This window comes from Mucilaginibacter pocheonensis (genome assembly GCF_031456535.1).
Taxonomy (GTDB): domain Bacteria; phylum Bacteroidota; class Bacteroidia; order Sphingobacteriales; family Sphingobacteriaceae; genus Mucilaginibacter; species Mucilaginibacter pocheonensis.
The window spans coordinates 173,014-230,684 of the sequence record NZ_JAVDUU010000005.1 but is presented as its reverse complement, the minus strand read 5'-3'; the positions used below and the strand labels follow the sequence as shown (position 1 = coordinate 230,684).

Annotated in this window: 56 protein-coding genes and 1 tRNA gene (1 of these 57 running past the window's edge); 34 read left to right on the top strand and 23 right to left on the bottom strand. The window is 40.1% G+C overall.

The window, feature by feature from the left end:
• Nucleotides 1-30, bottom strand: partial view of a vanadium-dependent haloperoxidase gene (locus tag J2W55_RS24145; RefSeq protein WP_310102494.1) — the beginning only. It extends 1,299 nt beyond the left edge of the window; 30 of the gene's 1,329 nt are visible here — the first part of the coding sequence; it begins with the start codon at nucleotides 28-30; the stop codon falls past the left edge of the window.
• Nucleotides 31-273: 243 nt separating this feature from the next.
• Here J2W55_RS24145 and J2W55_RS24140 point away from each other — a divergent pair, with 243 nt between their 5' ends.
• On the top strand, nucleotides 274-1,206 hold the full coding sequence (locus J2W55_RS24140) for a GyrI-like domain-containing protein (protein WP_310102492.1): 933 nt from the start codon (nucleotides 274-276) through the stop codon (nucleotides 1,204-1,206).
• On the opposite strand, the gene J2W55_RS24135 is transcribed toward J2W55_RS24140, so the two are convergent.
• The 4 genes from J2W55_RS24135 to J2W55_RS24120 form a co-directional block, all read right to left on the bottom strand.
• Nucleotides 1,207-4,545 carry an FG-GAP-like repeat-containing protein gene (locus J2W55_RS24135; protein ID WP_310102490.1) on the bottom strand — a complete coding sequence of 1,113 codons (3,339 nt, stop codon included), beginning with the start codon at nucleotides 4,543-4,545 and terminating at the stop codon, nucleotides 1,207-1,209. It abuts the gene before it with no gap.
• A gap of 4 nt (nucleotides 4,546-4,549) precedes the next feature.
• Nucleotides 4,550-7,855 carry a VCBS repeat-containing protein gene (locus J2W55_RS24130; RefSeq protein WP_310102487.1) on the bottom strand — a complete coding sequence of 1,102 codons (3,306 nt, stop codon included), beginning with the start codon at nucleotides 7,853-7,855 and terminating at the stop codon, nucleotides 4,550-4,552.
• 68 nt (nucleotides 7,856-7,923) lie between these two features.
• Complete coding sequence (locus J2W55_RS24125; RefSeq protein WP_310102485.1) at nucleotides 7,924-9,459, bottom strand: RagB/SusD family nutrient uptake outer membrane protein; 1,536 nt, start codon at nucleotides 9,457-9,459, stop codon at nucleotides 7,924-7,926.
• Nucleotides 9,460-9,472: 13 nt separating this feature from the next.
• A complete protein-coding gene (locus tag J2W55_RS24120; protein ID WP_310102482.1) occupies nucleotides 9,473-12,505 on the bottom strand; it encodes a SusC/RagA family TonB-linked outer membrane protein in 3,033 nt (1,010 codons plus the stop codon).
• A gap of 743 nt (nucleotides 12,506-13,248) precedes the next feature.
• On the opposite strand from J2W55_RS24120, the gene J2W55_RS24115 reads away from it, so the two are divergent.
• From J2W55_RS24115 to J2W55_RS24105, 3 genes are all read left to right on the top strand, one after another.
• Nucleotides 13,249-14,292 (top strand): LacI family DNA-binding transcriptional regulator, encoded by a 1,044-nt coding sequence (locus J2W55_RS24115; protein ID WP_310102480.1) that lies wholly within the window; start codon nucleotides 13,249-13,251, stop codon nucleotides 14,290-14,292.
• 142 nt (nucleotides 14,293-14,434) lie between these two features.
• A complete protein-coding gene (locus tag J2W55_RS24110) occupies nucleotides 14,435-18,499 on the top strand; it encodes a two-component regulator propeller domain-containing protein (RefSeq protein ID WP_310102478.1) in 4,065 nt (1,354 codons plus the stop codon).
• Between the two features lie 136 nt (nucleotides 18,500-18,635).
• On the top strand, nucleotides 18,636-19,484 hold the full coding sequence (locus J2W55_RS24105; RefSeq protein WP_310102476.1) for a glycoside hydrolase family 16 protein: 849 nt from the start codon (nucleotides 18,636-18,638) through the stop codon (nucleotides 19,482-19,484).
• A 186-nt stretch (nucleotides 19,485-19,670) separates the two neighbouring features.
• On the opposite strand, the gene J2W55_RS24100 is transcribed toward J2W55_RS24105, so the two are convergent.
• A complete protein-coding gene (locus tag J2W55_RS24100; RefSeq protein WP_310102474.1) occupies nucleotides 19,671-20,234 on the bottom strand; it encodes a dihydrofolate reductase family protein in 564 nt (187 codons plus the stop codon).
• A gap of 424 nt (nucleotides 20,235-20,658) precedes the next feature.
• Between J2W55_RS24100 and J2W55_RS24095 the strand changes: the two genes are divergently transcribed.
• The 3 genes from J2W55_RS24095 (at nucleotide 20,659) to J2W55_RS24085 (ending at nucleotide 23,471) form a co-directional block, all read left to right on the top strand.
• Nucleotides 20,659-21,099, top strand: a complete 441-nt coding sequence (locus J2W55_RS24095) for a carboxymuconolactone decarboxylase family protein (RefSeq protein WP_310102472.1) — start codon at nucleotides 20,659-20,661, stop codon at nucleotides 21,097-21,099.
• Nucleotides 21,100-21,595: 496 nt separating this feature from the next.
• On the top strand, nucleotides 21,596-22,540 hold the full coding sequence (locus tag J2W55_RS24090) for a hypothetical protein (protein ID WP_310102469.1): 945 nt from the start codon (nucleotides 21,596-21,598) through the stop codon (nucleotides 22,538-22,540).
• Nucleotides 22,541-23,225: 685 nt separating this feature from the next.
• Nucleotides 23,226-23,471 carry a hypothetical protein gene (locus J2W55_RS24085; protein WP_310102466.1) on the top strand — a complete coding sequence of 82 codons (246 nt, stop codon included), beginning with the start codon at nucleotides 23,226-23,228 and terminating at the stop codon, nucleotides 23,469-23,471.
• A 318-nt stretch (nucleotides 23,472-23,789) separates the two neighbouring features.
• Here the strand turns inward: J2W55_RS24085 and J2W55_RS24080 are convergent, their stop codons facing one another.
• Nucleotides 23,790-24,146 (bottom strand): VOC family protein, encoded by a 357-nt coding sequence (locus tag J2W55_RS24080; RefSeq protein ID WP_310102463.1) that lies wholly within the window; start codon nucleotides 24,144-24,146, stop codon nucleotides 23,790-23,792.
• A gap of 24 nt (nucleotides 24,147-24,170) precedes the next feature.
• Entirely contained in the window at nucleotides 24,171-24,506 is a 336-nt protein-coding gene (locus J2W55_RS24075; protein ID WP_310102461.1) for a hypothetical protein, read from the bottom strand.
• 55 nt (nucleotides 24,507-24,561) lie between these two features.
• On the opposite strand from J2W55_RS24075, the gene J2W55_RS24070 reads away from it, so the two are divergent.
• The 5 genes from J2W55_RS24070 to J2W55_RS24050 all read left to right on the top strand — a co-directional run bounded on the left by J2W55_RS24070 (nucleotide 24,562) and on the right by J2W55_RS24050 (nucleotide 27,083).
• Nucleotides 24,562-24,870 (top strand): hypothetical protein, encoded by a 309-nt coding sequence (locus tag J2W55_RS24070; RefSeq protein WP_310102459.1) that lies wholly within the window; start codon nucleotides 24,562-24,564, stop codon nucleotides 24,868-24,870.
• Nucleotides 24,854-25,546, top strand: a complete 693-nt coding sequence (locus tag J2W55_RS24065; protein WP_310102457.1) for a hypothetical protein — start codon at nucleotides 24,854-24,856, stop codon at nucleotides 25,544-25,546. The genes J2W55_RS24070 and J2W55_RS24065 overlap by 17 nt, the downstream gene beginning before the upstream one ends.
• Complete coding sequence (locus J2W55_RS24060) at nucleotides 25,543-25,827, top strand: polymorphic toxin type 28 domain-containing protein (RefSeq protein WP_310102455.1); 285 nt, start codon at nucleotides 25,543-25,545, stop codon at nucleotides 25,825-25,827. Before J2W55_RS24065 ends, J2W55_RS24060 begins: the two co-directional genes overlap by 4 nt.
• Nucleotides 25,817-26,209 (top strand): DUF7674 family protein, encoded by a 393-nt coding sequence (locus tag J2W55_RS24055; RefSeq protein ID WP_310102452.1) that lies wholly within the window; start codon nucleotides 25,817-25,819, stop codon nucleotides 26,207-26,209. The genes J2W55_RS24060 and J2W55_RS24055 overlap by 11 nt, the downstream gene beginning before the upstream one ends.
• Nucleotides 26,210-26,597: 388 nt before the next feature.
• Entirely contained in the window at nucleotides 26,598-27,083 is a 486-nt protein-coding gene (locus J2W55_RS24050) for a hypothetical protein (protein WP_310102449.1), read from the top strand.
• A gap of 202 nt (nucleotides 27,084-27,285) precedes the next feature.
• Here J2W55_RS24050 and J2W55_RS24045 read toward each other — a convergent pair whose 3' ends face one another.
• Nucleotides 27,286-27,609: a nuclear transport factor 2 family protein gene (locus J2W55_RS24045; RefSeq protein ID WP_310102446.1), complete on the bottom strand. Its 324-nt coding sequence runs from the start codon at nucleotides 27,607-27,609 to the stop codon at nucleotides 27,286-27,288.
• Nucleotides 27,610-27,629: 20 nt separating this feature from the next.
• Nucleotides 27,630-28,424: an SDR family oxidoreductase gene (locus tag J2W55_RS24040; protein WP_310102443.1), complete on the bottom strand. Its 795-nt coding sequence runs from the start codon at nucleotides 28,422-28,424 to the stop codon at nucleotides 27,630-27,632.
• A 134-nt stretch (nucleotides 28,425-28,558) separates the two neighbouring features.
• Between J2W55_RS24040 and J2W55_RS24035 the strand changes: the two genes are divergently transcribed.
• The 10 genes from J2W55_RS24035 (at nucleotide 28,559) to J2W55_RS23990 (ending at nucleotide 38,098) form a co-directional block, all read left to right on the top strand.
• On the top strand, nucleotides 28,559-28,966 hold the full coding sequence (locus J2W55_RS24035; RefSeq protein ID WP_310102440.1) for a winged helix-turn-helix transcriptional regulator: 408 nt from the start codon (nucleotides 28,559-28,561) through the stop codon (nucleotides 28,964-28,966).
• A 332-nt stretch (nucleotides 28,967-29,298) separates the two neighbouring features.
• Nucleotides 29,299-30,471 carry an aminotransferase class V-fold PLP-dependent enzyme gene (locus J2W55_RS24030; protein ID WP_310102437.1) on the top strand — a complete coding sequence of 391 codons (1,173 nt, stop codon included), beginning with the start codon at nucleotides 29,299-29,301 and terminating at the stop codon, nucleotides 30,469-30,471.
• Nucleotides 30,472-30,485: 14 nt separating this feature from the next.
• Nucleotides 30,486-31,172: an NUDIX hydrolase gene (locus J2W55_RS24025; RefSeq protein ID WP_310102434.1), complete on the top strand. Its 687-nt coding sequence runs from the start codon at nucleotides 30,486-30,488 to the stop codon at nucleotides 31,170-31,172.
• 85 nt (nucleotides 31,173-31,257) lie between these two features.
• Nucleotides 31,258-31,491 (top strand): nucleotidyl transferase family protein, encoded by a 234-nt coding sequence (locus tag J2W55_RS24020; RefSeq protein ID WP_310102431.1) that lies wholly within the window; start codon nucleotides 31,258-31,260, stop codon nucleotides 31,489-31,491.
• Entirely contained in the window at nucleotides 31,430-32,155 is a 726-nt protein-coding gene (locus tag J2W55_RS24015; RefSeq protein WP_310102428.1) for an NUDIX hydrolase, read from the top strand. The genes J2W55_RS24020 and J2W55_RS24015 overlap by 62 nt, the downstream gene beginning before the upstream one ends.
• 4 nt (nucleotides 32,156-32,159) lie before the next feature.
• Nucleotides 32,160-33,581 carry a nicotinate phosphoribosyltransferase gene (locus tag J2W55_RS24010; RefSeq protein ID WP_310102425.1) on the top strand — a complete coding sequence of 474 codons (1,422 nt, stop codon included), beginning with the start codon at nucleotides 32,160-32,162 and terminating at the stop codon, nucleotides 33,579-33,581.
• Between the two features lie 6 nt (nucleotides 33,582-33,587).
• A complete protein-coding gene (locus tag J2W55_RS24005) occupies nucleotides 33,588-35,582 on the top strand; it encodes a TonB-dependent receptor (RefSeq protein ID WP_310102422.1) in 1,995 nt (664 codons plus the stop codon).
• Nucleotides 35,582-36,211 (top strand): nicotinamide riboside transporter PnuC, encoded by a 630-nt coding sequence (gene pnuC / locus J2W55_RS24000; protein WP_310102419.1) that lies wholly within the window; start codon nucleotides 35,582-35,584, stop codon nucleotides 36,209-36,211. The genes J2W55_RS24005 and pnuC overlap by 1 nt, the downstream gene beginning before the upstream one ends.
• Nucleotides 36,204-37,196: an AAA family ATPase gene (locus J2W55_RS23995; RefSeq protein ID WP_310102417.1), complete on the top strand. Its 993-nt coding sequence runs from the start codon at nucleotides 36,204-36,206 to the stop codon at nucleotides 37,194-37,196. The genes pnuC and J2W55_RS23995 overlap by 8 nt, the downstream gene beginning before the upstream one ends.
• On the top strand, nucleotides 37,193-38,098 hold the full coding sequence (locus J2W55_RS23990; protein ID WP_310102415.1) for a ribose-phosphate diphosphokinase: 906 nt from the start codon (nucleotides 37,193-37,195) through the stop codon (nucleotides 38,096-38,098). Before J2W55_RS23995 ends, J2W55_RS23990 begins: the two co-directional genes overlap by 4 nt.
• Nucleotides 38,099-38,105: 7 nt before the next feature.
• Here the strand turns inward: J2W55_RS23990 and J2W55_RS23985 are convergent, their stop codons facing one another.
• From J2W55_RS23985 to J2W55_RS23975, 3 genes are read right to left on the bottom strand one after another with little or no spacing between them, the layout of a single operon-like run.
• Nucleotides 38,106-38,837 (bottom strand): DUF6348 family protein, encoded by a 732-nt coding sequence (locus tag J2W55_RS23985; protein WP_310102412.1) that lies wholly within the window; start codon nucleotides 38,835-38,837, stop codon nucleotides 38,106-38,108.
• A 1-nt stretch (nucleotide 38,838) separates the two neighbouring features.
• Complete coding sequence (locus J2W55_RS23980; protein WP_310102409.1) at nucleotides 38,839-39,843, bottom strand: ADP-ribosylglycohydrolase family protein; 1,005 nt, start codon at nucleotides 39,841-39,843, stop codon at nucleotides 38,839-38,841.
• Nucleotides 39,833-40,408, bottom strand: a complete 576-nt coding sequence (locus J2W55_RS23975; protein ID WP_310103030.1) for a helix-turn-helix transcriptional regulator — start codon at nucleotides 40,406-40,408, stop codon at nucleotides 39,833-39,835. Before J2W55_RS23975 ends, J2W55_RS23980 begins: the two co-directional genes overlap by 11 nt.
• Before the next feature lie 599 nt (nucleotides 40,409-41,007).
• Here J2W55_RS23975 and J2W55_RS23970 point away from each other — a divergent pair.
• From J2W55_RS23970 to J2W55_RS23960, 3 genes are all read left to right on the top strand, one after another.
• Nucleotides 41,008-42,075 (top strand): DUF3644 domain-containing protein, encoded by a 1,068-nt coding sequence (locus tag J2W55_RS23970; protein ID WP_310102406.1) that lies wholly within the window; start codon nucleotides 41,008-41,010, stop codon nucleotides 42,073-42,075.
• Nucleotides 42,076-42,126: 51 nt separating this feature from the next.
• Nucleotides 42,127-42,402 (top strand): hypothetical protein, encoded by a 276-nt coding sequence (locus J2W55_RS23965; RefSeq protein ID WP_310102403.1) that lies wholly within the window; start codon nucleotides 42,127-42,129, stop codon nucleotides 42,400-42,402.
• A gap of 347 nt (nucleotides 42,403-42,749) precedes the next feature.
• Nucleotides 42,750-43,037 carry a DUF5076 domain-containing protein gene (locus tag J2W55_RS23960; protein ID WP_310102401.1) on the top strand — a complete coding sequence of 96 codons (288 nt, stop codon included), beginning with the start codon at nucleotides 42,750-42,752 and terminating at the stop codon, nucleotides 43,035-43,037.
• Nucleotides 43,038-43,091: 54 nt separating this feature from the next.
• Here J2W55_RS23960 and J2W55_RS23955 read toward each other — a convergent pair whose 3' ends face one another.
• Both J2W55_RS23955 and J2W55_RS23950 read right to left on the bottom strand, forming a co-directional pair.
• The gene (locus tag J2W55_RS23955; RefSeq protein WP_310102398.1) at nucleotides 43,092-43,514 is read right to left on the bottom strand and encodes a hypothetical protein; all 423 of its coding nucleotides are present in this window, start codon (nucleotides 43,512-43,514) and stop codon (nucleotides 43,092-43,094) included.
• A 36-nt stretch (nucleotides 43,515-43,550) separates the two neighbouring features.
• Entirely contained in the window at nucleotides 43,551-43,805 is a 255-nt protein-coding gene (locus tag J2W55_RS23950) for a hypothetical protein (protein ID WP_310102397.1), read from the bottom strand.
• Nucleotides 43,806-44,328: 523 nt separating this feature from the next.
• Between J2W55_RS23950 and J2W55_RS23945 the strand changes: the two genes are divergently transcribed.
• From J2W55_RS23945 to J2W55_RS23935, 3 genes are all read left to right on the top strand, one after another.
• Complete coding sequence (locus J2W55_RS23945; protein ID WP_310102394.1) at nucleotides 44,329-45,213, top strand: hypothetical protein; 885 nt, start codon at nucleotides 44,329-44,331, stop codon at nucleotides 45,211-45,213.
• Nucleotides 45,214-45,619: 406 nt separating this feature from the next.
• Nucleotides 45,620-45,898 carry a hypothetical protein gene (locus tag J2W55_RS23940; RefSeq protein ID WP_310102392.1) on the top strand — a complete coding sequence of 93 codons (279 nt, stop codon included), beginning with the start codon at nucleotides 45,620-45,622 and terminating at the stop codon, nucleotides 45,896-45,898.
• 128 nt (nucleotides 45,899-46,026) lie between these two features.
• Nucleotides 46,027-46,422, top strand: a complete 396-nt coding sequence (locus J2W55_RS23935) for a DUF5071 domain-containing protein (protein WP_310102389.1) — start codon at nucleotides 46,027-46,029, stop codon at nucleotides 46,420-46,422.
• A 989-nt stretch (nucleotides 46,423-47,411) separates the two neighbouring features.
• On the opposite strand, the gene J2W55_RS23930 is transcribed toward J2W55_RS23935, so the two are convergent.
• Nucleotides 47,412-47,484, bottom strand: a tRNA-Phe gene (locus tag J2W55_RS23930).
• Between the two features lie 229 nt (nucleotides 47,485-47,713).
• Between J2W55_RS23930 and J2W55_RS23925 the strand changes: the two genes are divergently transcribed.
• Together J2W55_RS23925 and J2W55_RS23920 are read left to right on the top strand one after the other, a co-directional pair.
• Complete coding sequence (locus J2W55_RS23925; protein WP_310102386.1) at nucleotides 47,714-49,018, top strand: 4Fe-4S dicluster domain-containing protein; 1,305 nt, start codon at nucleotides 47,714-47,716, stop codon at nucleotides 49,016-49,018.
• 120 nt (nucleotides 49,019-49,138) lie between these two features.
• Nucleotides 49,139-49,906 carry a (Fe-S)-binding protein gene (locus tag J2W55_RS23920; RefSeq protein ID WP_310103028.1) on the top strand — a complete coding sequence of 256 codons (768 nt, stop codon included), beginning with the start codon at nucleotides 49,139-49,141 and terminating at the stop codon, nucleotides 49,904-49,906.
• On the opposite strand, the gene J2W55_RS23915 is transcribed toward J2W55_RS23920, so the two are convergent.
• Nucleotides 49,901-50,383, bottom strand: coding sequence for a hypothetical protein (locus J2W55_RS23915; protein ID WP_310102384.1), 483 nt, complete (start codon nucleotides 50,381-50,383; stop codon nucleotides 49,901-49,903). The two genes, J2W55_RS23920 and J2W55_RS23915, sit on opposite strands and share 6 nt — an antisense overlap.
• A 45-nt stretch (nucleotides 50,384-50,428) precedes the next feature.
• Here J2W55_RS23915 and J2W55_RS23910 point away from each other — a divergent pair, with 45 nt between their 5' ends.
• The 3 genes from J2W55_RS23910 to J2W55_RS23900 all read left to right on the top strand — a co-directional run bounded on the left by J2W55_RS23910 (nucleotide 50,429) and on the right by J2W55_RS23900 (nucleotide 52,107).
• On the top strand, nucleotides 50,429-50,911 hold the full coding sequence (locus tag J2W55_RS23910) for an ABC transporter ATPase (RefSeq protein ID WP_310102381.1): 483 nt from the start codon (nucleotides 50,429-50,431) through the stop codon (nucleotides 50,909-50,911).
• A 74-nt stretch (nucleotides 50,912-50,985) separates the two neighbouring features.
• Nucleotides 50,986-51,273 (top strand): YciI family protein, encoded by a 288-nt coding sequence (locus tag J2W55_RS23905; RefSeq protein ID WP_310102378.1) that lies wholly within the window; start codon nucleotides 50,986-50,988, stop codon nucleotides 51,271-51,273.
• A gap of 225 nt (nucleotides 51,274-51,498) precedes the next feature.
• Nucleotides 51,499-52,107: a YdeI/OmpD-associated family protein gene (locus J2W55_RS23900; protein ID WP_310102375.1), complete on the top strand. Its 609-nt coding sequence runs from the start codon at nucleotides 51,499-51,501 to the stop codon at nucleotides 52,105-52,107.
• Between the two features lie 26 nt (nucleotides 52,108-52,133).
• Here the strand turns inward: J2W55_RS23900 and mtgA are convergent, their stop codons facing one another.
• From mtgA to rpsF, 4 genes are all read right to left on the bottom strand, one after another.
• The gene (mtgA, locus tag J2W55_RS23895) at nucleotides 52,134-52,886 is read right to left on the bottom strand and encodes a monofunctional biosynthetic peptidoglycan transglycosylase (protein WP_374726383.1); all 753 of its coding nucleotides are present in this window, start codon (nucleotides 52,884-52,886) and stop codon (nucleotides 52,134-52,136) included.
• A 116-nt stretch (nucleotides 52,887-53,002) separates the two neighbouring features.
• Entirely contained in the window at nucleotides 53,003-53,446 is a 444-nt protein-coding gene (rplI, locus tag J2W55_RS23890) for a 50S ribosomal protein L9 (RefSeq protein WP_310102372.1), read from the bottom strand.
• A 15-nt stretch (nucleotides 53,447-53,461) separates the two neighbouring features.
• Nucleotides 53,462-53,725: a 30S ribosomal protein S18 gene (gene rpsR / locus J2W55_RS23885; protein ID WP_022833472.1), complete on the bottom strand. Its 264-nt coding sequence runs from the start codon at nucleotides 53,723-53,725 to the stop codon at nucleotides 53,462-53,464.
• Entirely contained in the window at nucleotides 53,725-54,090 is a 366-nt protein-coding gene (rpsF, locus tag J2W55_RS23880) for a 30S ribosomal protein S6 (protein WP_166093217.1), read from the bottom strand. The genes rpsR and rpsF overlap by 1 nt, the downstream gene beginning before the upstream one ends.
• Before the next feature lie 289 nt (nucleotides 54,091-54,379).
• Between rpsF and J2W55_RS23875 the strand changes: the two genes are divergently transcribed.
• A complete protein-coding gene (locus J2W55_RS23875; RefSeq protein WP_310102316.1) occupies nucleotides 54,380-56,182 on the top strand; it encodes a DNA polymerase III subunit gamma/tau in 1,803 nt (600 codons plus the stop codon).
• 97 nt (nucleotides 56,183-56,279) lie between these two features.
• On the opposite strand, the gene J2W55_RS23870 is transcribed toward J2W55_RS23875, so the two are convergent.
• Both J2W55_RS23870 and J2W55_RS23865 read right to left on the bottom strand, forming a co-directional pair.
• Complete coding sequence (locus J2W55_RS23870; RefSeq protein ID WP_310102313.1) at nucleotides 56,280-56,741, bottom strand: hypothetical protein; 462 nt, start codon at nucleotides 56,739-56,741, stop codon at nucleotides 56,280-56,282.
• 81 nt (nucleotides 56,742-56,822) lie between these two features.
• On the bottom strand, nucleotides 56,823-57,536 hold the full coding sequence (locus J2W55_RS23865) for a hypothetical protein (RefSeq protein WP_310102310.1): 714 nt from the start codon (nucleotides 57,534-57,536) through the stop codon (nucleotides 56,823-56,825).
• Between the last annotated feature and the right edge of the window lie 135 nt (nucleotides 57,537-57,671).

Sequence of the window (57,671 nt, the reverse complement as noted above, 5' to 3'; positions counted from 1 at the left end):
TCCTGCAATACAAAATAGAAAGGGTCTCATAATTTTAAATATAGCTTAAAGAGCAAGCGGATATGAAGTTAAATCCGCCGGTTTTTTACGTTGATCAACAGCCAATATAAGTTTTTTTTGCTAAAGCTAACGCATGTGACCACCTGTTTTTTTAAGCTAAATTAATACTGTTTAATTGTAATAGGTTATTGACTATTTACCGCCTAAATGCTAAACTAATGGCCTAATATTAGTAAATTTAGCATCCCAATTGTATATGTTTTTATAACCCAAATGAAGAAAATCATTCTTGTAATTTTAGCTATCGTTTTAATTATCACAACAGGCATTTATATCATAATTCCCTCATCGTTACAAATAACCAGCCAGGTAGTCATTGATGCATCAGATGTAATTGCTTCCAAGTTTTTAATTCGGGAAAATGGGTGGGACAAATGGTGGCCTGGTACTAAATTAAATGATAACAGGTTTAGTTTTAACAAACTGCAATTTGATATTGATAAAATAACCAACAGCGCAGTAAATCTGTCGTTCCAGCAAAACGGATTGAAATTTGGCAGTAGCATTACTTATATGTCAAGTGCTGATGGTATGGTGAGGGTAACCTGGTACGCGCAAACTAAAAGCAGTAATAACCCGGTGCAAAGGATTGCCGATTATATGGAGGCACGTCACATTGAGGAGCAGAATACCAGGATATTGCTTCACTTAAAAAGCTTTTTAGAAAACATTAAAAATGCCTATGGGTATAATATATATATAAGCAAGGTAAAAGACCCGGTTTTGCTTACTTCAACAACTACCTTTAATAGTTATCCTGATATGCAGCATATTTATAAGATTATACTGGGGTTAAGAGAGCAGGCGAAAACTCAGGGAGCATTGGAAACAAACTTTCCGATGCTGAATGTTAACGTAAACGATGAAAAACAGTTTGAAACAAGCCTTGCCATTCCAATAAATAAGGTGATAAATACTACCGGAAACTCATTTATAAATCAAATGGTGCCCGGTGGTAATTTACTGGTAGCTGATGTTAATGGCGGGCCTAATACCATTAAAGACGCGTTTGCCCAGGTAAAAGTCTTTATGAAGGATCATCGGCTAATATCACCAGCTATGCCCTTTGAATCGCTTATTACCGATAGGTTAGCAGAGCCGGATACCTCTAAATGGAAAACAAAAATATATTACCCTATATTTTAATTAACGGGTTACCAGCATTAACCTGCCATCGTAGGTAAGTACAAGGTAGTTTGTTGACGTGGTTTGTTTAATGGTTGACAGGAAGGTGAGCTCCTGAGAATTAAAAGCTGCGTTTACCAAATAACAGGGTGCGCTAAAATCTTTCCTGGTTTTATCATAGCGTAAAGTGGCCAACCCTAACGCATCATATTTCCCTTCATATGGAACTACTCCCCAAAAGTTACCATTTATCAATATTTCATCTGATTTAGCATCAGGTTGGATAATGGACCGGATAGGGGCCTGCTGATAAAGATAAGGCAGTTCCTTTAATGATCCGGAGTGCATTACATCGCTTATAAATATGCTGTTAAACTGGTTTGCAGTTAAACGTTCATTTTCGTTCAGCTTGTCTTTAAATACCTCGGCCGTGGTCTTATCTGCCATTTTTTGATAGCTCAACCATTCTTTTTTAAGATAGGGGAGCTCCTGCTCCAAATCATTTTTGGGCCTGAAAGGATAATACTGCCCTTTATAAAAATAGGAAAGGATCAAATCTTCTTTACCGTCATTATCAAGATCGCTGTTATAAGCGTAGAGTGGCTGGGTTGCCGTTACGTTGTATTTATTATTTATACCCCAGTTGCCAGCCAGCAGGTCGGCTTTGCCATCATGGTCAATATCAGTTACAATTGCCGATTGCCACCAGCCTTTTTCGTTATCCAATACAGGCGTTGAGAATCTTTTTAACGTTTTGCCATCATTTAAAAACAGGTAAACCGGCTGCCATTCTGCGGTTATTACAAGGTCCGGTTTGCCATTATGGTCTGCGTCTGCTGTCGAAATGCTGGTTATGCAGGGAATATCTGTTATTGCTGCATATTTATTACCGGTACTTGTTTCAAAATCGCCGTTCCCCTTATTTATTAAAATGGTTGAAGGGATCTTTTCTGTATAGTTTCTGAATGATGTACTGGCGGTTAGTAAAATATCATTTAAGCCATCGTTATTAAAATCAAAAACCGCGACTTTTGATACGGCGCTGCTAAGTTTTGGCAGCGGCTTGTATTCAAACTGAAAGTTCCCTTTGTTGATATATAAACGTGGCGGAAACCTTTTCTCAGCTTCAATAAACGGGTGATTCGAGCTTAACACGATCAGGTCTGCTTTGCCATCGTTATTTACATCGGTCCACACAGCCTGTGTGTCACCATATTCTAAAAATGGTTTAAATTGTGAAACAGCAACCTTATTAAACCCGCCGCTTTTATTTCCTGCCAGCAAGTATTTTTCTTCACCTGCTGTACCACCTACGTAAATATCGTCAATGCCATCATTGTTAACATCGGCAATTGCCACAGCTGGGGTATGCGGCAAATAGCTGTGAGGCAGTAGTCCATAGTAGTTAAAATCGGGAGTGTCAAAAGTCTTGACACTTGCCAGTAGTTTTGCCTGGACTGGTTTGTACTCAGCTTGCTTGCTGTTACTTATAAAATCATTGATTACGGATGATACGTTATTGCCGGGCTTTACCTGGCCGTTATTATAAACTATTGTGCTTTTTTGATTTTTTTTGAAATTTTTGATGATCTGCCAGGTATTATCCGGCCATACAATCAAAAGTTCAGCCGGCTTGTCGCCCGGTAAAAAAGTAAACAGTAAGTCGGTACTTAAGTTGCTTTCATAAGCATTGCTGGTTTGAATTTCCTGATGGTCCAATTGCTTGCCTGATCTCAGGAAAAATTTGGTGCCTATTCCATCGGGGTTTGTCTTAATATATTTTACCGAGTACTTTAAATAATCAGGCCTGGTTTTCTGATTGGTTTCTATCGTTGTGTTTTTATATATGAAAGCCGCTTCATCCATGTTATTGGTCACTATCTCCTGGTCGCCGTCATTATCCAGGTCAACAGCTACCGCGCCCGCTGATATGGATGGCTGCTGCATATCATTACTAAATGATATATCTGAAAATTTAAGCTTATCGTCACCATGATAAAAAAAGTTATGCACGGCGCCATCCGGCATCATGTTCACCTTGTCTTTATCAAATACACGGTTTGTTTTATAATCCTGCATAACATTAGGGTCACCCAGGTATTTGAGGTAATCCATATCATTAAGCCGTTTTTTTATTCCGTTCGAAAAAAACATGTCTTTGCGTCCATCCATGTCAAAATCCTGTACCAGTGGGGACCATGTCCAGTCTGTTGCTGATACGCCGCTGTACAAACTCATGTCAACAAATTTGTTTCCATTGGCCACATTAAGCTGTAAGCAGTTTTTTGAATACTGATAATAATAACCTGCGTTCACTTCCTGGTTATAGATATCCAACGGCTCGTCATTAATGGTTGATTTTAATGCCTTCATATCCTCAGGCAGCATATCAGTGGTAAGTACATCAAGACGCCCGTCCTTATTAATATCGCTTAGGGTGTTACCCATTGAAAACAAACTGGTATGACCAAATGCGCTTTTAAGCTGCTCCTTAAAAGTTCCGTTATGCTGGTTAATGTAATAGTAGTCCTGTTCAAAGAAATCATTGCTTACATATATATCGTCCCACCCGTCATTATTCAAATCGCCAATACTTAAACCCAGGCCATAGCCAATAGGGGCACTGTAAATGCCCGATTGCCGGGTAACATCGGTAAAATGCCCGCCATCATTATGAAACAGGTGATCGCCTGCATCATGGCTGTACTTAAACCTCAGGGTTGAGTCGCCATAAGTATCATTGCTGTGTACCGACGATGTAAGCAGGAACATATCAAGCTTGCCATCCTTATCATAATCAAAAAAAGAAGCCTGGGTAGACAGTCCTGCAAAATCAAGACCATATTTAGCGGCGCTTTCCGTAAAAGTAAGATCGCCGTTGTTGATATAAAGCTGGTTCTTCCCTTTAAAGGTCTTATAGCCCGATACTGTTGTTACGTAAATATCCTTAAATCCGTCGCCGTTTATATCAACCACAGTTACACCGGTTTTCCAGTTACCCGTACCGGCAACTCCTGCTTTAGCGGTAATGTCTTCAAAATGGAGTTTGCCTTTATTAAGATAAAGCTTATTAGGGCCCTGGTTTGATACAAAATACAGGTCGGGCAAGCCGTCATTATTAAAATCGGCAGCGGCGACACCAGCGCCATTATAAAAATAAAGGTAGTCCAGTATGTTAACAGAATCGGTTACCGTGTTTTTGTTTACAAAGTTTACACCGGTTTCAGTTGCCGGCAGCAGCCTGAAAACACTTTTATCTGGTTTGGGTTGTTTACAAGCGTTCAGGCAGATAACACCGGCACATAAAAAGCCGTAAAAACCGTTTGTTAAAAACTTAATATATTTTTTGTAGATCGGCATTGCGTTATTGTAACTGGTAAGCTTTTAATGGCTCATCATTAACACCAAACAGGTAATATTTACCGCCCTTTGCATTTTTAATGATTAATGACGAACGTACCTGTCCATTTAATTTAAGCCCGCTATTTAAGGGGGAGATGTAGCTAAAGCCGTTTTTATTATACTCATAAACCTGCCCGTAGCTGGCGTCGAGCCTGCCTACTTCCGGCTTGAAGCCATAAAAATTACCTGCGAGAATAAGTCTTTTGGAACCGCCAGCGTTATCGCATAAAATAGTGTTAACGGTTGATAGCTGTGCATTAACAGGGAGTTGTTTGCATACAAATTTGTTGCCGCCCTTATTAAAAAATACAGCCGATGCCAGAAAATTCATCTCATGTGTTTCGGCATCTTGAAGCATATCATCAGTAAATACTTCATTAAATGGCTTGCCTGCATAGTCAATGTATTTTAAAAAACGTTTTTTAAGCATTGGTATTTGCCCAACAAGGTCAGGTTTCATATGGAAAACATAAGGTACATGGTCACTTTTATACATTGATGTTACACATTCTTTTGTGCCATTGCTGTCAAAATCCTTAATATATATTTTCATAGGCTCGGTAAATGAAGCCCTGAATTTTGAATTTAACCCAAGGTTGCCCGCGATAATATCAGGTTTGCCGTCGCCATCCACGTCGGCCACTTCCAGACTGCTCCACCAGCCTTTGTAATTGGCCAGTTGTTTATCTTCGGTAAATTTACCTTTTGTATTTTTAAATATCTTTATTCCCATCCAGTTACCCGCAACTATAAGGTCGGGGTACCCGTTGTTATCAATATCAACCCATTTTGCCGCAGTTACCATGCCCAATTTTGTATCGGCACCCAAAGCCGTTTCAGATACATCGGTAAAATGACCGTCGCCATTGTTATGGAAAACATATGACCCCGGCGAGCAGCCGTACAGTCCCGGCACACTGCGCCCGCCTATAAAAAGGTCGGGATGACCATCCTTGTCGTAGTCGCACGATATCACTACAGATGCATTAACTGCTGCATGCAGGGTTTTATCAACGTTTCGGTGGAAATTACCTTTTCCATCGTTTTCAAAAAACCTGGGGTTATATACCGGCGTACCGGCTTCATCGGCGTTACCGCCCACCGCTATAATTAGGTCCTGGTCGCCATCGCCATCAAAATCACCAAATGCGGCGCCGGCATTTTCCTGGTACTCCTGTTTTTTGAAATCATCAGGAACTGTTTTAACAAACTCGCCATTCTTTTGCTGCACATATATAGCCGCGGTGCTGTTTTTTGAGCTGCCAAAATAAAAATCAGCTAATCCGTCATTATTAACGTCGCCCGTAGCCATGTATGGGTTTTCTGTCGACAGCATTTGCAGCATCAGTCTTTCGTTGTCAAAATCAATAAAGTCGTCTTCCTTATGTTGTGGTATGCTATCAAAAACGGCTTTGGTAATGTTAGTAAATAATGGCTTTATTACCGGTTTTGTCCAGTTGTATTTAAGCCCGGCATTTGCCTGGTTATAAGTATAGACACTGTCGGTTTTAACATTTTTTACGACCTCATAATTTCCGCCTGGCCAAATGATCTGTAATGAGTCAATTTGTTTGTATTTACCTGTACCTATGGTAAGCAAGTTAGGAGACGTAGAACTTTGAAAGCCACGGGCAGGCTGGTTATAATAAATAAGCGAACTGCCTTTCATGAAAGCCTTTATAGTGGTGCCCACACCAAAAACATTTTGGCCCGATCCTTTTAGTTTTATTTGGATACGATGATTGCCATTTTTTTCGGCATTGCTTTTATAGAAGTAAGCGGGGGAATTAACGTTATTTACAATCAGGTCATTATCACCGTCGTTATCAAGGTCGGCGTATGCAGCACCATTACTAAAGGCAGGTTTATCTAAACCAAAATCAGCCGCCCGGTTAGTAAATGTAAGGTTATGGTTATTTAAAAAGGCATAGTTTGATAACGGGGTTGAATTCATTTTTTCGGTGAAATCTTTATAATCAAAATTTTTACGGCCCTGCGCAATTTTTTCCATGTTATCCCTGTTGCCTAAAAATTCAATATAGTCCTGATCGGTCAGGTCTTTATAAATACCGTTTGATACAAAAATATCCTTCCACCCATCGTTATCCATATCAAACATCAGGGCACCCCAACTCCAGTCCGTAGCTGCAACACCAGAGTAAAATGCTGTTTCTGAGAATGTGCCATCGCCATTATTTACCTGAAGGCAGTTTTGCATGTATTGATTGTAATAACCATCGCGCTGTTTTGCTTTGATCACATCGTACGACTCAAAAGAGGTCATCTTTTTAAGTCGTTTATCGCCCTCAGGTAGCATTTCGGTAGTAAATATGTCGTATTGGCCGTCATTATTTATATCGGCAATGTCTGAACCCATTGAGGCAAGGCTTAAATGACCAGTTTCATTCTGGACATCCTCCTTAAATGTTCCGTTTTTTTGGTTGATGTATAAATAATCGCGCTCAAAAAAATCATTGGATACGTAAATATCAGGATAACCATCCTGATTAATATCAGCTACAGACACGCCTAAACCAAAGCCAATATCGCTCGAAAATATGCCTGCCTGCTTAGTTACGTTGGTAAAATGACCATTGTCATTACGGTAAAGGCGGGCACCTCCAAGTTCATCAACAATAGCCCTTAAATTGGTATTAAAATCAAATGAACCGATAGGCCTGAATGAGTTATTGAGTACAAAACAATCCAGGTCGCCATCATTATCAAAATCAAAAAATATAGCCTGTGTTGATAACCCATTGTCAACCAATCCATACTTTTGGGCCTCTTCTTTAAAAGTGCCGTTATGTTGATTGATGAACAATTCGTTTCCTTTTTCATTACCGCGGGCATTACCGCTATGGCAAACATAAATGTCAAGCCAGCCATCGCCGTTAATATCAACCATAGTTACACCGGTGCTCCAATATTTAGTTCCTTTTACACCGGCCTTATCGGTTACATTTTCAAATTTCCAATTGCCTTTGTTAATGTAAAGCTGGTTGCCGCCCATGTTTGAGGTTAGGTAAACATCGTTAAGGCCATCGTTATTTACATCGCCTATAGCAACACCGCCGCCATTGTAATAATTTCGAAAGGTAAATACATTGGTGCGGTCCTGTTCATTTAATTGATTTATAAAATTAACTCCAATACCGGTGTTTGACTGCAGCGTAAATAAAGCAGGTTTGTCCTGACCTCCATCACAGGCACAGAACATTATTTCTAAGGCAAAAACAAAAAACAGCAGTTTTTTAAATGGCATCATATACATAGAAAAAACAAACGTAGCGGAAATTTTCCGCTACGTTCTTATAATTAATCAAAATCTCAATGTTAATAACCTGCGTTTTGTTTAAGGTTAGGGTTGGTATCCACAGCACGCTGAGGAATAGGGTAAATAGTTTTTGATTTATCAGTTTTTTGAGGACGCTGATCAACCGGATCATTGAATTTTTCAAAACGGATAAGGTCATTCCTTCTCCAGCCTTCCCAGTACAGCTCACGGCCTCTTTCGGCCAGCATGGCAGTAAGATCAACTGAGGCGAGAGGAGTGGCGCCACGAGGAACGCGGATGGCGTTTACTATCGCTAAAGCTGTTTGTCCGCTTGGGTCAGTACCGCCACGTAAAATAGCTTCTGCCTTTTCAAGCATCACGTCAGCATAACGCAGGAATACATAGTCATTTGATGAGTTGTCATCATTAACTGTATTACCGGTTGGTTGTGGGAAGTATTTAAACACCCTTATACCCTGTGCTTCTGTAGAATAATTAAGGTTAACATCCTCAGTAAAAATAAGTGGTTTACCACCTCTTTGTTTTAGGGCAACGCCGCCTGGTCCGTATTGCTGACCTATTGCAAAACCAGCTCTTAAACCAATTTTGTCTGTTAGGCCAGGATATGCAACGCCTCTGCGTTCGTCTGTTGCTTCAAAAGATTTATAAAAATCAGCTAAAGTTGTAAATCCATTCCAGCCATCAGGAGTTTGGTTGTAATGCAAGCCCATTCTCCAGCGATTTTTAGCTGAGCCCGGAGCATTGGTTGTTGTATTGTAAATACCGAAGATATTTTCATGTGATTGCTCACTATTGTCCCATGCAAAATCCTGAAAGTATTTACCTGCCGGTTCTAAGGTATAACCAGCGGCTGTTACTTTATTGGCATACTCAATCACCTTATCCATATCTGCTTTAGCAAAGGTGAACGGACCGCCCACTACTGCTGATTTATATACCGCTTTGTTTAAATAAATTTTAGCCAGTAATGCCTGCGCGGCCGCTTTGCTTGCAATGCCGATGTTAGCAGATGTTCCTAAATTTGCCTCGGCAAATTCCAGATCCTTAATAATAAAGTCTGTGGCTGCGCTACGGGTATAAACAACAGGAACTGATGAGTTTGGTGCATTAGGATCACGATAGGGTGCCTGGCCGTATAAATCAATTACCTGGAACATAAACCAGGCGCGTAAAAAGCTGGCTTCGGCTTTGATCTTAGTATCGGTTGCCCTTACAATAACCTGCGTTGCACGGTATACACCAATGTTTAGCTGGTCCCAGGTATCATTAACCTGGTTGTGTGTAGGGGTCCAGGTATGGGTGTGTAACTTACGCCATGTACCAAAATCGCCCCAGTCGGTACCTCTGGTCGGGCCCATCATTTCGTCTGTTGAATGTTCTTGCAGAGCGTATGTATTAGCCTGATCGGCCTGCCCATAAAGCTGTGAGTAAACCCCATTAAGATCAGCTGATGAGGATGCTCCTCCCGCGTCAATAGTTTTTGAGCCGTATGGGGTTTCAGTTAATTTTTTACAACCTGCAGCTGTTATAAGAATTAAGCTGCAAATTAGTGCTCTTGAAGTTATTTTTTTCATGATAATATTTTTTTTAAAACCCTGCATTTAATCCTAATGTGAATGTACGCGCTTTTGGATAAGCGGTGTAATCTATACCTCTTGAAGGTACATTATCTCTTTGCTTATCTGTATTAATTTCAGGATCTAAACCGCTGTAGTTTGTGATTAAAAATATGTTCTGACCTGTTACCGATACCCTGAGTGATTTAATTGTTTTGCCTTTTACAGGGAATGTGTAACCGATATTAGCGTTACTTAACCTAATAAAATCGCCTTTTTCCAGGAAACGGGTAGAAACTTCTGCGGAGTTAAGTGGATTTTCATTGGTTGCTGCTACTTCTTTAGTTACGTTACGACCGCTAACAAGGTTGCCTTTGTAAAAAAACGCGTTCGCTGTGTTGTTGTAAATATAAAAGCCGGTAGCTCCATTTAAAAAGAAACTTAAACTAAAGTTTTTGTAAGTAAAGCTGTTGGTTAAACCCGCAGTAAATTTAGGAATAGGACTGCCTTGCGGAGATGAAACATCTATACCTTGTGGATAGATACCGAAACCGTTAGCATCTAAACCGGCATAATTTGGTACATTGAAGCTATAAAGAGGATAACCATTGCCAAAAAACTGGGCATAAGCTCCAGATAAGCCCTGGCCATCAATATTACCGGTAATTACGTTGCGGTTACCAAAGTTTTCGATCCTGTTTTTAAGGAGTGTCATATTATAAGAAACATCCCAGGTGAATGTTTTGCCTTGTATAGCCTGTAAACTTAAGCCTACTTCAACACCTTTGTTCCTCACGTTGCCCGGAAGGTTTGTCCAATATCTTGGAGTTGCAGCGGGTTGCGCAATATCCTGAAAGAATAAAAGGTCCTTTTGTGATTTATTGAAGTAATCAATTGTACCGGTTAAACGGCCATTAAGTATAGTGAAATCGATACCTGCGCCGTATGCTGTTTGCGTTTCCCATTTTAAATCAGGATTAGCCGCATTCAGAGGGGGATTTGAAGTACCTAAATAGTTCAGTTGCCTAAGTGCTATAGCCGCATAAGATGGATAATCCTGGTTACCAGTTTGACCATAATTTAATCTTAAGCTTAAATCATCAAATATACCTTTTGGTGCAAAGCTTTCGCCGCTGATACGCCATTTGGCTGCGAGGGCAGGGAAATTGGCATATTGATTATTTTTACCAAAACGAGATGAACCGTCCCTTCTTATTGTACCGGTTAAAATGTAACGGTCTTTATAAGAATAGTTAACACGGGCAAAATATGATTGCAATTGATAACGGCTGCTATCAAGGCCATTAATGTTACCAACAGGATAAGCTAAGTGATTTTTAAAGTCATTATAATCCTTTTTTAATACCCCGGGGGTAGAAGTACCCCAGGCAATATCTGCACGGTCAAAATGTTTAAAAGTTTGATATGAATAGCCTACTAAAGCAGAAAGGGAGCTGTTATTAGTCCATTTTTTTTCATAATTTAAAGTGTGCTCCGTAGTATAGTTGGTCAATTCAGTATGTACCAAAATAGCGCGGCCATTACCTGTAGCCGAAGGAATATTAAATTCCCTTATACCGGTAGCATCTGTGAAGCCAATAATCTTTGGATCATAAAATGTTTTTCTCAAACCTCTTGATATATCGGCACCAAAATTCCCTTTATATGTTAAGCCCTGAAATAATCTGATTGTAGCAGTTAAATTGTTCAGGTAGCGGTTGATGTTGTCTCTATCATCTAATTGGTTTAATAAAGAAACCGGATTCCTGAAGCTGTTACCTTTTGGAATTCCATTATCATCATACCCATTCAGGTTAAACAATCTTCCCTGGTCATCATAAACGGGAGCGGTAGGGTTTAGTTGTATTGCAGATCCAATTAAACTACCATTAAAGCCTGCGTTATTAGTTATAGGGGCAAACTGATCCTTAACATTTGAATATGTAGATTGCAGATCCAATTTTAACCTGTCGCCGAAAAAGGACTGTGACGCGTTAATACGTGCAGAAATACGTTTCAGGCTGGTATTTTTAACAACACCATTTTGATCATCATAACCAAAGGAAGCACGGTAACTGCCACCAGAATTAGATGCACCGCCAAAACCCAGGTTGTAATTTTGAGAAACAGAGGTTCTCAAAATTTGCTTTTGCCAGTCAGTATTACCTTTATAGTCAACAGCAGCTGCATCAGCGCCTACACTGGCTACGGCAGCCAAAAACTGGTCTCGGTTGAGTAAATCATACCGTTTAGCTGCACTGGATACGCTGGTATTAGCACTAAACTGAATGCCCTGTCCTTTGCGACCCTTACGTGTTGTAATTAATATTACACCGTTGGCACCACGTGAACCATAAATGGCAGAGGCAGATGCATCCTTTAGGATACTGATATTTTCAATATCAGAAGGATTAATAAATGCCAAAGGGTTGCGGGCAGATGATGAACCTGCACCACTGTCAAAGCCACCTGCTGTACCACCGTTATCCAATGGTACACCATCTACTACATACAGTGGAGCACTACCCGCGCGAATAGAACTGGCTCCGCGAATATTGATGGTAGCGCCGGCACCGGGTTCTCCACTTGCAGGTGTTACCTGAACGCCTGCAATTCTACCTTGTAATAATTGTTCAGGCGTTGCTATAACACCTTTGTTGAAATCTTTGGTTCCAAGCGAAGCCACGGAACCCGTTGCATCTTTTACCCGTTGTGAACCGTAACCAATCACAACAACTTCGTTTAACGCTTTACTGATCGATTCCATGCTTGCGTTAATGGTTGACTGGCCGTTGATAGGGACAGTTACGTTGTTATATCCAACATAGGTAAAGGTTAGGCTTGCTGTGTTTGCCGGAACCGAAATGCGGTAACCACCGTCGGCATTGGTTATTGCACCGCCTGGAGCCCCCAGGGTGGTAACCACCGAAACCCCAATTAAGGGGGAACCATCTTTTTTGTCAGTTACCTTACCTGTTATGATTTTATTTTGGGCCAAAGCAGGCTCGGCCAAAAAGAGAATAACAGCAAAGAAACATACGTTGAGTAAGTGTTTTAATTGCATAATACTGAGATTTAGTTGAAATTGGTTTTATTTTGGTTCAATTTTATGTAACAAACACATAAGCCGGGTATTCCTTTGTTTGCACCGCCATGTATCTCCGATTTTTTTAACCGGCGAAATACTACTGAAATACTGAAATTAGCATTAAAGCCTTTTCGCTTCTGAATTTAAAAAACGGACCTACTTTTAAGTTGTTGTAAGGTGTATCGGTTTACGGTATTGTTATGTTAAAATTTAATGCAATTTAGCTATTATGAAATCAGAAAGCCATTGATTGGGGCTCTAAGAGGCTTGCCTGCTTAATTATATAACTTTTTTATTGGTTTTTTTAACTTAATTAACTGTAAATCAGTTAAGTGTATTTAAATAATATGTAAAAAATATAAATATTTTTTACCCTTTTTTACGCCTCAAAGTCTAATTTTATAGCAAAAAATGGTATTTAAATATGACGAAGTAGTATTGTTTAATGCAAAAATATTAGTTAAAAACCGCGGGTTTTTACAATCGGGCATCTTTAAGTTTAATGATTTGCCATAACCCAACAGAGCTGTTTTATCTTCCTTAAAGGAATATTACTTGCGCTGTGCGGTCGGTCTGTAATGACAATTGCCGTAATTATCTAGATGTATTTTTCCAAAGTTTATGCCTGGCGTTGTTATGTCTTTTTAGTTTTAATTTCTTTATGTTTACTTCTGTTATTAACCTGAATGGTCAACTGATCGAACAATTGGAAAGCGAATATGAATTTTGAGGCAGTTACAATTAAAGATATTGCAAGGGAATTAGGGATCTCGCCTTCCGCTGTTTCCAAAGCGCTGAGAGATAGCCACGAGATTAGCCCTAAAACCAAAGGATTAGTGTTGGAATGCGCTCAACGGATTGGTTATAAGCCCAATCCGATGGCTCAAAGTTTAAAACGCGGCAAAAGCAAATCAATCGGAATTGTAGTATCAACCATTGATAACCAGTTTTTTTCACAAGTGATCAATGGTATCGAATCCGTTGCACATAACAACGGCTACAATGTGATCATTACACAAACCAACGAATCATTTGAACTTGAAAAGTTAAATGTGCAACACTTAACTTTCCGGTCAATTGATGGGTTGCTGATCTCGCTTTCAACAGAAACAAAAAACATCGACCATCTTAAAGATCTTCATAAAAAAGGGCTGCCTATTGTTTTCTTTGACAGGACAAGCGATGAGATCGAAACCCACAAGGTTATTGCAGACAATTTTAACGGAGCTTATGAGGCAACGGTTCAATTAATTAAGGCAGGGTATCGCAAAATAGCTCATATTACAAGCTCAGTTAATGTATCTATCACAACCGAACGCTTAAAAGGCTACCAGCTTGCGCTTGAAGAAAATAACATTGAACTTAATGAAAAGTACATTAAATACTGCCTTCATGGCGGTAAAGATCTTGCTGAAATTGAACATGCGCTAAGTGAATTACTTTTTTCAGATGATCGGCCCGACGCCTTGTTTACAGCATCGGACAGGATAACCACAACTACCCTTGCTTTACTACACAAGTTAAAGTTTAAAATACCTGATGACATTGCGTTATTGGGTTTTACTAATACTCAATTAGCTGCTGTTTTAAACCCTTCCCTCAGTTCTGTTTATCAGCCGGGGATTGAAATGGGCAAGAAGGCGACTGAAATGCTAATTAGTATGATAGAGAGCAAAAGACCTGTTACAGAATTTGAAACGGTTATATTACCTACCCAGGTTTTTATAAGAGACTCATCAAAGCCAGTTGGCGTTATAAGTTGAATTCTGTGCTTAAATAACCTAAATAATTAATCAGTAAACTAATTGTATTGTCTTTTAATGCTAACTTTTAAATTTCGATTATCGTAAAAGTGCTTAAATTTGATATTCCAATTATTATTAACTGTTCCTGGTGCTTTTTAATTTGATAACTGCGTTTAAATACTGGGTGTTTTGTTTCATTTTTTTAGGGGCTTTTACTCAAAGTTACGCGGCCGATTTTCCTGTTAAATATTTAGGTATTGAGCAGGGGTTATCAAATAATGCTGTAACCTGTATAACGAAGGACAAATATGGTTTCATGTGGATGGGAACTTACGACGGACTTAACCGTTACGATGGTTACATGTTCAAAGTTTTTCGCAATATATGGGGGGATAAAAACTCCCTCATCAATAATCACATTAAAGCTCTCGGCGCATGCGGGTCAAGAATATATGTAGGAACCGAAAAGGGACTAATGTTTTTTGACTATTCTGATTCACGTTTCCACACCCTTTATTGTTACAACCAACAACATCAACCAATTAAAATAGGGTTTAATATAAATGACATCGCTACTGATAAAGCCGGTAATGTTTACGTGGCCAACGGCGCATACGGGCTGCTTAAGTTTCGGCGAACTGATACCGTTGGCACGGAGATATTGTATAGCGCAAGCAAAAGGCACTATGGTACGCAGGCGGTCATAATAGACAAAACAGGAGGGCTATGGGTGTTGGTAACTGGGATTGGGCTCGGTAAGTATGATGCTGCAAATAAAGGAATAGCTATAGTAACAAAAGATTTGGCATACTCTGGCTGTTTAACAACCGGTCAGCAGGGTAAGTTAATAGCGGGTTCCGGCAATAAGTTGTTTATTTATGACCCTGTCACCAGGAAAACCACCAAGGTTGACACCGGGCTCAATAAATTGACCAGCAACAATATTTTTAGCCTCACTACCACAAAAAACGGTGATGTTTGGATAGCGACCAATGGCGGCGGCATCAAAGTGTGGACGCCCTCTACCAATAACTTCACCTATATCAATGCAGGAGAAACACCTAATAGTTTACGAAGCAGTGCTGTTGATGCCGTTTACGAAGACGATGAATCACGGATATGGATAGCAACCCTGCGCGGTGGGGTAAATATTATTGACCGTAAACCAACACCATTTCATTTATTTACACATGATGCCTTTAATAAAAACAGCGTTGTCAATAATTTTATCCTGTCCTTTTGCGAAGATAAACATCACAATGTATGGGTTGGCACCGATGGCGGGGGGCTGAGTTACTGGGACACAAAATCCAATACGTTTAAAACTTATGTACATCAAAATACTGCCGGATCAATAAGCAGTAATTTTGTTGTAAGCATTGTAAACGACTATACCAATCAAATATGGGTTGCTACTTTTAATGGTGGCATTGATGCCTTTAACAGTACCTCTAATAGTTTTAAGCACTATAGGTGTTATAACCCGGTAACAAGAACCGAAGAGAGAAATTTTTGGAAACTGTATGAGGATTCGAAGCATCGCTTGTGGGCAGGCAGTACGTGGGGAGGTGCTTTGTTTTTGTATAATCGTGCAAAAGATGAGTTTGAACTTTTTGACAGCAGTTTGATCAATATTCACACACTGTATGAGGATCATGCCGGTAATTTATGGGCCGGAAACTACAACAGTCTTATTAAAATTGATGTTCTGCACAAAAAACATCAATCTTATTTTATTGGACAGGCCATCAGGGCCCTGAATGAGGATAATAAGCACAATTTGTGGGTGGGCACAGACGGCGGCGGTCTGCTCCAATACAACATTAGTACCCGCCAATACAAAAGGTATACCGAATTGGCCGGGCTACCCAGTAACACTATTCTTAATATATTAGTGGATAATGCCGGAAATTTATGGTGCAGTACTTATAACGGGTTAACCAGCTTTAACGTACTAACAAAAAAGATCACTAACTACAGCGCTTCTGACGGGTTGCAAAGTAACCAGTTTAATTATAACGCCGCACTAAAATTAACTTCAGGTAAAATGCTGTTCGGGGGAATAAAAGGGTTCAATCTTTTTGCGCCGGATAGCATCTCGCCATACACGCATCAGCCCCGGCTAATGCTTTCTGATTTTAAAATAAACAATGTCTCCATCGAATACAATGGTGCTTATACCCGGCAGCAACCATTAAATGAATTAAAAAAAGTAACTATTCCATTTAGCCAGGCTACACTAAATATCAGTTATACCGCGCTCGAATACTCGTTTCCCGAAAAGATATCCTATGCCTATTACCTCGAGGGCTGGGACCATGGCTGGAACTACGTTGGTAAGTTAAAATCGGCTTATTTTTCTCGCCTTAACGAGGGTACCTATACCCTGAAAATTAAGGCCACCAATACAGAAGGGCAGTGGGTAGCAGCGCCCATAGCTATTAAAATTATTGTTTTGCCCCCCTGGTACCGCACCTGGTGGGCTTTTTTAATTTACATGTCATTGCTGTTTACAGCAGGTTATGGGTTTTATAATTACAGGGTAAATCAAACCAGGCTTAAGTTTAAAGTAAAGCTCGCCAACCTGCAGGTAGAAAAAGAGAAAGAGCTTAACGAAAAGAAACTGACTTTTTTTACCAACGTATCGCACGAGTTTAGAACGCCGCTAACCCTTATCATCAACCCAATAAAAGACCTCCTTAATCAGGGAATAGGTAATGCTGACGAATTGGGCTCTATTTACCGTAATGCGCGCCGTTTGCTTGGTTTGGTTGATCATTTGCTGCTTTTCAGGAAAACCGAAAGCGAAAGCGCTTTGCTGCAAGTAAGTAAATTGAACTTTGTAAGTTTATGCAACGAGGTTTATTCCTGCTTTATTCAGCAGGCAAAAATTAAACACCTTAACTATTGCCTGGAAAGCGAAGTAGAAAGCATTGAGGTTTACGGCGACCTGGAAAAGATAGAAATCGCCCTGTTTAACCTCATATCAAATGCCATAAAATTCACTCCGGACCATGGCTCCATCCATATTGTTCTTGAGCACGATGACCTTCATGCATACTTTAAAATAATGGATAATGGGATAGGGATAAATGCAGATGTGGGCGATAGGCTGTTTGATAAATTCTATCAGGCAAAGGATAAAAACTATTTCCGTAAAGGCTTTGGCATTGGTTTGTACCTGGTTAAGGTTTTTATTGAAAGTCATAAAGGTAATATCAGCTACTCCAACAATTTGAGTGGAGGTACCACGTTTGTGCTTGCACTGCCTAAAGGTAAAGAGCATTTTTCGGGTGATGCTATTGTTGACGATGTTGTACCTGATTATACTTACATAAACGAGCTTATTGATAATGATAGCAAAGACATAGAGCAGGAAGAGGATATGGGTGTACTGGAGTTATTCAGCTCTGCCAGGCACACGCTCATGGTAATTGATGATAATGACGAGATCCGTTCATACATCAAAAAGATATTTACGCCCGGTTATACCGTAATTGAGGCCCAAAATGGCGTTGTGGGTCTTGAGCTGATAAAAAAACACATGCCCGATGTAGTAATAAGTGACATTATAATGGGGGGCATAAGCGGGCTTGATTTATGCCGGCTCACAAAAGCAGATCAGGCCATAAGCCATATTCCTGTTATCCTGCTAACCGGTGATACAACACCAGATATTATGCTGAAGAGTATAGAAGAGGGCGCTATTGATTTTTTACGCAAGCCCTTTGATAAGGAATTGCTCATTGCAAGGGTAAAAAGCGTATTGCGCAATAAAACGGAATTACAGAATTATTTTTATGAAGAGGTAACTAAGAAAAGTGCCAGTCGCTGTATCTCACAGGAAAACAAGGATTTTTTGAATAATTGTATTTCGGTAATTGAGCATTATTTTGCCGATGATAAGTTTGATGTTTATTTGCTGGCCAAAGAAGTTGGTATTAGCTATCCAACTTTATTTAAGCGCCTCAAGAATATTACGGGCCAGTCGGTTAGTAATTTTATCCGGTTTGTGCGCTTACGCAAAGCTGCCGAACTACTCATCCAAACCAATTGTAATGTTAATGAAGCCGCGTTTCAGGTCGGCTTTAGCGATATTAAATATTTTCGCGAACAGTTCTTTAAACAATATGGGATAAACCCCTCCGAATTCATCAAAAAACACCGGGCCAGTTTTCAAATATCCTATCGTATGAATGAGTTTGATAAAAACACATCCGGATAACCACGACCTTAAATTTGCTGGTTCGTCATCGCCATGAAGTCTGCCAAATAAATTAAAGATGGTTTTGACACTTATTTTCTAAAATGATCGCTTTGCTTAATGAAACGATGTTAATGTTATAAATTTACTCTGAACTATGAAATTGAATAATATTTTTGTTTGTATGCTGTTCTTCGCGGGTTTACAACCGGCAATAGGGCAGGAGTTGCTTAGTGATACTGCCGGGCAATACAAGTTGGTATGGGCCGATGAATTTAATAAAGACGGCGCTCCTGATAGCACCAATTGGAAATTTGAAAACGGATTTGTTCGTAATCATGAATTGCAGTGGTATCAATCTCAGAATGCGTATTGTAGTAACGGGCTGTTGATTATTGAAGCAAGGAAAGAACATGCTCTTAACCCAGATTTCAAGGCCGGCAGCAGTAACTGGAAAACGAACCGCGAGTTTATAGATTATACATCGGCAAGCCTTAACACACGCGGGCAACATGCCTGGCAGTATGGCCGTATGGTGATGCGTGCACGTATTGATATATCGGGCGGCATGTGGCCCGCCTTCTGGACATTGGGAATCAATAAGCCCTGGCCCTCAAACGGCGAAATAGATATCATGGAATACTATCGCAATATGCTGCTGGCTAATATTGCCTGCGGCACATCAATTCCTAATAATGCCAAGTGGTATAGTAAAATCAAGCCGGTAGATAGTTTAGGAACCAACTGGAGTAAAGAATTTCATACCTGGCGGATGGATTGGGACGAACAAGTGATCAGCCTTTATGTAGATGATCTATTGCTTAACCAGGTAGAGTTAAAAGACCTGGTAAACCGCGACGGTAGTAATTTTAACCCCTTCAGGCAGCCACATTACATTTTGCTTAACCTGGCGCTGGGCGGTGATAATGGTGGTGATCCTTCGGCTACCAGTTTTCCACGCCGCTACGAAGTAGATTACGTAAGAGTTTATCAAAAAGATAAATAAGCTAAATATTTCACTTATTGTTAAAGGCGTTCCGTTATAGAAAATGTAGCTGTTCATGTTGTTCATTTTTTAAAGCATGAACACTCGTGAACGCTGACACAAGCATGTCAGTAGGATGTGGGCAAGGTAAAAGTGCACAAAGACAAGGTCGTCAGTTTTATCTCCCCAGAAAGATCACAGAACATTTTATTTTTTTATTTCGTAACACAGTTCCACCATTCCGCTTTTGTGGGCGGTTACGCCTTTCAGGTGCAACGCTTGCTCTTTTCCTATTTGGTCAAAAAACGGTGTTCCGTCGCCTAAAATAACGGGCAGAATAGATTGCCTTATTTCATCCGCCAGGTTTAAACGAATAAAATCTTTGGCAAGTTTAGCACCGCCTACCAGCCAAACGTTCCTGTAGTTTGGTTTTAGTCGCTCAGTTACAAGTTTGTTGAGGTCGCCCGAATAAATCTCAATGTTTTGTCTGTCAACCGGCAGTTTTCGGTGGGTTAATACAACAGTTGGCACATCTCCGTAAGCCCATCCGTAAGATTTTGAAAGTTCCAAAGCGTGTTCATATGTCCGGGAACCCATTACATAGCAGTCTATCGTTTTAAGAAACTCCTCCGCATCTTGTTCGGTAATATTAATTCCTTTCTCATAGTAGTCAGCTGTTTCAAACCACGAAACGCTATTATCTTTTTTGGCAATATAGCCGTCAAGGCTTGACACCATATGTATGGTTATTTTAAATGAATCTGTGGTCATTGATGTGTTATAGTAGATATGCGTTGTTAAACTGCATGGTTCGTTCTACTAAATATACAATGTTAAATCGCATGTAAGAAAATATTGGATTGAACATTCGATAGCTTAAGCAACATTGAAAAAGTAATACTGAAAAATAATCGATAATACATTCGACGAAGTGCCATGGTGGAAAGTAGATTATCAATAAAAATTAGAGATGTTGTTTAGAGCGTTTATTTTTTAAATGAACTGGCTGATTATTTTATCACTTAAAGCTTTAATACTGAATGGCAACTGGACCACTTAAAATAATTAAATTGGATGGTAAGATTGGGCCAACAAAGGTATATTTTCGTGCCGAACAGAGAATGAATTTATTGTTAAACGACTACAGGCTTTATAAGTTTTAAAATGAAAACCTGTGGTCAACCGAAGGGTCATCATGTCAAAACGTAAATTTTTAAAAGATGCAGACGCAAAAGCGTTTGATACTATGATGGGATTCGAGCGATATCTTGCGGCGAGTTCCTTAACTAAAAAGCATTGGGAAATGATCAAAATACGCGTTTCTCAGTTAAACGGATGTGCTTATTGCATTGATAAACATAGTAAAGATGCTATAAAGGCCGGAGAAAGCCCTCAACGTATTTATTTGCTCCCGGTATGGCGCGAAACTAACTTTTTTACAAATGAAGAGCAGGCCATATTGGCATTGGCTGAAGAAATGACCCTGATTGCTGGCAGAAACGTATCTGATAAAGTTTATGACAATGCTATTGAATTGCTTGGTCAGCAATATACGACAGAAGTTATGATGGCCATTGTAGCTATGAATGCCTGGAATCGAATAGGAATTACGACAGAGAGGAAAGCGGAGATATAGATCACGTACCTCATTTTCGATAGAGGCCAGTGCCGTCCGAATATCTCCAACTTCGGACGGCTGCGTTAAGACGTAAATAACGCTCTAAGCTTATGTGCATTTAATTTGGGGGAGGGGCTTCCTGTACCATTTCGCGAACTGACAGCCAAGCAATTGATTCTTTCTTGTTGCATTTGCTGGTTTCTCACATTTTGAACAAATAGGCGTTACATTTAACAATCAGTATCATACGATCTCTCTATGATTAACGTGGTATTTTCTAATTTATAAATATTGTTTTTTAGTTATTAAACAACCATTTTCATATCCGAATAAATTTATAGGATGTTAAATATGCTCCCCCGCCATTGAAATTAAATTATCTGTATCGCAATGGTTTTTAACAGAATACACAAAAAAGACAACAATCAGTTATTGGTGTTAACGAGCGGGAAAATATCAAGGTATTTTTGATATTAATTAATAACCTTATTTATAATCTATATTATTTAACGCTATGAAAAAAATACTTACCATTCTGTTGGGCCTTTCTGCGGGTTTAATAAGTTGTAAAAAAGAACACATTGCCACGTCTGCCAAACACGAAGAGAGCAGTGCGCAAAAATACCCGGTGTCGTTCGCGGTAGCACCATTTGATGTACAAACCGGAACTTTATCGCTACATAGTACCGCAAAAAAAACCTCGGCTCTGAAAGATAACTTCAAGTACTTATATTATTATGTAACCAAGCAAAGTGATTCGTTACATGTCATCAAAACTATTAAGCAGAAATCGACAGACGAGGGCTTTGGTAGAATTAACGACACGCTGGCTGCAGGTAAATACAACATTTTTATCTTCGGCGCAGCCCGGTCTGATGTGGAAGTTTTTACAGGTACTGAGGATTTTTATTATCCCGGACTGTTATTGGCGTATGAGGGATATAACGGGCACAGACCACCCAATAGCATAGGCGACAACTTTTTAAAAAAAATATCCATCACCGTAGGCAAAATGACCAATCAGGACGTGAAGCTTGACCGGATCGTGGGCAAGATAAATGTTAAAATCACAGACCCGATACCCTCTGGCGTATCTAAGATTGTTGTCAATTTTAATTCCGTGCCTGACGTGCTTGATCTCTATACCGGTGAGGAGGCTATTACTAACAGCATTGGTGGCGAAACAGTAACACAGACCTATATTGTTAAGCCTGAGGATGTAGGGAAGACAGGTTTAACGATGGGCGATTACTTTTGGGCAGGTGGACTTTGGATAGACCTCAGTTATTATGACCTCAATGGTAACCAGGTTGATCAAAAAATTCCGACAGGCAGCTGGCTGGTTGAAGCGAACAAAGCGGTTACATTTTCCGGAAAATTGTTCAGCATCTCCACCGGATTTAGTGTGGGCGTGAACAGCGGTTGGGAATCGGAGACCGATCAACCATTTGAGTTCTGAAATTACAGACTATATTATAGCAGCCAACCTGTTTTGCTCTTTTCTATGTTGCGGTAAACGGTTGGCTGCTTCTATATCCTTATAGATAGTGTTGCCCAGGCACTTCGCATTAGTGAATTCCTTTACCCACAACTTTAATAATATGAAAAAATAGAGACGCTTCTTAAGCTCAGGTCAAACATAGTCTGCGGTAATTAGGCATATAGGATAGCCGCAGCCGTTATATTGCCGACTTAGGTGCTATCAAGACGATATCGAATAACAGGCTTAACTATTTTGCTAGCCCGCACCCTCCGCATAATGGCGGGGATGGTATTGGCTCCAGCGCTGATGTACGTGCCACAAGGCTGGCCCTGTCTAAAGATGAAGGCACGCTGTACTTTACCGATGATAATACTGTGAGGAAGATCTATTTAAGATAATGAGCAGGCATAAGCCTTACTGACGGGAAAAAAGAATGCCGCTAAAAATTAGTGGCTCGCTTAAAACCATATACTTTAGCCACACGAAATGTATTGAGCACGGTTGGGCATCATAAGGGACTGTTTCATAATAATGAAGCAACTTATCCAATGGTCTAACACCTGCTAAATGAACTGGCAGATCGTTTTAACCACCACGTAATTAATTATCCTAATTAAACAAAAAGAGTGGCCGGCTGTTATCCTATCAAAGAGCAATACCTATGAAAAATCCTTTTAAAAAAGAAGATCATACCTGGCTGTGGATCGCTGCCTCCATCACCGGTGCACTGGCAGCCGGAGCTGGGATTTGGTTCTATTTGCACGGAAAACGTGTGGCAACCATGACGGCTTACCATAAAGAGCATGCACAGGATTACCTCAACACCAAACGATCAAAAAAGAAAAAAAAACAACGAACGGATCTGCACGAGTTGGAAGATAAGCTCGGCGCAACCACCAAAGCTTGATTTAGCAAGTAAGGTCGAAGCGACCGGACATCGAACTAAATGCCTTTTAATGCATTTGAAAGCAGGCGTGAAAATCTTAAAAAAATAAAGACCTCCATTCCGGGCAGGGACCGAGGTTTTTATTTTTGTGATGGGACTTTAATTATTACAAACCATTTTTATGTGATTGAAACAACCGAGGAACTCAGACCTGAATTGAAAAATGATTCAATTATAAGCTTCGGATGATTATAGCATTTATATCTGATCAGCGTTTACTTGTCCTGATCGCCTTGCAGGGCATCCCTGCCCCCTGAATTAAGATTGTCCGTTATATCTTTAGTCGCAATTAATATTTTGCCCAACGCGCAGGATATGCCCGTCGGGGTCTTTGACCAGCATCTCGCGCATAAACCAGGGTTTATCCTCCGGCGGGCCAGAAATCTCCGCGTTTTTATCTTTGATCAGCTCGTAAAACTTATCAACGTTATCAACGTTCAAGGCCAGCCAAGTCCCTTTATGCCCCTGGCCACCCTTACAGAAAAAAATGCTAAAGTCCCCATTTACTACGCCGCCAAAGGTCGGTTCATCATCCCAGCTCCAGCTATCAGGAAAACCCAGCACTTCGGTATAAAAAACAATACTCCGATGCACATCCTCTGAGTACAAAATCGGAAAAACAGATTCGATTTTCATAAAGCTAATTTAAGTCAAAAAAACTCAATGCCACATGGTACCTGCAAGTCCGAGCACCAATCCCAGCCATTGACCTACTAAAAACTCCAGGGCGCTCAGCACTAGGAATACTTTGCCAGGCCAGCCTTTCATCCCGCGTAGGGGTTCGGTCACATCATAACATAACCCGGTGACTGCGCCTAATGCCGGTGTCAGCAATAGGGGCTTAATTCGCCAGTAGTCGCCCCAGGCCGGGTTTCCCTTACCGGCCGTCAGCACAAAAAAGCCAACCACTGCTAATCCTGCGCCAGCACCAATAAGCATCCTTTTACGCAACTGCGGTGTAAAAACACTTCTTTTAGTTAATGTAGTTGTTTTCATGATTTAATTATTAAAAAGTACTTTGAATTGCAAAGTTATTGATTAGATTTGTATTATGAAAACCTCTCTGAAAAAATTTACAATACGGTTCGTCGCCGGGGCATTTGGTTTCTTATTATTAACCAACGCCTTGGGCCAGCGCCCCGAAATTTTATTTGATGGCTCTGTGACTGGCATTATCTTAGCACCATTTAAATTGATTTTGATGGGGCCGCTGGTGCCGTTTATCAACTTTCTGCATCAGGATCCGGATACTCCGCCGCCATTCTTCCTGGCCGGCTTCGCTTTTTACTGGACGCTGCTCGGCCTGGGCCTTTATTATATACTGACTAAATTGAAAAAACGGCATGAGAGCGCTTTATGATCAAGCCAAGGCCGACCCCTGGTTCCGGCGGTTCGCGGTTTTTTGCCGTATCGCCCTGGCCGCCAGTTTTTTGCCGACCGGTTTCGTGAAGATCATGGGGCAACGCTTTGCCGAAGGCCTGCCGCATAACAATCCCTTAGGCCATTACTTCGATGCTTTACTGCAGACCGGCTATTATTATACTTTTATCGGTGTTACCCAGATCATCACCGTAATCTTGTTGCTAATACCGCGGACCGCGCTCCTTGGCGCAATGATATATTTCACACTAATCGTCAATATCACCGTACTGACCTACGCCACCCGCTTTGACGGTACCCGCCTGGTCACCATGATGCTGTTGGCTTCTATCTATTTACTCATCTGGGACTATGACCGCTTAAAACACCTGTTGTCCTTAAAACAGGCGCCGGTCATTGTAAGGCCACCAAACAAACGCCTCCGTTTGTACTTTTTTGGCGGCGTCTTTGCTATCCTCGTCATTATCATTGCCGGTACTTTTTACCTGTATGAGATTACACCGGGTAATTCCGAGGAAGAATGTCGCAATCAATGCGCTTCCAGTAAAGATCCCGCGGCTTGCCAGGTTTTCTGCGATTGTATTTATAAGCAAGGCAAACCCCTCGACACTTGCCTGACCGATTTTAAAAAGATGAAAGCGAGGAATGGCCGATGATCCCTATCTTAAGGCATACCACGCCATACTGGTGCAATAAGAGATATCTTTGGGGGGCGATAACAATTAATGGTAAGACTTATGATCACTTAGGTGAAGTTAACGATGCGCTAAAAGGAATAGGCAATCAGATTGAGAAACTCAACAAGGGCATTAGAGAGGGAACTTTCTCAGATGACGTACTAGAACAAGCAGAAAAGCTAAGAAGCGGTCTGCAGAAAGAAAAAGATCGAATTCAGAACATATTGAACAAGGCAAAAAAAGCAGCAAATGGGCAGTAACATTAGTGAAAAGGGATTTATTGACATGCTGGTCAAGAGATTTCCCGAGATAAAAGAGGAAGTATTTGATGAAGACTATGAGGGTCTTTTAACCTTGCAAGTGGGATGTTTTAAAAGATTCACCCAAGAAGCCATTAATAATAATGATTTTCAGCGAGTGTCTGCATCTTTTGAATTTGTTAACGAACTTATAGACCAAGTAACCGCAAAGGTAGAAAATGCCCTATACATATCTTACTTGGGTCATTTGACTATATCTAAGGGAAGCAAGGTTGAAAAGATGCTACCTGGTAAGCTTAAGGAAGCTTATGGGGATATCCATAAGCATAATCCCTCCAAATCACAAAATAGTAAGTTAAATAAATTCTTAGAAGATTTATAAGGCCAAGCCCTGCTGTCCGTAGAGTTCGTCCCGCTGTTCGAACGTCTCCGACTTCGGACGCTTATGTAACGAAGCGGTAATACCATATTAGCCTGGCCTTTGCGCCGGGCTTTGTTGTTTAATGAGCGTACTCTTTACCGGTTTTAGCATCCCTAACAATGGCATTAGCCAGGGAAATGAGTTTATCTTTAAACCCCCGCTGTCCGTAGAGTTTCAGTAAGAGGCTAAGGGAATGTGCGCTGTCCGAACGTCTCCGACTTCGGACGGTTATGCTTAACGAAGCAGTAATAACCAAGCTCAGCTAATACAAAACGAGTGTTTAGTCTTTCATAGGTTTGTCCGTTGAGCGCAACCATTTATCGAATACCTTGTATAAACTTACAAGACAATGAGAAAAATTATCTTATTATTAATCACATTATCATTATTTGCATGTGATCAAAAAAATCGAAAGCATCAGCAGAGTGATAAATTCTATATAGAAAAGGGTGGATTTGACGAGGCTCGTATTCCACTCATTAAACCATATGAAATTACCTCTCCATCTACAAATAGTAATTGGATCGCCGCATCGGTAGACACCACTGAAGTTCCAGTAACCATTCCGGGCACAGAACATATTAATGTTGTAGATTCTGTTATCTTCATTTATAGCCAAAAAACGGTTTTGGATGGTCAACCGATTGACCAAGCCTGGTTTATTATTATTCCAAAGAATCACCTGCTGCGAGGATTTAAAAGCCATCAGGAATATCTAAATTATATATCGTCAATAGAGATTAGGGAACCGAAAATGTATAATGTGAGTGAAGTTTTTCATTATTTTGACCAGAAAGACACATTAGATTGGAGTGAACTTAATCGGTTATATTAAAGCAGCCCCCGCTGTCCGTAGAGTTTCAGTATGGGGCAAAGGGAATGTGCGCTGTCCGAACGTCTCCGACTTCGAACTGTTATGCTTATTAGCGAGATTGGAAAATGGGTATTTATACGTTCTACAGCCACTTTAAAGCAAAAAAAGCCTCTTAGAATTAACTAAGAAGCTTTTGAAAGTGTGTGCTGCCAATCGGACTTAATTATTCGGTCACATTTAATGAATCGATAATACCGTCCTTAAGTCCCAAATGAAATTTCAACACGATCGGGCTGCCAGGAAATGTGCCTGAAACCTCCGCGGTTAATACTCCGTTTGAGCCGGATTCCTCATATCGGAGAGGTTTCATCACCGACTTATATTTCTCATTCGCCTCTTCGATCCATTGCCGGATTTCTGCTTTGCCGGTGTGGGTCTTGCCCTCGTCATGAACGATAGCGTTCTCAGTGAAACACTCAATGTAAGCCCCGCTGTCGTAAGTGTTCTGCGTCTCTACAAATTTGGCTACCAATTGTGGTAATTCCATGATTTTTATTTGTTTGATTTTTAAGTTGTTGGCACCGTTCCGCCGTCAATGACGAAATTTGTTCCTGTTAAGTATTTGGCTCTTGGTGAAACCAAAAAACCAACCAGTTCGGCTACTTCTTCCGGTTCAGCGGGCCTGCCGTAAGGTATTCCACCCAATGCATCCATCACACCTTGCTGAGCTTCTTCTACAGTACTATTTGCATTTCTTGCGATCTCGCCTAACCAGGCTATCGATGCTGATGTATTTATCCATCCTGGCGAAACAGTTAGCACGCGGACACCTTTCGGCGTAACTTCATTAGATAAACCTTTACTGTAATTGATCAATCCTGCTTTTGAAGCTGCATACGGTAAGGTTGAATCGTATAGCGGCAATATGCCCTGGATGGAAGCGATGTGAATGATAACACCACTTTTCCGGTCGATCATTTGCGGTAAAAATCCCCTGTCAAGCCTGACAGGAGCAAGTAAATTGGCTTGCAGGGTTGATAGCCAATCCTCATCATTCAATGCTGAGAAGCCACCGGCGGGAGTTGATGAAGCACCAAGGTTATTTACCAAGATATCGAGCCTGCCATAAGTTGACAGCACTTCGCTGATCACTTTTTGCGCATCTTCTGCCTTGCTTAGATCGGAAGGAATAAAATGTATGTTGCTGTTTTCTTTTTCGGGAGCATTTCTTGCAGTTATAATTACCGTTGCGCCAGCTTGCAATAGCCTTTCTGCAATTGCCTTTCCGGTCCCTTTTGTACCTCCTGTTACCAGGGCAATTTTGCCAGATAGTTCATTGCTGTAATTGATTTGTTGTATCATGATTTTTGAATGTTGTTTTTGATTGTACAAATCTCGACAGTACCAGAATACCATACAATTACGGGCTTACGAATCAAATAGGGACAAATTTATCCGTATTGCGCACGTGGTGATGCGAACGTATATTTGCGTTGATGTATGTAAAAAAGATCACTCCCTCGCTTAATTGCGGCCTTGACCTGGTTGGTGAAGTGCTGTATGGCAAATGGAAGATCCGCATTTTGTGGTTCATACATGAAGGCCACCTAAGACCGAGTGAACTGCAGCGGAAGATCCCGGATGTGAGGAGACGGGTACTGAATGTTCAGCTGAAGGAACTGGAGGATCATGAAATGGTGACTAAAACTATTTATCCGGTGATGCCACCAAAGGTGGAGTATGAATTGACGGAATTCGGAAAAACGCTGATCCCGCTTATTCGTTCTATCGGCCTTTGGGGTGACGAACATCAGGAACAGCTGCGCAGGGTGATCTTAAAGCACAACGAACCACACTCACTTAATACCGAGGAGCATCGGGCTAATCTGAAGATCTCGGTTTAAAATAAAAGAGGATCTCAATCCTTGCAACCCTCTTCATTCGGGTTTATAACATTTACCACACTTAAAAGCCGTACATACCCGCTGTCCGTAGAGTTTCAGTATGGGGCAAAGGAAATGTGCGCTGTCCGAACATCTCCAACTTAGAACACATAAAAGGTACACCAGTAAAACAGGGAAGATAACCAAAAAGCTCCTTTTGATAAGCGGCCGTTAAAAGTAAATAGCAGATAGGTTACAGGTAGCTTTTGTTTCAGGCGCATGGATGGTTTTGGCAATACGCTAATATATCATTACTTTCAATTATAATTATAGCAGCTTATATAAAATGTAACATGATACCCAGAGGTAAATTATATATCAGCTATAAGGACTCAGTTGCGGGGGCTTATTATTGCTTTACTGATCGCTTTCGCTCACAAAGGCCGGATGTTGATCAGCACGCAAACGAACTGGTTTGTCTCTCGGTGAGAACTGGCATCGATCTGGTATTAAATGCTTTGAGTTTCCCGCCAGGCTCCGAGATGATTGTTACTGACATCAACATACCGGATATGTTCGCCATAATTAATTGGCACGAACTAACGCTTGTTCCTATTCCAGTTAATAAGTATACCTTAAATATGTCTCCTGCTCAGGTGGAAGCTGCAATTACACCTGCAACTAAAGCTATTCTGATCACCCACCTTTTTGGTGGTATTATGGAAACTGAAGCGATAATTGCCATAGCCAAAAAGCATAATCTCATTATATTTGAGGATTGCGCACAGGCGTATGCCGGTAATTTATATGGCGGGAATCCCGCATCGGATGTGGTGATGTTTAGCTTTGGCTTTATTAAAACCAACACGGCTATTAGCGGGGCGATGATAAAAATAAAAGACCCGGCTTTGTACGTTGAGGTTGTTGCGCGGAATGGGGACTACCATCAACAAGGCACTACGGGCTATTACAAAAAGCTTCTTAAAGTGCTTTTTGTAAAGTTGCTCACCGATAAAATTATTTATACCGGATTTTATAATTTAGTAATGGCTTTGGGAAAAGACTTTGAAAAGGTATTAGATGGCTTTACCAAGGGCTTCCCAGGCGACGATATTTTTAAACAGATCCGGCATCAGCCTTCCACCCCAAATCAAAGGCTACTCCGAAAAAAGCTTGCAAACTTTGATCAACATCGTATTACTAAAAGAGTTCAATTAGCTCATGATATTTTATCAAATATCCCCGATAATTATAAAATTGGTTTTAAGAACAAGAGACATACATACTGGGTGATGCCTGTTGAAACCCATGACCCGGAGGGACTGATCAAGCACTTACGCAGTAATGGTTTTGATGCATCGCAAAAGGCATCGAGCTTGATCAAGTTGAGCGGGGCGGGTATCGCTCCCCGGCCTGAAGAGTTAACATTGGAGAACCTTGTTTATTTACCTGTTTATCTAACCATGAGTCGGAAAGACCGCCATAAACTAACAGAGCTTTTAGTTGATTTCCCATTGGTGAAATAATTTAACTTTGCACCATGCCAGCCATGCAAAATATTAAAGTAGCTGTTGATGCCGTAGTATTTGGATATACTTCCAAAGAGGGTTTGTCTGTGCTGTTGATCAAACGCAACATCAAACCTTTTAAAGATAGCTGGGCATTGCCAGGTGGTTTGGTTGGCGACGATGAATCACTAGAAGAGGCCGTTCAGCGTGAACTAAAAGAGGAAACAGGTGTCAATATCAATTATTTAGAGCAATTATACAGCTTTGGCAAGCCAGGTCGCGACCCGCGGAACCGGGCGATATCCATCACGTACTACGGCTTGGTTAAACCAGATGCCTTCGAGCTTCATGCCGATACTGATGCCGCCGATGTGGCCTGGTTCAATATTAAGAAACTACCTCAGCTGGCTTTTGATCATAAGGAGATCCTAAACGCAGCACATGAGCGTTTGAAAAATAAAATGCTTTATCAGCCCGTGGGTTTTGAATTACTGGAAGAAAAATTTCCTTTTTCCGAACTTGAAAAACTATATATGGCTGTGCTGGACCGCCCTATAGACCGCCGGAACTTTAAAAAGAAAGTTGTCAAATTCGGTTTCCTCGAAGAAACTACCGAAAAGCAAGCGTTAGATGGTGCCGGTCGCCCTGGAAACTTGTTTCGTTTTAATGAGCAGAAGTACTTCCAGTTGCAAAAAGACGGTGTCAATTTCGAGATATAAATCGTTAAAAATTTAAGTAAATGAAAAAATAATTTGTGTATTTAAAACGCATATTTATATTTGCGTATAATTGACGCAAATTAATATGAAAACAGCCGTTATTATCGCTCGATTCCAAACGCCATACCTGCACAACGGGCACAAACAATTGATCAATACGGTAAAAGAAAACCATGCTAAACTGATCATTTTGTTAGGCGTAAGCCCGATAATGGGCAGCCGCAAAAATCCATACGATTATTACACACGTGAAAAGAATGATCAAGAAAGACTATTCCGAAGTGATCGTATTGCCGATAAGCGACCATCCCAGCGATAAAACCTGGTATGAAAATATTGATAACCTGCTGAAAAGTGTTTTCCCTGCCGAGCAGTTTTGTTTATTTGGCAGCCGCGACAGTTTTATCCCATACTATTCAGGCCGGTTTGAAACAGTGGAACTGCCCGAGCACGGTGATTATAACGCCACCGAACTGCGCAAGCAATACGCAGGTAAAGTGTTCGATTCCAATGATTTACGCGCGGGTGTCCTGTACGCTTACTATAACCAATACACCAAAGTTTACCCTACAGTTGATATTGCCTGTTTCAGGAATAATAAAACGGAGATACTGTTGGGCAAAAAAGCAACCAACAACAAATGGCGTTTTATCGGCGGCTTTGCTGATCCCGAAGATGACTGTTATGAAGCCGCCGCAAAACGTGAATTGATGGAAGAGTGTGGGGAGATGGAAATAGGTAAAATGACCTATGAAACATCGCACAAAATAAACGACTGGCGCTACCGCAACGAGGCTGATAAAATTATTACCCTATTGTTTAGCTGCGATTTTATCAGTGGATCGCCCGCCGCACAGGATGACATTATAGACCTGGACTGGTTCGCGGTTGCTGATTTGCCAAAGATGATAGAGAACCAAATCATTAGCCCTGAACATTTGCAGATGTTCGAAGTAATTATTACCAGATACCGAAAAAACTAATACCATGAAACGTGAAAATTTGATCCTACTGGCTGATGCCTACAAATACGCTCACCATAAATTTTACTACCCCGGCACTACGCAAATTTACAGTTATCTGGAAAGCCGGGGCGGCATGTTTGATGAAACCATCTTCTTCGGCCTGCAATATTTTTTGAAGGAATACCTGCAAGGGCCTGCTTTTACCCAACTGGATCTGGACGAAGCCGGCGGTTTTCTGCAACAAGTATTTGGCAGCGATGATGTATTTGATAAATCTAAATTTCAATACATCCTTGATAAATATAACGGCCACCTGCCTGTAAAGATTAAAGCTGTAGCCGAGGGTACTGCCGTCCCAACCAGCAATGTGTTAATGACCATCGATAACACTGACCCGGAATGCTACTGGCTAACAAATTTTTTAGAAACCCTGTTAATGCAGGTATGGTACCCATGTACCGTAGCAACCTTAAGTAACCAAATACGGAAAGTAGTTACCCAATACTACAGCGAAACCGCAACCGAAGGTGCCGAAGCCGGTATTGATTTTGTGCTGAATGATTTTGGCTTTCGTGGTGTAAGCAGTGTAGAAAGTGCAAAAATTGGCGGTGCGGCCCACTTGATCAATTTCAGTGGTAGTGATAACCTGGCCGGAAGCGGCATGGCTATTGATTATTACGATGCCCAAAAAGTATATGGATTAAGCATCCCTGCAACGGAACACAGCATTTGCACGTTGTTAGGTCGCGATGGTGAATTGGAGATCTTTAAACACGTGCTCCGCAGTTTCCCAACCGGTACTATTGCCTGTGTATCTGATAGCTTTAATATTTTTAAAGCTTGCCGTGAATATTGGGGTGGCGAACTGAAAGAAGAGATACTAAATCGCCAAGGCACCCTGGTTATCCGTCCCGACAGTGGCGATCCGATCATGACCCTACTTGAAATATTTAAGATTCTGTTCGAAACATTTGACTTTACCACTAATAGCAAAGGATACAAAGTTTTACCACCGCAAGTAAGAGTGATCCAAGGCGATGGTGTGAATTATGCCGAGATCATTAACATCTACAATGCCCTAAAAGCGAACGGTATCAGCGCCGAGAACCTAGTATTTGGAATGGGTGGCGCTTTGCTGCAAAAGGTAGACCGCGATACCCGGAAATTTGCATTAAAATGCAGTAGCGTAGTTATCAACGGCCAGGAGGTTGCAGTAGACAAAAGCCCAACCGAGATGGATGCTCAGGGCAACATCACCCCAAGTTTTAAAAAGAGCAAGCGCGGTCGTCTGAAACTGGTAAAAATTAACGGCATATTTAAAACCGTAAACGAGCAGGAACATATAGAATTAGCAGATGAACTGCACACTGTATTTGAAAATGGCAAATTGTTGAATCCCATTACATTTGAACAGGTGAAAGCTAATGCCAATCACAAAGCCTAAACTGTTATGTTAAAAAATATTATTACCCTTATTACCCCGTTGTTCGCCTGTATACAAGTTAAAGCTCAGGCTACTTTAAAACGCGATACTACTCACTTGATAAAAGAAGTAGTGATATCGTATCAAGCCGATAAGTTAACGCCAATAACCTTTCAAAATATAAGCGGGAAAGATTTAAAAGCCAAATCTACCGGACAAGAACCATCTTACCTGCTTTCAGAAACACCTTCTATTACCGTATACTCTGATGCCGGAAGCACGCAGGGCTATTCTTATTTCAGGATGCGGGGGATTGACCAAACCCGGATAAATATATCATTAGATGGCGTTCCGTTAAATGAGCCTGAAGACCAGGGCGCTTATTTTTCAAACTATCCGGACATTATGAATTCGGTGAGCAAGATCCAGATTCAGCGCGGCATCGGCACCAGCAAAAACGGTGTGGGGAGTTACGGCGGAAGTGTGCAGTTGTTTTCTCCAAATCTTTATGATTCTACCTATACTACCATTGGTTTGGGCTACGGATCGTTCAACAGTCACAGGATATTTGGCGAGTATAACAGCGGCATGAAAAACTACAAGGCGTTTTATGTAAGGGCTTCACAAGTATATTCAAACGGGTATAAATATAATTCGTCAAATAACTCGCAATCAGTTTTTATGAGTGGCGAATTAATTGCCGATAAATCTATCTTTAAGATAAATGCATTGGTCGGGCACCAACAAAACCAGCTGGCTTGGCTGGGCGTTTCGGAAGCTTTGATAGCACAGGACAGAAGAACAAATGCCGATGAAAATGAGCGGGATAACTTTACGCAGGCTTTGATACAACTGCAACATTCATGGCATCCCAACAGCACATCAAGTATTCAGTCGAGCGTTTATTACACCTTCCTGCATGGTAATAACGATTTTAACCCGAACAGCTTTTTGGGACTTCCATCAACAAACGAGTTGTATAATTATGCCTTTCAATCCAACTTAATTGGGTTATTTAGCAACTATACTTTTTCAAAAAAATCATTTAACTGGACAACAGGCATTCATGGCAATATTTACGACAGGCGACATATTGGTAGCGAAAAAACACTGGGCCAGCTATATGAAAACACCGGCAATAAAAACGAGTTCAGTGTTTTTACCAAGGCCGATTATACCATTAATAAGTTGACGCTTTTTGCTGATATACAGGCACGCTATGCCTCATTTGTTTACCGTGGCGATGTGCCTTTAAATAAATTGGACTGGCATTTTATTAATCCTAAAGCGGGGTTAAGTTTTGCAGTTAACAATCACGCTACGCTGTATTACAGCATTGGCAGAACCGGGCGCGAGCCAACGCGGAATGATATGTTTGAAGGCAATGATAACTTATTGGCTGATGCTTCGGGCCAAGCTGCTATTGCAAGTACCAATCCCGAATACGTAGTGGACCAGGAATTAGGGCTGCGGCATCAATCAGGTACGATTAACTTCAATTTGAATTTTTATTATATGAGTTTTAAAAATGAGATCGTGTTGAACGGACAATTGGGGCCTAATGGCTTAGCCCTTACTAATGAAGTAGACCGAAGTTACAGAACCGGGGCCGAGCTGAATATCAACTATAAGGTTAATGATAATATACATCTCATTAATAACTCATCTTACAATTACAGCCGTATTAAGGAGCAAACACAGGCATTTGCGCCGATATTAATCCCACCGGTTATTATTAATCAGGAAGTAACGTATAGCCGAAAAAGTTATTTAATAGGGTTATCGGCCCGATATCAGGACAGGTCTTTTATAAATTTTGCCAATAGCGCCCAGGTCAATCAATATGTAACTTTAAACGCAAGGGTGCAGTATGATATTAAAGCGTTTCAATTCGGTATTTTCGTAAACAACATTACAAACACCAAATACTTTAACGACGGGTATGTAGATACAGATGGCACCAAAAAATACTTTGTACAATCGCCAACAAATTTTTACACTTCTGTAAAATATACGTTTTGATGCATTTTTTTGAGATAGCAAATACCGCTTTTACAGTTATAGGTTACCCCATTAGCTATGTTGAACTAATAGGAACGGTATTTGGCCTCATCTCGGTTTACTTTGCATCAAGGGCTAATATTTTAACCTGGAGTACGGGTATTGTCAATGAGGTTTTCCTTTTCATCCTTTTTTTCCAGGTGCATCTGTATGCTGATATGTTTTTGCAAGTCTACTTTTTTATAGTAACTATTTATGGTTGGTACAATTGGAACACTACAACTGTCGAAAACAAAATTGCAGCTATTAATACAAAAGCAAGGTGGTTAATCGCCGCTGTTATTATAGTTGGTTCGCTTCTAAGCGGCTTGCTCATTGAAAACATCCATTTATATCTGCCCGGTTATATCAAGGTAGCAGCGGCTTATCCTTTTACCGATTCTTTGGTGATGGTGTTAAGTATAATTGCCACAGTATTATTGGCCAAAAAGAAAATTGAAAACTGGCATTTATGGATCTTAGTAGATGCTATTTGTGTGGTATTGTACTTCAAAAAGGGGGTTTATTTTCTATCTCTGGAATATTTGATCTTCCTAGGCTTAGCGTCATACGGCTTGTATCACTGGAAAAAACAATTGGCTAATGGTTAAGGCATTTGTATTTGGAAAGTTTTTGCCTTTTCACAAAGGTCACGAAGCTATGATCAGCTTCGCGCTCACTCAGTGTGATTTTTTATCGGTACTGGTTTGTTGCGATAAAGAAGAAACCATTCCGGGGGATGTAAGAAAGGGCTGGATTGAAAGCACTTTTGCAGGTGTGAAAAACATAGAGGTAAAAGTGCTTCATTATGATAGCAGGCTATTGCCCAATACTTCCGAAACATCCGCAAGAGTTTCAGAAATTTGGTCGGTTGAGTTTAAAAAACATTATCCTAATTACAATCTCCTGATTACCTCTGAACCTTATGGTGAGTTAGTTGCCGATTTTATGGGTATACACCATATTGCTTTTGATCTGACTAAAGGACGGCACCCCATTTCTGCATCCGTAATCAGGAATGATCTTTTCGCTAACTGGCATTATCTGCCTGCTGCTGTTAAGCCTTATTTCGCTATTAAGGTGGCCATTTTAGGGACTGAATCAACCGGGAAGACAACCCTGACTGAGCAGCTTGCTAAACACTTTAATTGTAGTGATGTATTAGAAGCAGGTAGAGAGTTAATTCCCGATTCAACCAGGTTTACTTTTGAGGATCTGCATTTGGTAGCCAATGAACATGCTAAAAGAATAGACGAAGCCATTTTGAGTGATAGCCCTTTGATAATTATTGATACTGATATACATATCACAAAATCGTACGCCAAATTCACTTTTGATAGGGAACTTCCGGTTCAGGATCATATTTACCTTACAAATATGGCTGATCTATACCTTTACTTAAATAACGATGCTCCTTATTATCAGGACGGCAACCGGTTAAGTAAAGTAGACCGGGATCTGCTTGACCGATCCCACAGGGATATCTTGATCGATCATCAAATTACATTTGTTGAAATATCTGGAACTTGGCAGAACAGGTTCGAGCAGGCCGTTTCGGAAGTTTCAAAACTCATTACAAATAAAGCTATACCATGAAGAAAATATTATTTGCCATTAAAGGTTACGAATACCTGGCCGAAAAAGTAATGGCCTGTGGCGATTTTGAGAGAGGCGAATTAGAAGTAAGCCACTTTACTGATGGCGAGCGTTATCAACGCATCATCTCACAGATAGAGAACAGAAATGCGGTACTGATTGGCGGCACTGTAAACGATGGCGCTACTTTAGAACTTTACGATCTGGCATCTTCATTGGTAAGCTACGGAGCCAATTCATTAACACTTGTTATTCCATATTTTGGTTATTCGACCATGGAGCGGGCGGTGTTAAGCGGCGAAATTGTTACGGCTAAAACACGGGCCCGCCTGCTATCGGCTATTCCAAAATCAAACAGGGGCAATAAGGTCCTACTGTTCGATCTGCATTCCGAAGGCATTCAATATTACTTTGAGCACGACTTGTATCCGATACACGTTTACTGTAAGGATATTGTGATGAAAGCGGCACTTGAATACGGCGGCGATAATTTCGTAATGGCTAGCACCGATGCCGGTCGGGCTAAGTGGGTAGAATCACTAGCTAATGATCTGGGAGTAAACGCGGCCTTTATCCTGAAGCGCCGCCTAAAAGGTGACCACACCAAAGTAAGCGCCATTAACGCCGATGTAGATGGCAAAACGGTTATTATTTATGACGATATGATCCGCTCCGGCGGAAGCATTATCAATGCAGCTAAAACCTATAAAAATGCCGGCGCCGGCGATATCTATGTAATTACTACACACGGTTTATTTGTGAACGATGGCATTAACAAACTAAAAGATAGCGGATTAATTAAGAAACTGATCTGCACCGACTCGCATCTAAACACGCAATTTATTAATGATGATTTTGTAGAAGTGAGAAGTTTAGCAAGCTTGATATGTGACGTGCTATAAGAATAGATTAGTCGTTAACTCCATCATATGCATCGCATCTTCTAAATATAATAAATTGTTTTAGGCCGTGGAATTCACCAGGCAATTCCCAGCTTTTGGCATAATTTGAAATTTCCGTGAAGCCTTCCTGCCAGTGTATATTGTTAAAGAGGCATTCGCCGATAATCTCGCCATCTGCCTTTTTGAAAATATAGATTTTCAGCCAGTTGATTTTATCGGAAGTAAGCTGGCTAGGAATCTTGCTTTTTAAGAGATTAAAGAAACTGTCTTCCGGAGGGTATTCCTTCCACTGGCCGAGGGCGATAAAGCATCCCACTTTGGGATGCCAAAGTACTTCCGATGTCATAAAGTCCAACTCAGGGTCATGCGTGTCGGAAAGACCATAGATGATAGTGTCAAATGTTGAATCAATGTAGTTGTCTAAAGTAGCATTAAACCGTTCCTCGGGCGAAGTGCCAAATCCGGCCACATTTTCTATGATACCGTTAGGGAAATATTGTAGGTGTGATGCGGAGATCATGAGGTGCATGACATTGGCATTGCCTGGGTTTTCGATGATTAGACACGAAAGTTCAAGTTCGCCATTCACCACTAGCGCTAAGTATTGCGTATGCCATTCGACCTGGTGCCCCTTTTCCAGCAGTTTAGCCTTAAAAATATTCAACACCTGTTGATTTTCATCAATACCAGTTGTTTCTATAATAGCCTTCTTTTTTTTAAAAAAATCAAGTAACCCCATGTTATGATTTTACTGCTTTAAACATTCTCGCCGCTAGATCTTCAATATCATCTTTACGGGCGAGTTGACTTAACCACTGCTGAGGGATACTATCATGATCATATAGTAATCCCGCGAGACCGCCAGTTACAGCACCTGTTGTATCTGTATCTTGTCCTAAATTAACCGCTTTTAAAACAGCATCTTTATAATTGTCTGTATTTAGTAGGCACCAAATACTGGCTTCTAATGTATGCAATACATATCCGCTGCTGCGAATTTGATTTTCGGGTATCATATCTATCCTGTCGATGAGCAACCGGTCAAATAAACTCGTTTCGTCCCTACTCATATTTATCGATCTCAAATATTCCGCTACATCTTTTTGCAACCGATTATAAACCACAAATTTCTCTTCTCCGTCCAATAGCCCTAAAGCAAATTCAAGATAATAAAAACAGGCAATTACTGAGCGCGCATGGCCATGAGTCATAGACGAAACTTGTTTGATCAGATCATAACGTGTTACCGTCGGTTTATCCTTGATATATACTAACAAAGGCAGTATGCGCATTAATGAGCCGTTACCGTTGCTTTCTTCCTCAAAGTCTCCGGCATGCTGGGGCGGTGTACCTTTTACCATTCTGTCGATAGCACGTTGCGTAGTCATCCCAATATCAAAAACTTCGTTATCTGCCGTCCAGTAATTATCATATCGCCAGTTGATAAAATTGCGGGCGGTGCCTTCTAAACTAAATCCAGAGGCAATGGCTTCGGCCAAGCAAAAAGTTAAAGAACTGTCGTCGGAGAAAGTTCCTGCCGGTTTGTTATGTGTACCGTAGCCGATCATGTCCGTCACAGGTTGCCGACTTATTTCCTCTCTGCTTTTAAATTCGACAGGCACACCTAATGCGTCGCCAATAGCCACGCCAAGTAAGATATCTTTACATCTTTTTAAATTTAGGTGCCCCCCATTTTTAATGTATCCAGAAGGTATCCATTCCGACCTAATGTTATTATTGTTCATTATTCTCCTGTTCTTCCTTTAACTGTGTAGTAAAAGTTACCGCATCGTAATTTTCTAACATTTTCCGTAACTGCGCTTTCAATTGCTTAACTAATATCCTTGGTCTGAGCACTTTCATTTTTGAACCAAACCCCAATAACTCCCGTTCTAACTCGAAGTTAAGGATCACTTTTATGCTGAAAACCTTACCATCAATTTCCTCACCTAATAGTTTTTGCGTATGATGCAGTGGTTTGGTTATTACATAAGGTGCATTAGCATTATCAATCCAGAACACCACTTCGCAATCTCGCTGTCCGGGGGATTTAGTAACGCCAATGACATCATTGTAATAAGTAGTCAAGTTTATAATTCTATTCTCCCTATATTTTTCATCATGCTCTTCTATGGATTGTATCCGGTCAAGGGCAAGATTTAACAGATGTCCTCTATTTTTATGTGGTACTCCCAACACAAACCAGCGGTTGCGATATTCCTTTAACAAATAAGCACTAAAACAAAATGTACTGGCTTCGCGGGCCTTAAAAGATTGATATGTTAAACAAAGCGTTTTCTTAGCCACAATGGCCTTACGGATACCTTTCCAACTAAGTGTTCATAAACGCTTACATCTACATCCAATGAAATTGTAGCCATAAAGAGGTTATCAGTTGGGTTAATGCTTACATCCACATCACCGATTCGTAGTGTTCTATATTTATAAGTTTCCAAGACATGAATCGAGGCATTTTCTATTGTTTCTGGTTTAAAGAATCCTTTTAATTTAATATACATGATAGAGCTAAGCAAAGACTATATAAAGGTAATTATCGAATGTAATTAAACAATAAAATCCGGCCTTCATAAGCCTACAGCTTATACACACACACACAGGAAATTCATTTGCCTTTGTAGAATGTATTATAGAATAAAATTACACATCAGGTTTAACTGTGGCTTAAAAACAGAAGCAGTAGTGATTAACTCGCATCTTATCCATTCTATACAGAATTTATCGAAGCGGAACAAAGTAGCATCTCTGACTACATGATCTAAAAGGTAATAGAACTAAATCTAAGTTTGATAAACCATTTCAACCGGTTCGCGCAGTCCAACCAATCAATGGAGTACAAGGTAGTTTGTTTTATATAACTAACTACTTACCTTAGTATAAACCTTATCGTCATGAGTGCCTTATCTGAATCTTTAGTATTCAATAGTAAGCAAGCATTGTTTGCTGCAATTGAAATACACAACAAACCAATCTTTCCTTATAGGTACCAAATCTGCTCAATTTTACTAATTAATGCATGGGAGCTTATTCTTAAAGGCTATATTGCTAAGTATAGGACAAAAGTTAAGCTTATTTCAGAAGATGGAACAACGAAACCATTTGAAGAATGCCTTGCCTTTGTTAAAAGCGCAATTGGGAATGAGTTTGCTCTTGAGAATGAAAACTTAGAATGTTTGTATGAGTTTAGATGTGACTACATTCATTTTTATCAAGATAGTATTGATCCTATCCTATACAGTCTTCTCGGCAAGGGAGTTCAGCTATATAGTAGATTCTTACTCAAGTTCTTTGGTGTCGATCTTTGTGATGAGGCACATCTGATTTTACTCCCGGTAGGCTTTAAGCCACCAGTATCACCGATAGATTTTCTTTCAAACAAATCGAATTTGAAAGACTCATCTAAAGAAGTTAAAGAGTTTGTTCGTAAAGTTATAGTATCTACAACCACATTGGCAAAAATGGGTGTTGAAGAGCCTATTCTCTATACGTTTTCTATGTCGGTTGAAAATGAAAAGAGAGTAAAGAATGCAGATATTGTAGCGGCCATTACACAAGAGATAGGACATGAAGCAATTGCTGTGAAGAATGTTTTGCATGGTGTCAGAATTAGTAACGAGGATGGCGCTAAGGTTGTAAAAGTTGAAGAGGAGAGTTTATTTCTAACAGTTTATACACAATCAAGTCGGGAAGTATATTTAAACGCAGTTAAGAGGTTTCCTGGATTGAAACAAAATAAGCAATACCGAGATATAATGAATCAAGCGAAAACCAATCCCCATCTTTTTAAAATAAGATATTTAGATGTATTGCACCACAAAGGAACAGGTCAGGGTTTTTATAGTGAGGCCATATACAACGTATTAGCCGAACATTATAAGACGAAAGAAACGGATGACATGGCAACGCAAATCGAAGAGGCCACTAATACAAAAAAAGCAGAGGCGGAACCGCCGATTTAACGACTTGATATTTTACTTTGATAGAAATACTAATTAAACGATCTTAGCTTTATGACTAAACCTACTAACTATTTAAGGGTTCTCCAATACTTAGAAGAATATGAAGGTGATGGCCTATTTCATTGCGTTGAAGATGTTTTAGAGGTTAACAAACAACAGCGAAAGAGTATTTTGATTGATTTGGCAAGAGAAGGACTGATTACTTTAATAGGAGGCCACGAAGCATCAAGTATAACCTTCGGATCGGGTATTCGTTTGGTGCGGGCTATATCCCTGCCGAAGCCAAGATTACATTTAAAGGCTCAAAGCACCTTAAAGAGCAATTAGAAAAGATTGAAAGCAAAGTTAACATTCATGTGGGGGACAATTCTACAGCCAATATGATATGGCATTCTCCCGGAGCCACAATTAACAACAAACCTCAAATAATCGAGAAGGTCGAAAGGATAAAAGAAGTAATAGCTAACGATATAAGTATTGACGATGCAACAAGATCGAATGCCGTAACCACATTGAACAATCTGGTTAGTGAAGTAAACAATTCTGGTGCACCGTCTCAAAGTACACTTAGTAATGTCCTATCAATAGGATCGAATATATCATCAATCGCTTCTTTAGCTATTTCGCTGTATCAGCTTTTCGTACATCCATAAGAGGCCTTAAATTAAAACTCAATGAATGAACTAAAGATTCCTCAGGCAGCATTTAAAGATAAGAATTCGTTTGAATTACTTAGGGTATGGGCCGCCTTTGAAGAACAGCATGTAACAATACGTTCCGAACTTAACGGGCAAGCAAAGGAGTTTGGATTTTTATTGGCAGAATTAGCTTTACATGGGGCTAAGCTGTATGCTCAACGAAGTGGGACTTCTGAAACGGATGCCCTTAAAGAAATCTTGGATGAATTTAATCATGAAATTATAAATGAAACGGGTGGCCCGAGCGGTCATATAGAAGAATAGCCGAAGAAATAGCATGGTAAATGGCATTTTGCCTATTAAAGAATGTACCAACCATTAGTTTGGTTCACTATTTTCCGGCTCAAACTTATAGTACAATATACCACCACCTATGCAAATACAATGGCATAACATTAAAGTATTGAATGTGGTATTGTCAAAGCCATTGAGCAACACAAGAAACAACTTAAATGTTACTACCACCAATAGTTCACTGGAAGAAAAGATAGCTAACAAACCTATTCTGTTTGGCCAGCCGGATCGAGAAACAAAATAGATGATGGCATAGAAGATTAACCATGTAATTACTGATGCTACAGCCGTAGCTAATACTATATATAAGTAAAATAAGAAGTTAACTAACTGAAATATATTAGAACTAATACCTGTTGATATAAAATTAATTAAGAAAAATATTATTGGAGCAGCGATAACACTAGTTAGCCACACCTTAAAACTATATACAATTGCTTGTTTCATTCATTTGTGATAAGTAAAATATACAACAAGTGATGGTTACCATATGATATGACCAGAAAGCCCAATGAGGTATAAAGACAGCATAAAGGTAAGTATAACAGCTGTCCATGACTTTAATGAAGGTTCATTGAAGAGCAGCAACCCAATAATTATAGCGGTTGCTAATCCTATTCTTCCTTTTATATATGAGTGATTAATAAAGAGCATGCCGCCACCTCCAATTAATAGAAAAAGGCATATAACTATACAAATAGCCCGATAAGTAATGGTATTAACTTTAGTAATGTTCATTGCATCCGAATGGTTTAAGTACAGCTAATATACAATAGTTGACCATTACAAGCTAAGTCTTGGCTGACTTCATTGCCTGTTTTTGCAAAGAATTTTTTCTATAAGGGTAGTTACAAGAATTGGGAATTTTCAGGAAGGCTTACGCGCTAATCTCTTAATGATTACAACAAAGAAATATACTATCCCGGTTAATCCAAGCAGACCTCCCAAACAAAATAGAAAAGAACCAAAGCCAGGTCCCAAAATCGGTTCTGTGTAGGCTAAACCTGCGATCAAAGATCCAGTAAGGTAAATCCCAATCGCCAGGAGCGCTTTATATCTTGTTTTCCATTTTCGCAATTGTCAAATGTAGTACTTCGTAACAAATGTTGCGGTAAAAGGTAATATAGCACGGATAACTTGCCTAATGCCTATAGAAATAGATTTTACAAAGCGTTTGACAAATGCAACAACAAGTTTGCTTTTTAGGCAATAAGGGTGAAAGACATTTTATTATCTTTGACGACTTAAACTTAAACATATCATGATTTCAAATTTAAAAGGCAGGACATGTCTTAACTCCAACCTATCATCACTGGCTAAAGCCTTATCTTTCACAATCTTTTTGACATCCCTTTCATTTCTTGCCAATGCGCAAATGGACACTGTATACGCCAATAACACTAAAATAGCTTGTACGATTAAGGAAGTAACTCCAGATGCGGTTAAATATACATTTCCTGGAGAGGATGTGCTGAACTCGGTTTACAAAAACACCATCCAAAAGATCGTCTTTAAAAGTGGCCGCATCCAAACTTTTGCAGAAACTACTTCATATAAAACGGTTAGTGACGTAACGGATTATGATAAAGTTGCTATCACCTCTGTTGAAAGTGAAGTTAAAGGCTTATATAAATTAGGAGATGTAAGCTCCAAGGCTAAAGGAACTACGATCTTTTCTAATCAAGAAAGAGTAAAAGATAGGGCATACCATAAAATGAAACTGCAAGCCGCAATGGTAGGGGCTAATATTGTTTATCTAACGAATCAACGCACAGAAGGTAACAAGTACGGAGGCTATTTCCAAAGTGGTTCAACAGCTGAAACAAACTTAACAGGCGTTGCCTATTCCAATATGCTACCTGATTACAACAAATTTAAGCAGCTATTAGGTTCCAAGACTGATTTCACAGCGATCAAAAAGTATGAACTAGGGGCGAGCGATACAGATGTATCAACTGATGTTATAAACAAACCTTTTACGATATCAAATGTCACTTCGGACAATGGAATTGTTTTGATAACAGCCAAGTTAAAAGGAGAAAACGACAATAGTAACTTCCAATTGGCAAACTTCACCGAAAATACATTTAATGTTGCTTATAAGCATAAGGGCACTGCGTACAACATCGTTATAGCTGTAAAATAAAAGAAGCTCTTTCAAACGCTAGGCTTAATCAGCCTGGCGTTTGGTTTGACAAATCAAATCATTTTTAAATAGATATTAATGCAGTGATTGATAAACATACCGAGCAAGAGGCAAGACGGATGCTACCAGAACCGTCTTGCTACGACAATTTTTATATTGATATCCATGTACCCCGAAAGAATGGCATGTATGAAGTGGTAACATTTGTTAAGTCAGAAAAGGATGGTCAAACTGTATGGATGGTATTGCCCTATGCAAGGTAATCACATGATATCCTATCCCATAAAAAGCTGTTGTGAATCAAAGCAATAACCTTATCTATAAATTAGTATCTTGCGAATGAAAACTCTTTGAATGCGATATTTAGTTAGACGCTATCTGACAAGAACAACCTAAACCACTACCAATGAATAATAATGCAACGCCATTCAAGAATCTGAGTAGGCAAGAGTTAATTATCATAGTGCAAAAGTTATTGGATACAGAAGGTTCATTTGATGATGAGCAGGAGCAGTGGAGGGCACTAGAAGCTAATTTTGTGAATTGGACTATGGTGCTAAAAGATATTTACGAAACACAGCTAAAACTTAACCCCACCACTTTAACCGCCGAAGAAATTGTAGATAGAGGGTTGGCTCGTAAACCTATTGAGTTGCCGGAACGAATGCCAAGAAATAATGAGTGATGCGATTGCATCAAAATCAAGTTGCTAGTACGATATCTTCAAAGCTTTATATTGGTGCAGCGTTCGGTTCAGTGATTGCATCATTTATTTAAAAGGTTATTTTTTAAAGCGAACGGTTAGAACAGATTATGGAAAACAAAGATTACATCCCACAAAACACAAATGATGTCTTCGCGGTTAAGCGCCTTAAACAGCTGCCATTTGAAGCCGTCAGGAAAGATGTTCCAGCCTTGTTGGAATGGCTTCAGGACGGACACTGGGATGTCGCGGAAGGCGTAACCGAATATTTAGTTCCTCACGTTAATGAAATAACGCTAGAGCTTGTATTCGTGCTTAATACAGACGATGGTATGTGGAAGTATTTTCTTATTTATGGTTTGATCGGACGATCACAGGATAAACTCTCACCGGTGTTGATAAATGCCCTTAGAAGAATTGCAGAACATCCTACAAGTATTGAGATTGAGGATGGGGTTGATGAAGCAGCAAAAGAAATAATCGCAAATAAAGTCTTATGCGACTAGAGATAGCTCAATATACACGTCAAGCTATTTTATTAAAAGCTACTGAAGAGAAGAGATTGAGGGTAATTACTAGTTTATCTTTAAGAAAGTCAGGACAGAGGCCATTTCCCCAATCCACAACAATCAACACCAATGAAACTAAAAGTAAAACAACAGTTTTACCTTTTAGAAAAGATAGATAGAAGTACACCAAAACTCAATCATCTTCAACTCCCAAACAACATATACAACCTCATTCTAACTTTCTAGTTTATTTAAGAAAGTTACCTCTATAAGGATAGTTACAAGATCTTCAAGAAAATTAGAAATATACTCAGAAGGTTTATCTTATAAAACGAGTAGATACAAATTGAGTTGAGCTACTGAAAGTATGATTTCCTTTTTCCTATTTTTCTAACATCCTTGTTTCTATAAGGGTAGTTACAACAACCTGTAAAAATTAGTAATCCAGAAAGTGTTCTCAGGTCCGGTTTACATCTCTACGTGGATGAAAATACATTCTGCCCATTTTCAGAATAGCCAGTATAGAGATATAGGTTATGTGTTAAAGATGCACAGCTTGGCAAGGACGGAAGAGTGAGATAATAATTATCAGCAAAGTTAAGTGGGAGCCTGAAATACAAGGCAAGGAATTTCCGGCATAAACACTACCCTGCGCGCTACCTTACATTTATTCCGTTCCTCCCTGCATTTAATTCATCCTTGCACTTGTTCGGGCACCATAATTATTTATTCACTTAAACTATGTCAGTACGCAACTAAATGTGTCATTTAATCTATTAACAGCTAAATTTAAATTAAAAGTGCGCCAAAAGTGCGCCAAATGCTCATTAAAATCATTAGAAAGAATCAGAAAGTAGCAAATGAACTAATCCGAAGTAACAATCAATTTATCAATCAACAAAATTAGAAAACCTGCACTTAGACGCTGTATAGGCCATTTAAGCAAAAAAAGCCTCTTAGAATTAACTAAGAAGCTTTTGAAAGTGTGGTATCAGCTGGGATCGAACCAGCGACACAAGGATTTTCAGTCCTTTGCTCTACCGACTGAGCTATGATACCTCCTTTTGGGGAGTGCAAATGTAGCTTTTTTTTTATGTTTGAAAAGCTTTTTTTGAAAAAAGTTTTCAAATATTGATACTTGTGCAGCATAACTTTATAATTCATGGTTTTTAAATTAAACAATCATTCACTTAATCAGTTACTTAGCTGCCGTGGTATTTTTTGGCTCCAAAACATTTTTCTCTTTCAACAATTCAATTAACTTTGAAAAAAATACTATGCACGCATAATGATTGCACAGGCTATATTTATTATCATTTTAGGGGCAGCCATTTATCTGTTCACTAAAAGCGCCGGTAAAATAAGGCGCAATATATTGTTGGGGAAAGATACTGACCGGTTTGACCAACCGGCTGTACGGTGGAAGGTGATGGCAAAAATAGCCTTGGGGCAAACAAAAATGGTAAAGCGCCCTGTAGCTGCTATTATGCACTTTTTTATCTACATAGGCTTTGTCATCATTAATCTGGAGGTGCTGGAGATCATGATCGATGGCATCTTTGGTTCACATCGCATATTTTCGCATCCGTTGGGTGGCTTATATAGTTTGCTCATAGGAGGCTTTGAAGGGCTGGCAGTGCTGGTGCTTATTGCTTGTGCGGTTTTCCTGTGCAGGCGTAATATTGTGCGTTTAAAACGCTTTACCGGTACCGAAATGACCCAATGGCCACGGTCAGATGCCAACTACATCCTCATTACCGAAATTTTACTGATGACCGCCTTTTTAACCATGAACGCGGCCGATTATAAATTACAACTATTACATTTCGGTCATTACGTTAAAGCGGGTAGTTTTCCTGTGAGTTCGCTGATAGCGCCTTTACTGCCAAGTGGTTCGGGCGCATTGGTAGTTATTGAACGTGTTTGCTGGTGGTTTCATATTACGGGTATTTTAATTTTTTTGAATTACCTGCCATATTCCAAGCATTTCCATATCCTGTTGGCTTTCCCAAATACTTACTATTCCAACCTGAATAAAAAAGGGAAGTTTACCAATATGGCATCGGTTACTAATGAAGTAAAAGCCATGCTTGATCCTTCTTTTGTTCCTGAAAATACGGGCGAGCCCGCTCGTTTCGGAGCTAAGGATGTTACCGATCTTACCTGGAAAAACCTGATGGAAGCTTATACCTGTACAGAATGCGGCAGGTGTACCTCGGTGTGCCCCGCCAATATCACAGGCAAACTATTATCGCCCCGCAAAATTATGATGGATACCCGCGACCGGATTACCGAGCTGGGTAACAACCTTGACAAGTACGGTAAAGATCATGACGATGGTAAAACTTTATTGGATAATTATATCACCCGCGAGGAGCTTTGGGCTTGTACCACCTGTAACGCTTGTGTAGAGGCCTGTCCGGTAAATATTAATCCATTGGAAATAATTACCGAAATGCGAAGGTATATTGTGATGGAAGAATCACAGGCACCGGCAAGTTTGAACAACATGTTCGGTAATGTGGAGAATAACGGCGCACCATGGAAATACAGCCAGGCCGACAGGTTTAATTGGAGCAACCCTTCCTCGTAAATTATCCGCGGAACGGCGGGCTTTATTAAAACAATTGAAAAAGAGATGAGCGACAATCTGATAAATAATAATGAATCGAGCCCTGCTTCCGCAGGAGGGGGGACGGTTGAGGTTCCGACTATGGCTGATATGGCCGCGCAGGGAAAGGACCCGGAAATATTATTTTGGGTAGGATGTGCGGGCAGTTTTGACGAAAGAGCACAAAAGATAACCCGCGATATTTGCAAGATATTGCATCATGTTGGTATAAGTTATGCCGTTTTGGGTACTGAAGAAAGCTGCACAGGCGATCCGGCAAAGCGTGCAGGGAACGAATTTTTGTTCCAGATGATGGCCATGACCAATATACAGGTACTTAATGGCTACAATATAAAAAAGATAGTAACAGGTTGTCCGCATTGTTTTAATACCATTAAAAACGAATATCCTGATCTGGGCGGTAATTACGAGGTGATCCATCATTCGCAGCTTATACAACAATTGATCAACGAAGGAAAACTGAAAGCCCAGGGCGGAGAAAGCTTTAAGGGAAAAAAGATTACCTTTCACGATCCCTGCTACCTGGGCCGGGGTAATAATGTTTATGAGGCGCCACGCGCCGCCCTTGAAATTTTAGATGCTGAACTGGTTGAACTGAAACGCTGCAAATCAAACGGTTTGTGTTGTGGCGCAGGCGGCGGGCAAATGTTTAAAGAACCTGAGCCTGGCAAAAAAGACATCAATATAGAACGCATGGTGGATATTCTGGAAGCCAAAGCTCAGGTGGTAACTGCCGCGTGTCCGTTTTGTATGACCATGCTTACCGATGGCGTAAAACACCAGGATAAGGAACAGGAGATACAAGTGCTTGATATAGCCGAGATCACCGTTAAGGCAAACGGGTTATAAACTTTTTGCCTTGAAATAATTCAGCGCGTTTTTTAAACTATCCAACCGCTCAGGGCTCATATTTTTAACCGGCAGATCAAGCACGGTCGACATGGAGTCGATATCTCCCTTCGGGTCCTCATAGGTTTGTACTATAATATCGTCGGCAGCGGTGCTCAGTTGCAGGGTGCCGGTCTTGTCATCGCCCTGGTATTCTACATCGTTTAAACGGTGTAAATTAAAGGAGTAATACTCCTGTTTACCATGTTGATAAGTTTTTCGGAGCCGTAAAAAATAATCGTTTGTAAGGGCGAGTTCCCACTTTTTTAATTTGCTATCGGGCGGTGGGTTGTATGATTCTGAAAGACATTTATTGCTCCAATCAAGCCATTCCTGATCGTCTGTTTGTGGCCTGAAGCTGTAATTAAGCCAACCTGCAAGCAAAATGCAGATAACTAACGGCATTTTTTTTAGTTGCGACAGATGTGTATTTTTCATGACAACAAAATGTAACCCGAAGTTAATAAATTGATATTTTTGTAAATGGAATTTTCTCAACACTCAAGAGTTTGGATATACCAGGCTGATAAAAAATTATCAGACCAGGAAGTGCAGCAGATACAGCAGGAACTTGATGATTTCACTATCAGTTGGACCGCCCATAACGCACAGTTAAAAGCCAGGGCCGAGATAAGGTACAACCGTTTTTTGATTTTGATAGTAGATGAAAGTCAGGCTGGTGCAAGCGGGTGTTCCATTGATAAATCGGTTCATTTTATGAAACAACTGGAGCAGCGTTTCAATATTAGTCTGTTCGACAGGTTTAATCTGGCTTATCGTGACGGTAAAGAAGTAAGATCGTTACCGCGTCATGCTTTTGAAGATATGTTAAAGCAGGGAAAGATCAATACTGAAACCATTGTTTATAATAACATGGTACAAAACGTAGGCGAACTGGAAACTAAATGGGAGGTGCCATTTAAACACAGCTGGCATATACAACTGTTCAGAGATCTTGTTAGGTAAGGCTCTTAAACGGCTAATAAAGCTGGGTTCATGAAACAATTGTCTAATCAGAATATCAATTAATAAGTAAAATTATGTTCATCATCGATCTTAATTACATTGTGCCGCTGGAGGAGATAGACAATCACATGGCTGCCCACGTTGAATATCTGGAAAAGTATTACAAAAAGAATGTATTTGTGGTATGGGGGCGAAAAGAGCCCCGTACGGGCGGTGTTATTCTGGCTTTGGCTGGTGCTAAAGCTGAGATAGAAAAAATCATTACCGAAGATCCGTTTTACATACATGGATTAGCAGAAATTAAAGTAACTGAGTCCGTTATTTCAAAATACCATCCCGACTTAAAGAAGTTGATTGATTAAGTAATCAATAGATTTAAATTATCAGCTAATTTTATCTAAATGAGTGGGTTTTTCATTAGGGAAAGCAAAAAGCATGTATTTTTTGCTGCCTTCTTCCTTAAAAGAAATATCTGCCCTCTCATTGTCATACATAAAAAAGCCGTCTGTATAAGCGTGTTATAAAACTAATAAAAAAGACGATATCAGATTGTTGGTAATTGAAAACAATATGTATAAATTTATTCTATGGGACAATACGATAACCGGATAGATGCATACATTGCCAGGTCTGCTGAATTTGCAAAACCGATACTGGAACACATCAGACAGGTAGTTCATGGTGCCTCACCACTAATCGGGGAAACGATAAAATGGGGCATGCCTTTTTTCGAGTATAAAGGCTCTATATGTCATATGGCAGCTTTTAAGCAACATTGTGCCATGGGCTTCTGGAGATCATCCCTTATTAAAGACAAGTACAATATTCTGAATAGTGCTGATGAACCTGCTATGGGGAGTTTTGGCCGGCTTACCAGCATAGCCGATCTGCCTGACAGAGAAATATTAATTGATTATATACTGCAAAGTATTGAATTGAACGAAAAAGGTGTTAAAGCGCACCCTAAAAAAGCCCCTGCCGAAAAAGCCGAATTGATTGTCCCTGATTATTTCACAGAGCTTTTAGCTGGTTATCCAAAAGCTAAAATGGTATTTGACGGGTTTAGTTACTCCAATAAAAAGGAATATGTAGAGTGGATAGTGGAGGCCAATACTGATGCTACCCGCCAAAAACGTTTGGATACCGCGGTTGAATGGCTCTCTGAAGGAAAGACCCGGATGTGGAAATACAAATAGAAAAGATAGAGCTCAGAGGCAATGATTTAAAAATCAAGCGGACCCAGCCTGCGCATATTTTTCATGATCAAATATTGCCTGTGCCTTAAATAACGTGTAGGGTGGGTAGCCGACCATTTAAGCGGACTCGGAAATATTACAGCGATTGCTGCAGCCTCGTGTTTTGTTAAATTGGCAGCCGGTTTGTTAAAATATGCCTGCGAAGCGGCTTCAATACCATATATGCCATCGCCCATTTCAATTTCATTCAGGTAAACCTCCATGATGCGCTTTTTGCTCCAAAAAACTTCTATCAGGATGGTAAAGTAAGCTTCGATGCCTTTGCGGATCAGGGAACGGCCTTCCCATAAAAATACATTTTTGGCAACCTGCTGTGATATGGTGCTGCCGCCAATTAATTTTTTGCTATGCGCGTTTTTTTCAATGGCTTTTTCAATCGCCCTGAAATCAAAACCGTGATGCTCTAAAAAGCTCTGGTCTTCGGCGGCAACAGCCGCCCGCTTCATATTATCAGATATTTCGTCAAAATCTTTCCATTGTTTGTCAATCTTCCAGTCCTTACCGGCTGCCTTGCGTTGAAAGCCCCGTTCAATCATGAGCCAGGTAAAAGGCGGATTTACAAAGCGGTAAAAAAGAACACCCAAAAGGCTTAGCCCTATAAAAAGCAGGAATGCCAGTTTAAATATCCTGAATACGAGCCGTAATATTCCGCCATACTTTGATTTTGGATTTCGGAACTTCGATTTTGAATTTTTTTTAGGGGGTGGTGTTCGTTTCACGAAGACTAATAATTATCTATAAATAACAAAGGGTGCTTTGCTTTAGCAAAACACCCTCTAAAATTCTAAAATTAAGTTCAAAATCCGAAATCGAAAATCCGAATTCCGAAATATAATTACTCAGCTACTACTGAGAAAGGAACCTGTACTTTTACTTCTTTGTGCAGGTTTATGTTTGCGATGTAATCACCAACAAACTTAGGTTCCTGGTCAAAAGTAATACGACGGCGGTCAACTTCAAAGCCTTCTTTTTTCAATGCATCAGCAACTTGAATAGTGTTGATGGCACCGAAAATTTTACCGCTTTCACCGGCTTTAGCACCAATGCTAAGTTTAACACCTTCTAAACGTGCAGCAATTGCATCAGCATCCTTGCGGATCTTTTCTTGTTTAAACTGAGCCTGTTTCAGGTTTTCAGCTAAAACTTTGCGGGCACTTGGAGTAGCTAATATGGCGTAGCCTTTTGGTAAAAGGTAGTTACGGCCATAACCTGGTTTAACGTTTACCACATCGTCTTTATCACCCAGGTTTTTTACATCTTGTTTTAAAATAACTTCCATTTCTTAAATCTCCTATTATTTTAATGAATCTGTAACGTAAGGTAATAAACCAATATGACGGGCACGTTTAACAGCCTGAGCCACTTTACGCTGAAATTTTAATGAAGTACCGGTTAAACGGCGAGGTAATACTTTACCCTGATCATTAATAAACTTTAATAAAAAGTTAGCGTCTTTGTAATCAATATACTTAATGCCATTCTTTTTAAAACGGCAGTATTTTTTACGGTTATCCTCCACTTTTGGAGCGGTAACGTATTTAATTTGTTCGTTTGCCATTAGTTTGCATCCTCCACTTTAGCTGCCGGCTTTTTGTTAAAAGCGCCGCTGCGTTTTTTGTCATTGTAAGCAATGGCATGTTTATCCAAAGCAATGGTAAGGAAGCGCAAAACACGCTCATCGCGCCTTAACTCAACCTCCAATTTATTAATTAATTCACCTGGAGCCTTAAATTCAGTTAAGTGATAGTACCCTGTAGTCTTTTTTTGAATAGGGTACGCTAATTTTCTCAAACCCCAATTATCCTCCTGGACAATTTCGGCTCCGCCATCAGTTAAGATCTTGCTAAATTTGGCAATGCCTTCTTTAGCAGTTTCTTCTGATAACAACGGGGTTAGAACGATCACGATTTCGTACTGTTGCATTATTATACTTTGATTTTTAATTAATTACCCGCTATTACGGGGCTGCAAATGTAAAAAAAATATTTGCATTAATCAAATAAGATACCGCAGAAATTCTATATGCCTAACAATCCGTTTTTATGTGGTTAAAAGCTGATGGTTTGCGTAAATACAGGTTAATTGCTAATATGGGAATTAATGCTCATTGGCGTCGTTTTTAGGAGAAGTTTCTTGGCTTTTTTATAACCGAATATGTTTAAGTGCAACATAGGGTTTGTGGGTAATATAGTTTCTTGCTAACTTAGTAGCTGTGGATAATTTTATTGTTTCGGCTCGTAAATATCGCCCAGCTACTTTTGAAACCGTTGTTGGTCAGCAACATATAACCAACACGTTAAAAAATGCTATTAAAAATAATCAACTGGCGCAGGCGTTTTTATTCTGCGGTCCGCGTGGTGTGGGTAAAACTACCTGCGCACGCATACTTGCAAAAACCATTAATTGTACAGATCTGCAGCCCAATGGCGAAGCCTGCGGCCAATGTGCCTCATGTAAAGCTTTTGAAAATGGGAACTCATTTAATGTTCACGAACTTGATGCCGCGTCAAACAACTCGGTTGATGATATCAGGAGCCTTATTGAACAGGTGCGCATACCACCACAAGCAGCCCGCTATAAAGTTTATATAATTGATGAGGTTCATATGCTATCGCAGGCGGCATTTAATGCCTTCTTAAAAACCTTAGAGGAGCCACCTCATTACGCTATATTTATACTGGCTACAACCGAAAAGCATAAAATACTGCCTACTATACTCTCCCGCTGTCAGATATTTGATTTTAACCGCATTCGGGTTGAAGACATGGCCGGTCACCTGGCGTCAATAGCTGTTAAAGAGAACATCAGCTATGAACCGGATGGCTTGCATATTATAGCTCAAAAAGCCGACGGTGGTTTAAGGGATGCTTTGTCAATGTTTGATCAGATAGTTAGCTTTTCGGGTGCTAAAGTCACCTATCGGTCTGTAATTGACAACCTGAACATACTTGATTACGACTACTATTTTAATATAACCGATAGTTTATTACAGGAAGACACGGCCAAAGTGCTGTTGTTTTTTGACGAAATATTGGCCCGTGGTTTTGATGGCGCTCATTTTATTGCCGGCCTTAACGAGCATTTTCGCAACCTGCTGGTAAGTAAAGACCAATCAACATTAAAACTGCTTGAAGTAAGCGAGGGTATAAAAAACAAATACCTGCAGCAATCACAAGCCGGTTCAGTGTCTTTCCTGCTTTCGGCCATGAATATTGCCAACCAATGCGATATTAATTACAAGCTGAGCAAAAACCAACGATTGCAGGTTGAGCTGGCACTGCTCAAAATGTGCCACTTACCGTCGGCGTTTAACATAGCAACGTCACCACTTGCTGCAACTCCCGCCACAGACGGGGCATTAAAAAAAAAACCTGATACCCCAGCAGTAACAGCCCCCGTACAGCAAAATAAGACCGGTAACGAGGTTCCGGTATTAAGCGATGCGCCGCTTACTTATAGTAAAACCGCACCTCAGTTTACCGGCAGCCAGGCTTTGCCGGTAAAGGAGACCGTGCCGGTTGCCGAAAAGCCGCCGATATTTATCCCGAAATCGGGTTTGGGCTTGTCGACGCCATCACTTACCGGTGTCGTTAAAGCTGAGGATGAGGCAATGGAGGAGGAGGACCCTTATTTAAAAGGAGATGACAGGGAGAACTTTACCATGGATGATTTTTTAAGGTGCTGGAGCGATTTTGCTGCTAAAGTAAAGGCCGAAGGGAAAAAGAACCTGGTGACTATTTTTATAGCCAATGCGCCCCGCATGATAAAACCATATGAATTTGAAATAGTGGTTGGCAACAAGGTGCAGGAAAATTTATTCAGAGACGAAAGACCGCAATTGCACAATTACCTGCGCAGTACTTTAAAAAACTATACTATTGAGGTAAATGTACGTGTTGATGAACAGGAAGTGATCAGAAAACCTTACACTGCAACAGAAAAATTTCAGTATATGGCTGCCAGAAACCCGCAGCTTGTTGATCTGAGAAACCGCTTTAACCTTGATTTTGATTGATATAGTTGCAAATAGTGAGAGATTAAATTTAACAGGAGCGTTGATACCATCAATGGCACAAACACCACCCAATATTTATCCCTCACTACTAAAAAAACTATTTCAAAAACTCGCCGTCATTTTTAGGATAACCTTCCTCGTCAAGGTCCTCGCGATCGTCCTCCGGAGTGTGTGCTAATGCAGAATCTGTAGGGTCAACCTCTACAATATCGCCATTGTCAATGTGCATGCCAAGGTCGTCAACATCAGTTTCGAGCGATCTTTTTCCGGCATATTCATCACCTGTATTATCATAAGGATTGGCCTCGTCATACGTGGAATTCATATCATCGCCGTTTTTAACGGAGGTATCGTACGGGTCAGGGTGATCATACTCAGGGTCGTCACTTTTTACATCATACTCAAAGCTGTTATCATCGGGATTGTAATTAAGGTCCTCTTTATCAATTGTTTCCCCTAATTCATCCTTTAATGTCCTGTCACGGTCAGCACTGTTGTCGTTTAACGCATCATCATCGTTATCATCGTCAAATCCGAAGTTTATATTTTGATTGTTCATAGGATTTTGCTTTGATTAAATATACCTAAAACCTTGCCAGAAATCAAAAAAAACTAATCGAAAGCAAATTAAAAAGCGATGCTAATAATGCACCTGTTTACGGTATGAGGTTACACCGCCAATGGCAAATTTTACTCCTAAAGTAAGCTGCGAAAAAACGTCTCGTTTACTATCTCCAGTATCATAGCCATCAAGGTTATCGCTTAATACAAAATTGTATTGATAACCCAGATCAATTTTAATGCTGGGTTCGTTATATTGGTTAAATACCTTTATTTCATAACCCAGCCTAACTGGTATAAAAGGTACCTGGGTGTTATTATCACCTGCTAGCATCATACCTGGGGGTACCCGCAAATCGGGATTTTTTACTACAATATGGTTTACAATGTATCCAATACCAGTCGAGACATAAAGATTTTTAAAAGCATTGGCCATCTGGTTGTGCGAATAATCAATAACTTCACCAGCTTGTAACTGCACCTTTAGTGCAAAAGCTGCAAAGTGGTTTTCAAACCGCCTTCCCGATTGAATTGATTCAGGATCGCTGCCTTTAAGGCGGCCGGCCTGGCCTTCAAAAACGTAATTAACAAAAGGGCTTTGATTGTAAGTAAAGTTAAAATGAGCCGAAGGGGTTTTGTTTAGCGTGTGTACATCAGTACTTACAGGTACATTTAAGCCAACTGCAACGCCAACATCATATTGCGCATAATCATAACCTAATTGGGCCTTCGCTAAGAATGTGCTTGTGCACAGTATTACTATAATAATTAATTTAAATATCAGTTTTATCATAATTAGGGGGCTATGGCAATTAACCAAACAACCACTTTTAAGTACAAATGTTTGATTTTATAAAAATAGCACCAAACTTCACAATTACAATAAACTTATTATAATAAATAGTCAGTTTAAAGCAATCAATAATTT

Excerpts from the sequence above, each read along its gene's own strand:
- J2W55_RS24140 (WP_310102492.1), top strand. The coding sequence starts at position 274 with ATGAAGAAAATCATTCTTGTAATTTTAGCTATCGTTTTAATTATCACA.
- J2W55_RS24135 (WP_310102490.1), bottom strand. The coding sequence starts at position 4,545 with ATGCCGATCTACAAAAAATATATTAAGTTTTTAACAAACGGTTTTTAC.
- J2W55_RS24130 (WP_310102487.1), bottom strand. The coding sequence starts at position 7,855 with ATGATGCCATTTAAAAAACTGCTGTTTTTTGTTTTTGCCTTAGAAATA.
- J2W55_RS24125 (WP_310102485.1), bottom strand. The coding sequence starts at position 9,459 with ATGAAAAAAATAACTTCAAGAGCACTAATTTGCAGCTTAATTCTTATA.
- J2W55_RS24120 (WP_310102482.1), bottom strand. The coding sequence starts at position 12,505 with ATGCAATTAAAACACTTACTCAACGTATGTTTCTTTGCTGTTATTCTC.
- J2W55_RS24115 (WP_310102480.1), top strand. The coding sequence starts at position 13,249 with ATGAATTTTGAGGCAGTTACAATTAAAGATATTGCAAGGGAATTAGGG.
- J2W55_RS24105 (WP_310102476.1), top strand. The coding sequence starts at position 18,636 with ATGAAATTGAATAATATTTTTGTTTGTATGCTGTTCTTCGCGGGTTTA.
- J2W55_RS24100 (WP_310102474.1), bottom strand. The coding sequence starts at position 20,234 with ATGACCACAGATTCATTTAAAATAACCATACATATGGTGTCAAGCCTT.
- J2W55_RS24095 (WP_310102472.1), top strand. The coding sequence starts at position 20,659 with ATGTCAAAACGTAAATTTTTAAAAGATGCAGACGCAAAAGCGTTTGAT.
- J2W55_RS24090 (WP_310102469.1), top strand. The coding sequence starts at position 21,596 with ATGAAAAAAATACTTACCATTCTGTTGGGCCTTTCTGCGGGTTTAATA.
- J2W55_RS24085 (WP_310102466.1), top strand. The coding sequence starts at position 23,226 with ATGAAAAATCCTTTTAAAAAAGAAGATCATACCTGGCTGTGGATCGCT.
- J2W55_RS24080 (WP_310102463.1), bottom strand. The coding sequence starts at position 24,146 with ATGAAAATCGAATCTGTTTTTCCGATTTTGTACTCAGAGGATGTGCAT.
- J2W55_RS24075 (WP_310102461.1), bottom strand. The coding sequence starts at position 24,506 with ATGAAAACAACTACATTAACTAAAAGAAGTGTTTTTACACCGCAGTTG.
- J2W55_RS24070 (WP_310102459.1), top strand. The coding sequence starts at position 24,562 with ATGAAAACCTCTCTGAAAAAATTTACAATACGGTTCGTCGCCGGGGCA.
- J2W55_RS24065 (WP_310102457.1), top strand. The coding sequence starts at position 24,854 with ATGAGAGCGCTTTATGATCAAGCCAAGGCCGACCCCTGGTTCCGGCGG.
- J2W55_RS24060 (WP_310102455.1), top strand. The coding sequence starts at position 25,543 with ATGATCCCTATCTTAAGGCATACCACGCCATACTGGTGCAATAAGAGA.
- J2W55_RS24055 (WP_310102452.1), top strand. The coding sequence starts at position 25,817 with ATGGGCAGTAACATTAGTGAAAAGGGATTTATTGACATGCTGGTCAAG.
- J2W55_RS24050 (WP_310102449.1), top strand. The coding sequence starts at position 26,598 with ATGAGAAAAATTATCTTATTATTAATCACATTATCATTATTTGCATGT.
- J2W55_RS24045 (WP_310102446.1), bottom strand. The coding sequence starts at position 27,609 with ATGGAATTACCACAATTGGTAGCCAAATTTGTAGAGACGCAGAACACT.
- J2W55_RS24040 (WP_310102443.1), bottom strand. The coding sequence starts at position 28,424 with ATGATACAACAAATCAATTACAGCAATGAACTATCTGGCAAAATTGCC.
- J2W55_RS24035 (WP_310102440.1), top strand. The coding sequence starts at position 28,559 with ATGTATGTAAAAAAGATCACTCCCTCGCTTAATTGCGGCCTTGACCTG.
- J2W55_RS24030 (WP_310102437.1), top strand. The coding sequence starts at position 29,299 with ATGATACCCAGAGGTAAATTATATATCAGCTATAAGGACTCAGTTGCG.
- J2W55_RS24025 (WP_310102434.1), top strand. The coding sequence starts at position 30,486 with ATGCCAGCCATGCAAAATATTAAAGTAGCTGTTGATGCCGTAGTATTT.
- J2W55_RS24020 (WP_310102431.1), top strand. The coding sequence starts at position 31,258 with ATGAAAACAGCCGTTATTATCGCTCGATTCCAAACGCCATACCTGCAC.
- J2W55_RS24015 (WP_310102428.1), top strand. The coding sequence starts at position 31,430 with ATGATCAAGAAAGACTATTCCGAAGTGATCGTATTGCCGATAAGCGAC.
- J2W55_RS24010 (WP_310102425.1), top strand. The coding sequence starts at position 32,160 with ATGAAACGTGAAAATTTGATCCTACTGGCTGATGCCTACAAATACGCT.
- J2W55_RS24005 (WP_310102422.1), top strand. The coding sequence starts at position 33,588 with ATGTTAAAAAATATTATTACCCTTATTACCCCGTTGTTCGCCTGTATA.
- pnuC (WP_310102419.1), top strand. The coding sequence starts at position 35,582 with ATGCATTTTTTTGAGATAGCAAATACCGCTTTTACAGTTATAGGTTAC.
- J2W55_RS23995 (WP_310102417.1), top strand. The coding sequence starts at position 36,204 with ATGGTTAAGGCATTTGTATTTGGAAAGTTTTTGCCTTTTCACAAAGGT.
- J2W55_RS23990 (WP_310102415.1), top strand. The coding sequence starts at position 37,193 with ATGAAGAAAATATTATTTGCCATTAAAGGTTACGAATACCTGGCCGAA.
- J2W55_RS23985 (WP_310102412.1), bottom strand. The coding sequence starts at position 38,837 with ATGGGGTTACTTGATTTTTTTAAAAAAAAGAAGGCTATTATAGAAACA.
- J2W55_RS23980 (WP_310102409.1), bottom strand. The coding sequence starts at position 39,843 with ATGAACAATAATAACATTAGGTCGGAATGGATACCTTCTGGATACATT.
- J2W55_RS23970 (WP_310102406.1), top strand. The coding sequence starts at position 41,008 with ATGAGTGCCTTATCTGAATCTTTAGTATTCAATAGTAAGCAAGCATTG.
- J2W55_RS23965 (WP_310102403.1), top strand. The coding sequence starts at position 42,127 with ATGACTAAACCTACTAACTATTTAAGGGTTCTCCAATACTTAGAAGAA.
- J2W55_RS23960 (WP_310102401.1), top strand. The coding sequence starts at position 42,750 with ATGAATGAACTAAAGATTCCTCAGGCAGCATTTAAAGATAAGAATTCG.
- J2W55_RS23955 (WP_310102398.1), bottom strand. The coding sequence starts at position 43,514 with ATGAAACAAGCAATTGTATATAGTTTTAAGGTGTGGCTAACTAGTGTT.
- J2W55_RS23950 (WP_310102397.1), bottom strand. The coding sequence starts at position 43,805 with ATGAACATTACTAAAGTTAATACCATTACTTATCGGGCTATTTGTATA.
- J2W55_RS23945 (WP_310102394.1), top strand. The coding sequence starts at position 44,329 with ATGATTTCAAATTTAAAAGGCAGGACATGTCTTAACTCCAACCTATCA.
- J2W55_RS23940 (WP_310102392.1), top strand. The coding sequence starts at position 45,620 with ATGAATAATAATGCAACGCCATTCAAGAATCTGAGTAGGCAAGAGTTA.
- J2W55_RS23935 (WP_310102389.1), top strand. The coding sequence starts at position 46,027 with ATGGAAAACAAAGATTACATCCCACAAAACACAAATGATGTCTTCGCG.
- J2W55_RS23925 (WP_310102386.1), top strand. The coding sequence starts at position 47,714 with ATGATTGCACAGGCTATATTTATTATCATTTTAGGGGCAGCCATTTAT.
- J2W55_RS23920 (WP_310103028.1), top strand. The coding sequence starts at position 49,139 with ATGGCTGATATGGCCGCGCAGGGAAAGGACCCGGAAATATTATTTTGG.
- J2W55_RS23915 (WP_310102384.1), bottom strand. The coding sequence starts at position 50,383 with ATGAAAAATACACATCTGTCGCAACTAAAAAAAATGCCGTTAGTTATC.
- J2W55_RS23910 (WP_310102381.1), top strand. The coding sequence starts at position 50,429 with ATGGAATTTTCTCAACACTCAAGAGTTTGGATATACCAGGCTGATAAA.
- J2W55_RS23905 (WP_310102378.1), top strand. The coding sequence starts at position 50,986 with ATGTTCATCATCGATCTTAATTACATTGTGCCGCTGGAGGAGATAGAC.
- J2W55_RS23900 (WP_310102375.1), top strand. The coding sequence starts at position 51,499 with ATGGGACAATACGATAACCGGATAGATGCATACATTGCCAGGTCTGCT.
- rplI (WP_310102372.1), bottom strand. The coding sequence starts at position 53,446 with ATGGAAGTTATTTTAAAACAAGATGTAAAAAACCTGGGTGATAAAGAC.
- rpsR (WP_022833472.1), bottom strand. The coding sequence starts at position 53,725 with ATGGCAAACGAACAAATTAAATACGTTACCGCTCCAAAAGTGGAGGAT.
- rpsF (WP_166093217.1), bottom strand. The coding sequence starts at position 54,090 with ATGCAACAGTACGAAATCGTGATCGTTCTAACCCCGTTGTTATCAGAA.
- J2W55_RS23870 (WP_310102313.1), bottom strand. The coding sequence starts at position 56,741 with ATGAACAATCAAAATATAAACTTCGGATTTGACGATGATAACGATGAT.
- J2W55_RS23865 (WP_310102310.1), bottom strand. The coding sequence starts at position 57,536 with ATGATAAAACTGATATTTAAATTAATTATTATAGTAATACTGTGCACA.